This window comes from Methanofollis aquaemaris (genome assembly GCF_017357525.1).
GTDB lineage: Archaea > Halobacteriota > Methanomicrobia > Methanomicrobiales > Methanofollaceae > Methanofollis > Methanofollis aquaemaris.
Window position 1 is genome coordinate 1647516 of sequence record NZ_CP036172.1, and the last position, 57144, is coordinate 1704659.

General features: G+C 57.7%; 56 protein-coding genes (2 of these 56 running past the window's edge). 36 read left to right on the forward strand and 20 right to left on the reverse strand.

Going from position 1 to position 57144, the window contains the following annotated elements:
• The 4 genes from RJ40_RS07925 to RJ40_RS07940 all read left to right on the forward strand — a co-directional run.
• Positions 1–813 carry the 3' portion of an ABC transporter permease gene (locus RJ40_RS07925; protein ID WP_265580316.1) on the forward strand. Its footprint begins 285 nt before the window's first position, so only the last 813 of its 1098 coding nucleotides appear in the window; its start codon lies off the left edge, out of view; the stop codon is at positions 811–813.
• Entirely contained in the window at positions 810–1820 is a 1011-nt protein-coding gene (locus RJ40_RS07930) for an ABC transporter permease (RefSeq protein ID WP_265580317.1), read from the forward strand. The genes RJ40_RS07925 and RJ40_RS07930 overlap by 4 nt, the downstream gene beginning before the upstream one ends.
• A complete protein-coding gene (locus RJ40_RS07935) occupies positions 1817–2851 on the forward strand; it encodes an ABC transporter permease (RefSeq protein WP_265580318.1) in 1035 nt (344 codons plus the stop codon). The genes RJ40_RS07930 and RJ40_RS07935 overlap by 4 nt, the downstream gene beginning before the upstream one ends.
• A 108-nt stretch (positions 2852–2959) precedes the next feature.
• Complete coding sequence (locus RJ40_RS07940) at positions 2960–3610, forward strand: queuosine precursor transporter (RefSeq protein ID WP_265580319.1); 651 nt, start codon at positions 2960–2962, stop codon at positions 3608–3610.
• A gap of 67 nt (positions 3611–3677) precedes the next feature.
• On the opposite strand, the gene RJ40_RS07945 is transcribed toward RJ40_RS07940, so the two are convergent.
• From RJ40_RS07945 to RJ40_RS07955, 3 genes are all read right to left on the reverse strand, one after another.
• Entirely contained in the window at positions 3678–5156 is a 1479-nt protein-coding gene (locus tag RJ40_RS07945) for a sodium-dependent transporter (RefSeq protein ID WP_265580320.1), read from the reverse strand.
• A gap of 379 nt (positions 5157–5535) precedes the next feature.
• Positions 5536–6156 carry a hypothetical protein gene (locus RJ40_RS07950; RefSeq protein WP_265580321.1) on the reverse strand — a complete coding sequence of 207 codons (621 nt, stop codon included), beginning with the start codon at positions 6154–6156 and terminating at the stop codon, positions 5536–5538.
• A 141-nt stretch (positions 6157–6297) separates the two neighbouring features.
• Complete coding sequence (locus tag RJ40_RS07955) at positions 6298–6504, reverse strand: DUF5683 domain-containing protein (RefSeq protein ID WP_265580322.1); 207 nt, start codon at positions 6502–6504, stop codon at positions 6298–6300.
• Positions 6505–6594: 90 nt separating this feature from the next.
• Between RJ40_RS07955 and RJ40_RS07960 the strand changes: the two genes are divergently transcribed.
• From RJ40_RS07960 to RJ40_RS07975, 4 genes are all read left to right on the forward strand, one after another.
• On the forward strand, positions 6595–7503 hold the full coding sequence (locus RJ40_RS07960) for an ABC transporter ATP-binding protein (protein ID WP_265580323.1): 909 nt from the start codon (positions 6595–6597) through the stop codon (positions 7501–7503).
• Positions 7500–8270, forward strand: coding sequence for an ABC transporter permease (locus tag RJ40_RS07965; protein ID WP_265580324.1), 771 nt, complete (start codon positions 7500–7502; stop codon positions 8268–8270). Before RJ40_RS07960 ends, RJ40_RS07965 begins: the two co-directional genes overlap by 4 nt.
• 49 nt (positions 8271–8319) lie before the next feature.
• Positions 8320–8979, forward strand: a complete 660-nt coding sequence (locus RJ40_RS07970) for a TMEM175 family protein (RefSeq protein ID WP_265580325.1) — start codon at positions 8320–8322, stop codon at positions 8977–8979.
• Positions 8980–9106: 127 nt separating this feature from the next.
• Positions 9107–9736, forward strand: coding sequence for a TMEM175 family protein (locus tag RJ40_RS07975; RefSeq protein ID WP_265580326.1), 630 nt, complete (start codon positions 9107–9109; stop codon positions 9734–9736).
• 99 nt (positions 9737–9835) lie between these two features.
• Here RJ40_RS07975 and RJ40_RS07980 read toward each other — a convergent pair whose 3' ends face one another.
• From RJ40_RS07980 to RJ40_RS07990, 3 genes are all read right to left on the reverse strand, one after another.
• Positions 9836–10204, reverse strand: coding sequence for a cupin domain-containing protein (locus RJ40_RS07980; RefSeq protein WP_265580327.1), 369 nt, complete (start codon positions 10202–10204; stop codon positions 9836–9838).
• Positions 10205–10307: 103 nt separating this feature from the next.
• Positions 10308–12782, reverse strand: a complete 2475-nt coding sequence (locus RJ40_RS07985) for a PKD domain-containing protein (RefSeq protein ID WP_265580328.1) — start codon at positions 12780–12782, stop codon at positions 10308–10310.
• A 694-nt stretch (positions 12783–13476) separates the two neighbouring features.
• Positions 13477–14514, reverse strand: coding sequence for an acyltransferase family protein (locus RJ40_RS07990; protein WP_265580329.1), 1038 nt, complete (start codon positions 14512–14514; stop codon positions 13477–13479).
• A gap of 736 nt (positions 14515–15250) precedes the next feature.
• On the opposite strand from RJ40_RS07990, the gene RJ40_RS07995 reads away from it, so the two are divergent.
• The 6 genes from RJ40_RS07995 to cgi121 all read left to right on the forward strand — a co-directional run bounded on the left by RJ40_RS07995 (position 15251) and on the right by cgi121 (position 21396).
• The gene (locus tag RJ40_RS07995) at positions 15251–16270 is read left to right on the forward strand and encodes a type II glyceraldehyde-3-phosphate dehydrogenase (protein ID WP_265580330.1); all 1020 of its coding nucleotides are present in this window, start codon (positions 15251–15253) and stop codon (positions 16268–16270) included.
• A 35-nt stretch (positions 16271–16305) separates the two neighbouring features.
• Positions 16306–17247 (forward strand): tyrosine--tRNA ligase, encoded by a 942-nt coding sequence (locus tag RJ40_RS08000; RefSeq protein ID WP_265580331.1) that lies wholly within the window; start codon positions 16306–16308, stop codon positions 17245–17247.
• Positions 17248–17261: 14 nt separating this feature from the next.
• On the forward strand, positions 17262–18056 hold the full coding sequence (locus RJ40_RS08005; protein WP_265580332.1) for a serine protein kinase RIO: 795 nt from the start codon (positions 17262–17264) through the stop codon (positions 18054–18056).
• A gap of 5 nt (positions 18057–18061) precedes the next feature.
• Positions 18062–18604: a KH domain-containing protein gene (locus RJ40_RS08010; protein ID WP_265580333.1), complete on the forward strand. Its 543-nt coding sequence runs from the start codon at positions 18062–18064 to the stop codon at positions 18602–18604.
• A 100-nt stretch (positions 18605–18704) separates the two neighbouring features.
• On the forward strand, positions 18705–20897 hold the full coding sequence (locus RJ40_RS08015; protein WP_265580334.1) for an ATP-dependent DNA helicase: 2193 nt from the start codon (positions 18705–18707) through the stop codon (positions 20895–20897).
• A complete protein-coding gene (gene cgi121, locus RJ40_RS08020; protein WP_265580335.1) occupies positions 20890–21396 on the forward strand; it encodes a KEOPS complex subunit Cgi121 in 507 nt (168 codons plus the stop codon). Before RJ40_RS08015 ends, cgi121 begins: the two co-directional genes overlap by 8 nt.
• A gap of 237 nt (positions 21397–21633) precedes the next feature.
• On the opposite strand, the gene RJ40_RS08025 is transcribed toward cgi121, so the two are convergent.
• Positions 21634–22122, reverse strand: a complete 489-nt coding sequence (locus tag RJ40_RS08025) for a MogA/MoaB family molybdenum cofactor biosynthesis protein (RefSeq protein ID WP_265580336.1) — start codon at positions 22120–22122, stop codon at positions 21634–21636.
• A 1107-nt stretch (positions 22123–23229) separates the two neighbouring features.
• Between RJ40_RS08025 and RJ40_RS08030 the strand changes: the two genes are divergently transcribed.
• The 10 genes from RJ40_RS08030 (at position 23230) to pdxT (ending at position 30943) form a co-directional block, all read left to right on the forward strand.
• Positions 23230–24513, forward strand: a complete 1284-nt coding sequence (locus RJ40_RS08030; protein ID WP_265580337.1) for an ORC1-type DNA replication protein — start codon at positions 23230–23232, stop codon at positions 24511–24513.
• Positions 24514–24518: 5 nt separating this feature from the next.
• On the forward strand, positions 24519–25010 hold the full coding sequence (locus RJ40_RS08035; RefSeq protein WP_265580338.1) for an Lrp/AsnC family transcriptional regulator: 492 nt from the start codon (positions 24519–24521) through the stop codon (positions 25008–25010).
• 8 nt (positions 25011–25018) lie between these two features.
• Positions 25019–26182 carry an aminotransferase class I/II-fold pyridoxal phosphate-dependent enzyme gene (locus RJ40_RS08040; protein ID WP_265580339.1) on the forward strand — a complete coding sequence of 388 codons (1164 nt, stop codon included), beginning with the start codon at positions 25019–25021 and terminating at the stop codon, positions 26180–26182.
• Between the two features lie 286 nt (positions 26183–26468).
• Positions 26469–26789 (forward strand): DUF4405 domain-containing protein, encoded by a 321-nt coding sequence (locus tag RJ40_RS08045; RefSeq protein WP_265580340.1) that lies wholly within the window; start codon positions 26469–26471, stop codon positions 26787–26789.
• A gap of 64 nt (positions 26790–26853) precedes the next feature.
• Positions 26854–27864 carry an adenylosuccinate synthetase gene (locus RJ40_RS08050; RefSeq protein WP_265580341.1) on the forward strand — a complete coding sequence of 337 codons (1011 nt, stop codon included), beginning with the start codon at positions 26854–26856 and terminating at the stop codon, positions 27862–27864.
• Entirely contained in the window at positions 27861–28043 is a 183-nt protein-coding gene (locus RJ40_RS08055; RefSeq protein WP_265580342.1) for a methytransferase partner Trm112, read from the forward strand. The genes RJ40_RS08050 and RJ40_RS08055 overlap by 4 nt, the downstream gene beginning before the upstream one ends.
• Positions 28044–28046: 3 nt before the next feature.
• Entirely contained in the window at positions 28047–28565 is a 519-nt protein-coding gene (locus RJ40_RS08060) for a DUF7524 family protein (RefSeq protein ID WP_265580343.1), read from the forward strand.
• Complete coding sequence (gene cbiB, locus RJ40_RS08065; RefSeq protein WP_265580344.1) at positions 28547–29467, forward strand: adenosylcobinamide-phosphate synthase CbiB; 921 nt, start codon at positions 28547–28549, stop codon at positions 29465–29467. The genes RJ40_RS08060 and cbiB overlap by 19 nt, the downstream gene beginning before the upstream one ends.
• Positions 29468–29487: 20 nt before the next feature.
• Positions 29488–30384: a pyridoxal 5'-phosphate synthase lyase subunit PdxS gene (gene pdxS, locus RJ40_RS08070; RefSeq protein ID WP_265580345.1), complete on the forward strand. Its 897-nt coding sequence runs from the start codon at positions 29488–29490 to the stop codon at positions 30382–30384.
• A complete protein-coding gene (gene pdxT, locus RJ40_RS08075) occupies positions 30374–30943 on the forward strand; it encodes a pyridoxal 5'-phosphate synthase glutaminase subunit PdxT (protein WP_265580346.1) in 570 nt (189 codons plus the stop codon). Before pdxS ends, pdxT begins: the two co-directional genes overlap by 11 nt.
• A 16-nt stretch (positions 30944–30959) precedes the next feature.
• Here the strand turns inward: pdxT and RJ40_RS08080 are convergent, their stop codons facing one another.
• The 3 genes from RJ40_RS08080 to RJ40_RS08090 all read right to left on the reverse strand — a co-directional run bounded on the left by RJ40_RS08080 (position 30960) and on the right by RJ40_RS08090 (position 36121).
• Complete coding sequence (locus RJ40_RS08080) at positions 30960–33419, reverse strand: PAS domain S-box protein (protein ID WP_265580347.1); 2460 nt, start codon at positions 33417–33419, stop codon at positions 30960–30962.
• A 65-nt stretch (positions 33420–33484) separates the two neighbouring features.
• Complete coding sequence (locus RJ40_RS08085) at positions 33485–33955, reverse strand: chemotaxis protein CheW (protein WP_265580348.1); 471 nt, start codon at positions 33953–33955, stop codon at positions 33485–33487.
• Between the two features lie 9 nt (positions 33956–33964).
• On the reverse strand, positions 33965–36121 hold the full coding sequence (locus tag RJ40_RS08090) for a methyl-accepting chemotaxis protein (protein ID WP_265580349.1): 2157 nt from the start codon (positions 36119–36121) through the stop codon (positions 33965–33967).
• A gap of 213 nt (positions 36122–36334) precedes the next feature.
• On the opposite strand from RJ40_RS08090, the gene RJ40_RS08095 reads away from it, so the two are divergent.
• Together RJ40_RS08095 and RJ40_RS08100 are read left to right on the forward strand one after the other, a co-directional pair.
• Positions 36335–37564, forward strand: coding sequence for a sensor histidine kinase (locus tag RJ40_RS08095; RefSeq protein ID WP_265580350.1), 1230 nt, complete (start codon positions 36335–36337; stop codon positions 37562–37564).
• Positions 37561–37950 carry a response regulator gene (locus RJ40_RS08100; RefSeq protein ID WP_265580351.1) on the forward strand — a complete coding sequence of 130 codons (390 nt, stop codon included), beginning with the start codon at positions 37561–37563 and terminating at the stop codon, positions 37948–37950. Before RJ40_RS08095 ends, RJ40_RS08100 begins: the two co-directional genes overlap by 4 nt.
• Positions 37951–38131: 181 nt before the next feature.
• Here RJ40_RS08100 and RJ40_RS08105 read toward each other — a convergent pair whose 3' ends face one another.
• Both RJ40_RS08105 and RJ40_RS08110 read right to left on the reverse strand, forming a co-directional pair.
• Positions 38132–38719 carry a MarC family protein gene (locus RJ40_RS08105; protein WP_265580352.1) on the reverse strand — a complete coding sequence of 196 codons (588 nt, stop codon included), beginning with the start codon at positions 38717–38719 and terminating at the stop codon, positions 38132–38134.
• 27 nt (positions 38720–38746) lie between these two features.
• Complete coding sequence (locus RJ40_RS08110; RefSeq protein WP_265580353.1) at positions 38747–39337, reverse strand: MarC family protein; 591 nt, start codon at positions 39335–39337, stop codon at positions 38747–38749.
• 168 nt (positions 39338–39505) lie between these two features.
• On the opposite strand from RJ40_RS08110, the gene RJ40_RS08115 reads away from it, so the two are divergent.
• A complete protein-coding gene (locus RJ40_RS08115) occupies positions 39506–39907 on the forward strand; it encodes a response regulator (RefSeq protein WP_265580354.1) in 402 nt (133 codons plus the stop codon).
• A 276-nt stretch (positions 39908–40183) separates the two neighbouring features.
• Here the strand turns inward: RJ40_RS08115 and RJ40_RS08120 are convergent, their stop codons facing one another.
• From RJ40_RS08120 to RJ40_RS08130, 3 genes are all read right to left on the reverse strand, one after another.
• On the reverse strand, positions 40184–40336 hold the full coding sequence (locus RJ40_RS08120; RefSeq protein ID WP_265580355.1) for a hypothetical protein: 153 nt from the start codon (positions 40334–40336) through the stop codon (positions 40184–40186).
• A 39-nt stretch (positions 40337–40375) separates the two neighbouring features.
• Positions 40376–42418: a sodium-translocating pyrophosphatase gene (locus RJ40_RS08125; RefSeq protein WP_265580356.1), complete on the reverse strand. Its 2043-nt coding sequence runs from the start codon at positions 42416–42418 to the stop codon at positions 40376–40378.
• Positions 42419–42604: 186 nt separating this feature from the next.
• Positions 42605–44035, reverse strand: coding sequence for a DNA-directed DNA polymerase II small subunit (locus tag RJ40_RS08130; RefSeq protein WP_265580357.1), 1431 nt, complete (start codon positions 44033–44035; stop codon positions 42605–42607).
• A 95-nt stretch (positions 44036–44130) separates the two neighbouring features.
• Between RJ40_RS08130 and RJ40_RS08135 the strand changes: the two genes are divergently transcribed.
• From RJ40_RS08135 to cofH, 6 genes are all read left to right on the forward strand, one after another.
• Entirely contained in the window at positions 44131–44562 is a 432-nt protein-coding gene (locus tag RJ40_RS08135) for a metal-dependent transcriptional regulator (RefSeq protein ID WP_265580358.1), read from the forward strand.
• A 77-nt stretch (positions 44563–44639) separates the two neighbouring features.
• Entirely contained in the window at positions 44640–45491 is an 852-nt protein-coding gene (locus tag RJ40_RS08140; RefSeq protein ID WP_265580359.1) for a metal ABC transporter solute-binding protein, Zn/Mn family, read from the forward strand.
• Positions 45488–46264, forward strand: coding sequence for a metal ABC transporter ATP-binding protein (locus tag RJ40_RS08145; protein ID WP_265580360.1), 777 nt, complete (start codon positions 45488–45490; stop codon positions 46262–46264). The genes RJ40_RS08140 and RJ40_RS08145 overlap by 4 nt, the downstream gene beginning before the upstream one ends.
• Positions 46261–47070, forward strand: coding sequence for a metal ABC transporter permease (locus tag RJ40_RS08150; protein ID WP_265580361.1), 810 nt, complete (start codon positions 46261–46263; stop codon positions 47068–47070). The genes RJ40_RS08145 and RJ40_RS08150 overlap by 4 nt, the downstream gene beginning before the upstream one ends.
• 294 nt (positions 47071–47364) lie before the next feature.
• On the forward strand, positions 47365–48003 hold the full coding sequence (locus RJ40_RS08155; protein WP_265580362.1) for a signal peptidase I: 639 nt from the start codon (positions 47365–47367) through the stop codon (positions 48001–48003).
• Between the two features lie 19 nt (positions 48004–48022).
• Positions 48023–49114, forward strand: coding sequence for a 5-amino-6-(D-ribitylamino)uracil--L-tyrosine 4-hydroxyphenyl transferase CofH (cofH, locus tag RJ40_RS08160; RefSeq protein WP_265580363.1), 1092 nt, complete (start codon positions 48023–48025; stop codon positions 49112–49114).
• 118 nt (positions 49115–49232) lie between these two features.
• Here cofH and RJ40_RS08165 read toward each other — a convergent pair whose 3' ends face one another.
• The 3 genes from RJ40_RS08165 to RJ40_RS08175 are packed head-to-tail and all read right to left on the reverse strand — an operon-like array spanning position 49233 to position 50832.
• Positions 49233–49784: a flavodoxin family protein gene (locus RJ40_RS08165; protein WP_265580364.1), complete on the reverse strand. Its 552-nt coding sequence runs from the start codon at positions 49782–49784 to the stop codon at positions 49233–49235.
• The gene (locus tag RJ40_RS08170) at positions 49781–50236 is read right to left on the reverse strand and encodes a GIY-YIG nuclease family protein (protein ID WP_265580365.1); all 456 of its coding nucleotides are present in this window, start codon (positions 50234–50236) and stop codon (positions 49781–49783) included. Before RJ40_RS08170 ends, RJ40_RS08165 begins: the two co-directional genes overlap by 4 nt.
• Positions 50236–50832 (reverse strand): MBL fold metallo-hydrolase, encoded by a 597-nt coding sequence (locus tag RJ40_RS08175; RefSeq protein WP_265580366.1) that lies wholly within the window; start codon positions 50830–50832, stop codon positions 50236–50238. The genes RJ40_RS08170 and RJ40_RS08175 overlap by 1 nt, the downstream gene beginning before the upstream one ends.
• Before the next feature lie 25 nt (positions 50833–50857).
• On the opposite strand from RJ40_RS08175, the gene thiC reads away from it, so the two are divergent.
• The gene (thiC, locus tag RJ40_RS08180; protein ID WP_265580367.1) at positions 50858–52147 is read left to right on the forward strand and encodes a phosphomethylpyrimidine synthase ThiC; all 1290 of its coding nucleotides are present in this window, start codon (positions 50858–50860) and stop codon (positions 52145–52147) included.
• Positions 52148–52335: 188 nt separating this feature from the next.
• Here the strand turns inward: thiC and RJ40_RS08185 are convergent, their stop codons facing one another.
• Positions 52336–53619: an APC family permease gene (locus RJ40_RS08185; protein ID WP_265580368.1), complete on the reverse strand. Its 1284-nt coding sequence runs from the start codon at positions 53617–53619 to the stop codon at positions 52336–52338.
• A 94-nt stretch (positions 53620–53713) separates the two neighbouring features.
• Between RJ40_RS08185 and RJ40_RS08190 the strand changes: the two genes are divergently transcribed.
• On the forward strand, positions 53714–53992 hold the full coding sequence (locus RJ40_RS08190; protein WP_265580369.1) for a DNA-directed RNA polymerase subunit L: 279 nt from the start codon (positions 53714–53716) through the stop codon (positions 53990–53992).
• A 789-nt stretch (positions 53993–54781) separates the two neighbouring features.
• Here RJ40_RS08190 and RJ40_RS08195 read toward each other — a convergent pair.
• Positions 54782–55393 (reverse strand): translation initiation factor IF-2 subunit beta, encoded by a 612-nt coding sequence (locus RJ40_RS08195; protein WP_265582551.1) that lies wholly within the window; start codon positions 55391–55393, stop codon positions 54782–54784.
• 88 nt (positions 55394–55481) lie between these two features.
• On the opposite strand from RJ40_RS08195, the gene purL reads away from it, so the two are divergent.
• Positions 55482–57144: the 5' portion of a phosphoribosylformylglycinamidine synthase subunit PurL gene (gene purL, locus RJ40_RS08200; protein WP_265580370.1), read on the forward strand. It continues 410 nt past the right edge of the window; only the first 1663 of its 2073 coding nucleotides appear in the window; the start codon lies at positions 55482–55484; its stop codon lies off the right edge, out of view.

Genomic DNA, 57144 nt, shown 5'->3' on the forward strand with positions numbered 1-57144 from the left:
GCGATGGGCTTCGACCTCATCTCGCGCGAGAAGGAGAGCAAGTCACTCAAACTCCTCCTCTCCCACCCGGTCTACCGCGACGAGGTGATCAACGGCAAGGCCATCGGCGGCATCGCGGCCATCGCCGCTGCGATGGGGGTCGTGCTCATCGTCTCTTTTGCGATTCTGCTCATCTTTGGCGTGGTTCCTGACTTCGACGAGAGTGCGCGTATCCTGCTCTTCGGGGTGATCTCGTTTCTGCTCGTCTTCTCGTACTTCGCGATCGCCCTCTTCATGTCGACGGTCGCGGAGAGCAGCAGCAACGCTCTTATCTACACGCTCATCATCTTCATCATCCTCTCCGTCCTCGTCCCAGCCGTCGCCACCAACCAGACGGTCCAGAAGACGATCATCGGCGAACGGCCCGAGCCGCCGGAGATATCATCCATAGACGCACCCGCACCACACTCCATCATGGTCAGGCCTATGGAGACGCCGAATATCGAGAGCAATGAGGCATGGAAGGATTACGAAGAGGAGTCCAGGGCCTACTGGGAGAAGAGACGGGCGGTCACCGACACCGTCAATCTGCTCTCACCCTCAAAAAATTATGAACAGATGACGAGGGCGGTCACTGAACCAGGCTATGCCGTATCGATGCTGAGCGACGATCCTTACACTTCAGACCGGCCCGAAGACCTCCCCCAGAGCGGGCTCGGGATCCTCATGGCGGTCATCGGAGAACTGGCACAATGTATCATCGCCCTTATCGTGATGCCAGCGGTCTTCTTCGGGCTCGCGTGGGTGAGGTTTGCACGGGAGGACATCAGGTGAGGACACAATCTATCAAAACCATAGCGGGCAAGGAGTTCCGTGACCACATCAGGAGCAAACGCTTCCACATCCTCTTCGGGATCCTGCTCGTCATCGCCCTCACTGGCCTTGTCACCGGGATGGTCCAGTACCAGAAAGACCTGAACGACTACAACCAGGCCCATGCAGATGTGAGCGAAGAAGAGATACAGGTCGGAGCCACAGACACAACACCCTCCCCCCTCACGGCCTTCAACCAGATGGGCTCTCTCATCGGTACGCTCGGCGCGGTGCTCGGGATCGCGATGGGCTTCGACCTCGTGACGAAGGAGAAGGAGAGCAAGTCGCTCAAACTCCTCCTCTCCCATCCGGTGTATAGAGACGAGGTGATCAACGGCAAGACACTCGGCGGCGCCGCGGCCATCGCTCTTGCGATGGCGATCGTGCTCATCCTCTCGCTTGCCGTCCTCCTCATCGCGGGGGTCGTCCCCTCGTTCGAGGAGAGCGTGCATATCCTCCTCTTCAGCGGACTCTCGTTCCTGATGATCTTCTCCTTCTTCGTCCTCGCCCTCTTCTTCTCGACGGTCGCGCCGAACAACGGGAGCGCCCTGGTCTCGGCGTTCATCGTCTTCATCACCCTCTCTTCGCTGACGTCGCTGATCATCTCCACCCCGGCACTCAACCTGCTCATCGGCGACTACCCCACCGGACCGCCCCGGAGTGACAGTATGTTGAGTCCTGAGGAACAGATCGAAAAAGATAGGCTGTGGGAGGAATACCGGACTCAGAAGATCGCCCACGAACAGAAGCGTCAGGCGGTCAAAGATACGCTTTCTCTCTTCTCGCCAGACAAAAATTACCAGAAACTCACCGGTGCCGTCACCGCCCCCCACGTATCAGAAGACAATCATCGGACTCTTGCCGATCTCTTCGGGATGCTTGCCGGACACATCGTCGTCTTCTTTGTCTTCCCGGCGGCCTTCTTCGGGCTGGCATGGGTGCGCTTTGCACGGGAGGATATCAGATGAGGGTCCAGACGCTCAGGACTATCGCGGGCAAGGAGTTCCGCGACCATGTCAGGAGCAGACGGTTCCTCGCGCTCCTTGCCGTCATCCTGATCATCACCGGGACGGGAACATTCTCAGGCATGGTCCAGTTCCATAAGAGCCTCGATAGATACCACGACGCACTGACTGTCGTCTCCGGGGAGGACGAGCCCTTCGGTACATCGACCTCCTCAAAACCCTCGATCATGTGGGTCTTCCATATGATCGAGATGACGACGGCGACTCTCAGCGCCTTCATGGGGATCGCAATGGGTTTCGATCTCGTGACCCGTGAAAAAGAGAGTAAATCGCTGAAGATCCTCCTCTCCAACCCGATCTACCGCGACGAGGTGATCACCGGCAAGGCACTCGGCGGGGTCGCGGCCATCGCCCTCGCCGTCGCGATCGCCCTCGGGGTGAGCTGCGCCGTCCTGCTCATCGGGGGGATCGTCCTCAGCCCAACCCAGATGATACGAACGCTTATCTTCGGCCTCTTCACCGTCCTCTTCATCGCCACCTTCTTCATGATCGCCCTCTTCTTCTCGACGATCGCATCGGAGAGCGGTACCGCCTTCATAGCCTCTGTCCTCGTCCTCGTCCTCATCGCCGTCATCCTCCCCTTCTTCGCCTACAATCCCATGGTTCTTGATGCCGTCCTCGGCGAACCGCCGGAATGTCCCGAAGAAGCCTATTCAACGGATATCTCATATGAAGAGAGTCTTGCTCTCCTCGATGAGTATGATGCAGAGAATGAGGCCTACTGGAACACACGCAACACCCTGATCACCGCGGCGATGATCTCCTCGCCCGCGTGGATCTATAATGCGGCCACCGCTGCGGTGACGGCACTTCCTCCCGCCGACGACGGCGTGCAGGACTATAGTCCCGGAACCATCCTCTCGACCCTCCTGAACTCCTGGTATATCTTCGCCGCCCTCGTCGCCATGCTCGTCATGCCCGCGTTCTTCTTCGGGCTCGCGTGGGTAAAATTCGCGCGGATGGACCTGCGGTAAGGGGCACATCTCCCCCATTTTTATCATCGGTTGATAATATTTCACCCGTCCGGGTCACCTCTTTGCCCCTGCAGGACCAACGCTGTCTCTTCAGCAGGTCCTGATACCATGGCATGGTCAATGGAACGGAAATACGCCCTCCTCGCAGGGCTTTACATCGCAGCGCTCGTCGCCGCCAACCTCATCGGGAACAAGGTCGCCGTCATCGGGGGGGTCGTGGTCTCGGTGGCGATCTTCTCCTACCCGGTCACCTTCCTGGTCACCGACATCGTTGCCGAAGTCTTCGGAAAGAAGAAGACCACCGATCTCGTCGTCGCCGGCGTGGCCTCCCTCGTCTTCGTCCTCCTCCTCACGGCCCTCTCGGTGACCCTCCCCCCGGCCGATCGCTTCCCGTACAATGAAGCGTACATCGACATCTTCGGGATGTCGACGCGGATTCTCATCGCGAGCATCATCTGCTTTGCCGCCAGCCAGACCCACGACATCTGGGCCTTCCACTTCTGGAAGGAGAAGACCCACGGGAAGCACCTCTGGCTCAGGAACAACCTCTCGACGATGGGCAGCCAGCTCATCGATTCCTTCGCCTTCATGTTCATCGCTTTCTACGGGGCGGCGCCGGAGTACACCCTCGGCTTCGTCATCTCCATCACCATCCCGTACTGGCTGGTGAAGGTCGCGGTGGCGGCCGCGGACACGCCGTTCTGTTATCTTGGCGTGCGGTGGATGCGGGGGGAAGAGAGACCCGAATCTACCCCCTGAAACAAAAAAACCAATTTATCGGCCTACAAGAAGGGTGCAGAAATAAAATATATGAGCCCTGAAGGACTCAACCCCTTCTTTCCTTCTTCTGCACCGCCCGCGCGATCGCCACCGCAGCGATCGGAACGAAGAGCACCAGAACCCACCCGAAGGCGTTGGCCCAGAGCGGATAGCCTCCGTACGGTTCGGCAAGTCCCTTCACCAGGCTGAAACCCAGCGCGGTGAAGAGGAGGACCGGAGCGACGTACCTGATGCAGAGATCCCACCAGCGCCCGACGACGATCTCAGAGTTGGCGTTGATGAACCGCCGCATCAAGTCGGCGCCATAGAGGTGGCCGACCGCCACCGCCTCCAGGGCCCCGACCAAGACGAGGGCGAAGAAGGAGAGGTAGTGGTCGACGATATCCAGCCACTGGTATCCTGAACTGGTAGCAAAGAAGAGGCCGAGGAGGAAGCCCGAGATACAGACCGCCGGGACAACGAGGCGGCGCGGCAGGTTGGTCTGGTCAATGACGGCGCGGTTCACCGCCTCGATCGTCGCAAAGGCCGAGGCGATCCCGAGCGCGAGGAGCATGAAGAAGAAGAGCACCCCGAAGACCGGTGCGCCGAAGGGCAGAAGCTGGATCGCCGCCGGATAGGTGACGAAGGCCAGTTCGATCCCGCCCCGCACCACCTCGGTGACCGGGACTCCGGCCTGATGCGCCATATAGCCGAGGGTGGAGAAGACCGCAAGTCCGGCGACGATGGAGGTGACACTGTTGGCGACCGCGATGATCACGGCGTTCTTCCCGATATCACTTTTATCAGGCAGGTAACTCGCGTACGCGATCATCACGCCCCACCCCAGCGAGAGGGTGAAGAAGATCTGGCCGTAGGCGGCAAGCCAGACCTGCGGGTCGAGGAGGACCGAGAAGTCGGGGGTGAGGTAGTAGGCGATCCCGTCCATCGCCCCTGGGAGCGTGATCCCTCGCACCACAAAGAGGAGGATGAGGAGCCATGGCAGGACGACGGTGACATAGGCCATCTTCTCCACCGACCTGACCCCCCTGATCACGGCGACATAGATCCAGAGCCAGGCGACGGCCGCCCCTGCAACGATGAGCCAATTAACATCGCCGAGGATACCCCTGCTCTCTGAGAGACCGAGGAAGTCGCCGAAGAAAAAGGCCTCGGGGTCGCCTGCATACGCAAGCGTGGTCGAGAAGACGGTGTAGTCCGCGGCCCATGCCAGGATGGTGCAGTAGTAGGTCATCGTCAGGAAACCGACCAGCACCGCCATCCACCCGATCCACTCCCAGCGTTCGCCCAGGAGTTTCCGGAAGGAGAGGGGAGCTCCGGCCTTCGCCTTATACCCGAGTCCGAACTCCATGATCAGGAGAGGGATCCCGGCGGTTGCGAGGGCGACGGTATAGGGGATGAGAAAGGCACCACCGCCATTCGAGTAGGCCATGTACGGGAAGCGCCAGACATTGCCGATCCCGATCGCCGCCCCGATGGCAGCGAGGATGAATGCCAGGCGCGAACTCCAGAATGCCTTTTCATTCACGGTAATCCAGATAACGTTGACCTGAGGTCTAAAATAATTATAGAATAAAAGAAGAGCAGGTTCGAACGGGATTTTCTATAATTTCTATACGTGGCTGGCGGCCCTGTGTCCAGGCCCCCGTAGATTGAATGCACTCTATGACGCTAAGCCAATAGGTGTCTGAACAATTCAATCTCTCACATTCATCAGCATCTGTGCATCCTAACATCAATTGATTCCGAAAATAGTGAGAGCAAGAAAAAATAGCACTTTAGAAATCCTTTTGATGCCTTCCCGGCGCGATCGATCCGGGAAGGCAAGAGATTCACACTCATGTTCGGGATAAGGCGAGGGTTTCTACAGAGCTAAAAAATAGAATTCTAAAGAGAATCAACTCAGATCACCCCATTTCTGCGTATCCAGCCCGAGATGATAAATCAATGTTATCTGTAGAGAGAACCAGATGCAAAGGTGCATCTGGTGATGCAGAATTCTCTTTCGATTTCAGCGATTCAATCAAGATGATCTCCTCAGGAAGAACGATCATTCCAGAAACCTGGTCATCCTTTATTTCAAAATATGAACTCGAATTAATCTCGTCTCCAATCTCGCCGACATATGACAGAGCCCCGTCACTTTTTTCAGGACCCATCTTATCAAGCGTCATTTCATATTCGTCTCCATGAATTGTGATTTCCACGGCATTTGTTTTCTCTGAATCCAGATTGAAACTCCCAAATCGAACAAGATCATATCTCTCAATTGTTTCTGGCATTCCGTCGAGATCGTACGTATCAGCAATTTTCGCGGGGATTTCGTCATCTCGAGACATATTGGTCAGTACGATCTCTGTTGCCCCTTCCCATTCAAAAATTGGATGCGAAATCATTTTTTCTTCGTTCTGACCCTGCACACCATTCTGAGTCGCATCATTATCCGATTCATTCCCGATACAACCACCAATAATGATGGAAAAAACAATCAGAAGCGCGAACCATAATTGAGGGCGTAATTTATGCATGGATATTTTTCAAACACAGAATACTATATCTTTTATGTTTTGATCAAGAATCCATTCATCGCACCCATAAAATCACTCTACAAAGTCATTCATGAAAAAAGAGAGTGAAGCATTTATGATAGTCGTCCTCAAGGACCACAATTACAATTTTGCCGCGTGGTACGCGTCGTACATTCCATAGATCCAGATGACAAGGTAGAGGGGGATCCCGATCAGGAGGGCCATCAGAAGTGTGGAGATCACCGCGAGGACAAAGAGTCCGATCGCCTTCAGGAACTGACCGGTGTAGAACTGGCCGAGTCCCGGGATCAGGAAAGAGAGTATAAGGGCTAAAATTGGCGATGCCATCCATAAAAATAGACATTCCCGGTAAAAATACTTCATCCGACCCCTGGCGAAAATTACAACTACCGTGGAGTACATCCCCGTGCGAGGGGGATGCGAGAGGTCATCAGGGCGGAGAACCTGGAAAAACGGTTCGACGATTTTGTCGCCGTGAAGGAAGTCGACTTTTCTGTCGCCGAAGGTGAAGCCTTCGGCTTCCTGGGTCCCAACGGTGCCGGCAAAACGACGACGATGCGCATGGTGCAGTGCGTCTCGCCCAGGAGTGCGGGGTATCTCGAAGTCCTGGGAATGGACCCGACCACTCACGCGCGCGAGATCAAGGCCCTCCTCGGGGTCGTCCCCCAGGAAGACAATCTCGATCCCGAATTGACGGGTTATGAGAACCTCCGCACCTATGCCCGCTACTTCGGGGTCGCAAAGGACGTGGCTGAGGAGCGGATCGCCAGGCTCCTTGCGTTTGTAGAGATGGAGAAGAAAAAAGACGTCATCATCGAACATCTCTCTGGCGGGATGAAACGGCGACTGGTCCTGGCTCGCGCCCTGGTCAACGACCCCAGGATCCTTGTCCTCGACGAGCCGACCACCGGCCTCGACCCACAGGCCAGACACCTGATCTGGGATCAACTCCAGGGGCTCCAGGCCGAAGGAAGAACGATCGTCCTCACCACCCACTATATGGAAGAGGCGGAACGGCTCTGCGACCGCCTCGTCATCATGGACCACGGCGGAGTCCTCGTCGAAGGATCTCCAGCCGATCTCATCGACCAGACGATCGGCCGCCATCTCCTCGAAGCCGAGGCAGTGCCTGCGGTCCTCTCCTGCCTCGATCGGCACGGGGTGGAGTACGACCTGGTCGGCAGGTTGGTCCTTGTCCCGACCGACGACCCTGCGCGGATGACGAGCACCCTCCTCCAGGAATGCGGGTCGATCAGACTTGCAACCAGGCCCACGACCCTTGAAGACGTCTTTCTCAAACTCACCGGGAGGAGGTTGCGCGAATGAGAGAGCAACTCAGCGGCCTGGCATGGGCGGTCTGGCGCAGAAACCTCGACGTCTTCTCCAAGACCTGGCAGGTGAACCTCATCCCGCCGGCGATCGAACCGGTCCTCTACCTCCTTGCCCTGGGGTTCGGGGTCGGAGCATTCATCACCGAAATCGAGGGTGTCCCGTACATCAGGTTCATTGCCCCAGCCCTTTTTGCCGTCTCAGTGATGAACGCCTCCTTCTTCGAATGCACCTATGGGAGTTATGTCAGGATGTATTATCAGAAGACTTTCGACGCCATCGTCGCCACCCCGGTCACGATCGAAGAGGTGATCGCCGGGGAGATCCTCTGGGGAGCGACCAGAAGCCTCATCTCCGCCGGGATCATCCTGCCGGTCCTCGTCCTCTTCGGGGTCGTCGACCTCCCCGGTTCTCTCCTCCTCGTCCCCTTCGCCTTCGCCGCCGGCCTCCTCTTCGCCTCCATCGGGATGTGCTTCACCGCCGTCATCCCGAACATCGAATCGATCAACTACCCGGCCTTCCTCTTCATCACCCCGATGTTTCTCTTCTCGGGCACCTTCTTCCCCCTCGACCTCCTGCCCGGCCCTCTCAAGGCCCTCGCCCTTGCCGTCCTGCCGCTCGCCCATGTCGTCAATGTCGCACGAGCCCTCACCCTTTCGACAGGATGGGATCTCCTTTTTCTCGGCCTCCTCTGGATCGGGATCGCCACTCCTCTCCTCTTTCTCCTCGCACTCAGACTGATGAAACGGCGGCTTATCGTGTAAGACGAAGACCAGAGTGGTTAATACCCGGCACTGCGACATTCTGAGAAAGATGAGCACAGACCCTGCACATGCCGGATGGATCGGGTTTTCCAAGAACCGGTTTGAGGCACTCACCGACGGGATCTTCGGGATCGCCATGACCCTCCTCGTGGTAGGGCTCAGCGTTCCGACGGTGGAGACGATCACCACCACTGTCGAGATCGAGGAGACGCTTTCGTCCCTCTTCCCTGACTTCGTCCATTACTGCATCGCCTTTCTCATCCTCCACGGGATGTGGGTCTCCCACCATGCCCTCTCCCAGAAGATGGAGTTCATTGACCGCCGGTTCCTGGACCTCAACTCTTTCCTGTTGTTGAGCGTCGCGATCATCCCGTTCTCCACCTCATTTGCCGGTGATTTCCCTGAATCCCCCATTGCCGCAATGGTGCTCGAGATCAACCTTCTTGCTGTAAGCGGTTTTCTCCTCACTCAATGGATCTACGTCACTTCCAACCCAGACCTGCTCAGGTCTGATTCCCGTCAGGACGACCTATCCCCTGGGGTACGGCTCGCAGCAGTCATCCCGGCCTTCTCGCTCCTCGGGATCACCGTCGCCCTGCTGGGATCGGTCTGGAGCACAGGGATCTATCTGCTGGTCCCGCTAGCCATATTCATGATAAAGCGGTTCTCCCATCTCAAAGAGAGTGAAAACAGCAGGTTTCCCGTCTGAATAGGAGGCACATCCGTCAGATCCCCTCCTGGCACACCCACCCAGAAGAGGCCAGGTCAACACCTTCACGCTGATCCTCCTCCGCAGCCCAATCGCTTAAGAACAAACAGGTCGATCCGACCGAAGGATGGACCGGACACAGGGCACCCGGATCGGATTTTCCAAGAGTCGTTTCGAGGCGCTCACCGACGGGATCTTTGCGATCGCCATGACCCTCCTTGTCCTGAGCCTCGGTGTCCCGACTGTCTCAAGGATCTCGACCGGGGCCGCGCTTGAAGACGCCCTTCTCGGGCTTTTCCCTGATTTCATCCATTATTGTATTGCGTTCCTCATCCTCCACGGGATGTGGGTTTCTCATCACATCCTCACCCGGATGATGGAGTACATCGACCGGTGGTTTCTCGACCTCAACACCATCCTCCTGATGGGCGTGGCGGTGATCCCCTTCTCAACCGCTTTTTCCGGAGACTTCCCCGACGCTCCTATCGCCGCAATGATCCTGGAAGGAAACCTCCTCGTCGTCGGCGGCCTCCTCCTCCTCCAGTGGATCTATGTGGGAAAAAACGAACACTTACTCAGATCTGAAATCACGAAAAAAGATCTCTCGTTGGGAAAAAGAATGATCACCGTTATCCCGGCCCTTTCAACCCTCGGGATCCTCCTCGCCCTGGCCGGATCCACATGGAGCACGGCGATCTATCTTCTCATCCCTCCCATCTTTTTCTGGATCAGATGGCGGCATCGATCCTCTGCATAACCAGAACAACCGGACAGATATCCAGAGGTGAGAGAGGCGTGCCGGTGAGCATCATCAGTCCGGCTTATGCCCCCTGCACCATCACGAGGCAGGCATCCTTCACCCCAGAACTTCCTCGTCCCCTGCATCCCAGGCCGGGTCGACAACAGCGAAGATGACAAGATCGTCCTCGCCGGTGTTCTCGATACTCTGGACCGCACCGGCCGGGATGTAGATCACCTGTCCGGCACAGACCGGTGCCGATTCATCGTCGATATGCATCAACCCCTCGCCTGAGAGGATATAGTAGGTCTCGGAAGAGGTCTTCAGCCGGTGGGGAAGGGAGGCCTCGCCGGGGCCAAGGAATGCATGGGCAAGTGAACACCGGTTCTTGCATTCCGGTTCGTTTTTTGGATGGAGGATTTCCCTGAGATGCGTGCGGTCTCCGGCGGTAAAGAGTGGAGTACTCCTGATGTCCCTGATCAGCATGGCTCTATACTGTCCGGGGCAGGAGAAATAGATCTGGATCAGTTTCAGAGAACCGATCGGAAAAGCAATAGTATGAAATCAGAATGATAAGAAAAAAAAGGGTTTATCGCCGCCTCACCATGAGGACGACAAAAACCACGCCCACCAGGGCCGCTAAAACTGCCACAAGCCCGAGAGACGAGGGCTGTGGTGTGGTTCCGGTCTCGGTGGCGTTCCCGGACGGTTCAGACGACACTGTCTCGGTCACGGTGGTCTCCACCGGTTCCTCTGATGTCGGTGTCTCCTCGGCATCGGCACCAACCTCTGGTGCCGTCTTCTCGGGGATGACCGTCATCCCTTCACCTGCGGCGATCGCAAAGTACGAGAAGCCCGGTGTGACCGCCCGGTAATAAACCTTGGTCTCGGTTTCCTTGACCAGTTCAGTCCAGAGCGGGCGCCAGGCCCCGTTATGATACCGCCAGAGAACAAGGTCTCCGACACCGAGATTCTGTTTCTCAAGCCATGACCTGGGGAGATCGAAGAAGAAGACGATCTCATCGAGGGTATCCCCCTCGGCATAGGTCATGTTCGCAAGGAGATACTGGTAGACCGGGCTGTCAAGCCCTTCCGGTCCCCTGGAGATCTTTTCAAGGGAAACCCTGATCCCGTCGATCTGGTCGGCGGCGGTTATCTCGATCTGTGAGACACCCAGCCCGCTGAACCGGAAGACTTTCGAATCACCGCTCTTCAGATCTCCACTGACAACGACATTTGATCTGCCCCCTCCCCCGCCCGAACTGGAGCGGGGGGATGATGCGGTTGTGACTTTGATATAACCTGTGCGGGTCAGAGTGTCGTTTGTCGCACCGTCAGAGACGGTGAGAGAAACAGTGTATGTTCCTGCCTTCTTGTAGACATAGGTCGGGTTTTGGAGCGATGAAGTAGCCGCCCCGTCTCCAAAAGACCACTTCCACGCGGTTGCGTTCCCGGTCGAGGCGTCTTTAAAGTGCACGGTGAGCGGTGTCCTCCCGGAGGTCACGTCAACCGTGAAGTTTGCCGCAAGTGGTCCTGGCACCGGCCCGCCAACGACGACATAGTCCTCACGAGCCAGGGTGCTGTTTGTAGTGCTGTTCGAGACAGTGAGCGTGACATTGTAGGTTCCGGTCTCCTGATAGGCATGCACCGGATTCCGGAGTTCAGATGATTCGCCGTCACCGAAGTCCCACTCCCATCCGGTCGGGTTTCCTACCGAAAGGTCGAGATACTCCACGACAAACGGCGCGGCGCCGGATGTCTCGTTCGCCGTGAAGTTCGCCGCAAGCGGCAGGGTCGATGGAGCGACATCGATATAGTCGGCTTTCAGGAGGGTGTCAGAGGTCGTCCCGTCAGAGACGGTGAGGCTGACGTTGTAGACGCCGGGCTTCTGGTAGTAATGAATCGGATCCTCGAGAGACGAGTTTCCGCCGTCACCAAAATCCCAGGTCCATGTGGTCGGGTCTCCGGTCGAGGTGTCGTTGAACTGCACCCTGAACGGTGCCTCGCCCGCGGTTATTTCAGTCGTGAAATTTGCCTTGATGGTTGGTGGGGCCGGTTCTTCGACTTCAATATACGCGGGGTACGTTTCTGTCTCCGTCCCCTCTCCTCTTATGATGGTGAGCGTGACATCATAGGTGCCTGCGGTTTCGTAGACATGGACCGGGTTCTGTTCAGTCGAAATATTACCGTCACCAAAGTCCCACTCCCATTCCAGGGGGTTCCCGGTTGACCGATCGGCGAACTGCACGATAAGTGGTGCCTCACCCGAGGTCACGTCTGCCTCAAAGGCGACCTCGAGGGGAGACGGTGCAGGTTGGTCAAGAGAGAGCGGGAGGAAGTCGACGTTCACGTTGTTCAGAGTGTAAGACTCGTCACAGAACCCATCGTCATTACCATCAGCATGGGTATCCGACCATCCGTCACCGTCAGGTGTCGTCCAGACATTTCCGCCGATGAACGAACCGCCAAGGATGTTGGTTTTTGATGTGTTCGTCCTGTTCCAGAAGTTAGTATTAATAGCACCGCTGAAACCGACGTTCTTTGTGTTCTTGAAGTAGTTGTTTGTGATCAGGTTCAGGTTACCTCCGCTGATCTCCAGTCCGGTGCCTTTGTTATCGGTGATCCGGCAGCTATCAACCGTACATTCACTGGAACCTTCAAGTTTTATCCCCAATGATCCACAGTTAAAAGGATTTACGCCCCAGAGCGTAACCGCTGATCCCTCTTTGACCACGCAACCTTCTTCGAAATTGTTCAGATGGATACAGGCAATCGTGACATTCTCGGCCCTGTCCACCAGGATACCGGTGCCGGCAGGACTGCTGCCATTGCTCTTGATCATCCATCCATGTCCATCAAGGACGACGTTATCAGCCTTTATCGTGATGAACGTCCCCTCATAGGGCCCGAAGAAAGAGTTGTTCAAACAATAAATCCCAGGTTCTGTGATCTCAATCGGTCCGGTAATGTTCACCGGTTCTGCTGCTGCTGCAGATCCTGCACAGCAACAGAGGACCATCACGAGGCTGGCTACAAGATGCAGCCACCTCCTCTGTATGATCATACTCATCATATCACCTCATCGGCAGAAGGGGCCTGACGCATGACCGGACCACAGGAGGCAAATTATGTGGAGTGGGAAATGAGAGATACCCGCGGCCCGGAGATGCGATCTGAGCGATCCGCCCAGCAGGTATGAGATACCTTATACAATATATAACTTTTTTTATATTTTAACCTAGAAGTAAAAAACATCAGGAACAAAAAAAATCCTGGATCAAAACACGGATCTTTTATATAGATCTTCGGCTCTCTGCCGGGAGGAGGACTTCATGACCTTCAAGCCTGTTTTCTTGATAGTGCCTCAGGAAACAACTGATACCAGAAACACTCTCTGAGTAGATCGCAACCCAAACACATCACCTATTACGGAAAATGTCGCCCAATCTTCTCCATGATCTTCCACACAGGCTTCGGCACCTCGATGATCCCCACCCCGGTGAGAGATTGGTACAGGACAGGATCACCCTCTGAACAATTCCTCTCTCTGCCTTGCCGCCCCTATCTTCTCCCGGGGGTCCGGGGGCAACGCCCCCGGCGCGATTGATGGGGCAAGGTGTGAGATTTGAAGGGCCACTCCGTCAGAAGGACGAGGAATTCTCATCCGCTCTCTCGCACTGGTGGGAGATCCCCCGGACCCCTCCCACAGCGAAGATAGGGGGGCAACTCACCCCGGGAGAAAAGTCTGGGATGATCTCTTATTTAAAAAACAACCGTTCCTCGGGCCAGGGGAATAGACCGGGGCCCATTTCGATCTGTTTCAGGGCAAGTGCCCTTTTCTCGATGAGATTCCAGGAGAGGTAGGCGAGCGGGAAGGTCAGACTTATCGAGAGGAGACAGAAGAACCAGAGAGGAAGGGCAGTTCCGAGCAGAACCACAATCGCCTGCTGAACCGGATAGGCATAGATATACATCCCATAGGAGAAGTCACCCTTCTCCCCAAAATTGTTGAGGGGCGTTATCCTGAGATGGGCGACACACAGGACAATGTACGGCACGGCAAACAGAGCGACAAACTCATAGAGGGGACTTGAGGCGGCCATAACAAGAAGAGCGCCCAGGATACAGGCCATCACAGGATGGTACCGGTGGTCGGGATGATGTATGGCGAGATATGCTCCGATGAGAAAGTAGAGGGTAAACCTGATCTTCGAGAGGCTCGGATCAGGATAAAGAACAACCCATCCAAGGAAGTTTACCGCAATAAGACTCAGAATAAGCCATTTTTTCCGGAGGTACCCTGCGACCCCGAGGAGGGCGACGAGGATGTACATCCCGAATTCCACGGGGATCGTCCAGAGCGAAGCGTTGACAAAAGTGACCGGGTTCTGATCGAAGAGCCCGATGCATGCACCGTTATAGAAGAACGGCAATGAAATCAATGAACCTGGAGATAAAAGAGCCCCGAAATAATCATGAAGAGAGAAAGTCGTCGCAATCGGGCCGACAACAAACAAGGTGAAGATGATCACAGGGATCAGGCCCGGGAACACTCTGAGGATTCTCTTCCACATAAAACGTTTGATATCGGGCTGATGAATCCAGCTCAGTGAGATCAGATAACCGCTGATCACAAAGAGAGACGCGAGGGCGGTGGTCCCGATGTATATCATCGGGTCATAGCGGTACATCGACTCATAACCGATCTGGAGCGCAAAAGCATGAGATATGATGATGATCAGCGCCGAGGCAAGACGCAGGAAATCGAAATTGTTCTCATGCCGTGCAGAGGTCATCTAGAGGAAAGGTGCATCAGAAGAATATAAGCCCTCTCGCTCAGGATACCAGTGAGAACTCTCATTTCATACCTGAATCTGAACAAGACACTAGTGGCGCGTCAAGGACAAAATGTCGCCAACGCGATGCAATTGAACGAGATCTCTCTCTCCTCGCGTGAAGAGAACGTAGGGAACGACACGATCCTCTTCATGATCCCCCCTATGCCTTTCCGGTTCAATCCCAATCCCGTGGGGTCCGGGGGCAGCGCCCCAGGCGCGTATGGTGTGGGAAGTCCTGTCTCCTTTCTTGCCCCTTTCGCAGGTGTACCAAGGGCTCACGAGGTCTTGCACTACCTTCAGTCATACGGGGGCTCAGGAGGCGGGGAGAAACTCTGTTCCCTCGCCGGGTTGCATGAAAAAACGCGCCTATGGTTCGATCGGGATAGAAGTCCCAAATGACCCTGAATTCGGAGGGTTGCTCTTGAAACGGAGAGTAATATGACGGAATCTGAGGGTGGGTCGTACCTCTTTGCCCGTGCTGATCATCATCCTCTGTGGAGTCCACCGCCCCCCGACAGGAGAAGAGTGGAAGGGGTTTGATTCATGCTCGCACCCGGAATAGGTGATGAATCCTACAGACACCGACAATCCATAAACCCCCGGATAAAACGCCGCGGTCACGGAACACATGACTTCAACACCTGCACACCAGGAGAGGAACCTTTATGTTGTTTTGTTGTGACTGAAGCTTTGCATGATCAAGGTCGCAATCAACGGATACGGCACCATCGGCAAACGTGTCGCCGATGCGGTCGCCGCTCAGCCTGATATGGAGGTGATCGGGGTCTCGAAGACAAAGCCGAGCGCTGAAGCCTTCATCGCGAACCAGCGCGGATACCCCCTCTATATCGCCGAGATCAACCGCAAACCCCTCTTCGAGGAGGCCGGGATCGAGGTCGCCGGCGACGTCATCGAGATGATCAAGCAGGCCGACATCGTCGTCGACGCTACCCCCGGAGGGATCGGGGTCAAGAACAAAAAACTCTACGAACTCCACGACGTCAAGGCGATCTGGCAGGGCGGCGAGGACCACGAGGTCGCGGGCTTCTCTTTCTGCTCGAGTTGCAACTATGAGGAGGCGAAAGGCCGCCAGTTCACGCGGGTGGTCTCCTGCAACACCACCGGACTCTGCCGGATTATCCATGCGGTGGACGAGGCCTTCAGGGTGAAGAGAGTTCGGGCGACGATGGTCCGCCGCGGCTCCGACCCCGGTGAAGTGAAGAAGGGACCGGTCGATGCCATCGTCCTCAACCCTGTGGAGATCCCGAGCCATCACGGCCCTGATGTCCAGAGCGTCCTCCCGCAGATCAACATCACGACCATGGCGATGATCGTCCCGACCACCTTCATGCACATGCACGCCCTCCAGATGGAGCTCGAAAAAGAGGCCACAAAGGAGGATATAATCGGGATCATCGAGGCGCACCCCCGGATGGGGCTGGTCAGGGGCGCCACCGGGATCAAGAGCACCGCGGAACTGAAAGAGTTCGCGCAGGACATGGGCAGGCAGCGCGCCGACCTGTACGAGAACTGCATCTTCGCCGATTCGGTCGGATTCGTCGGCAAGGAACTTTTCCTCTTCCAGGCCATCCACCAGGAGGCCGACGTCGTCGTCGAGAACGTCGACGCGATCCGGGCGATGATGAACGGCGCCGCGGACGCCGCAACCTCGATCCAGATGACCAACGAGGCCCTCGGCTTCCATGCCATCTGAAGAAGTTTAATCCTCATCGCACCCCAACTCTTTTTATGGATCCCTACTCTCTTGCCACACGCAATACCGTCGAGATCGTCACCGACGAGGAGCTGCGGGCACTCCTTGAAAAGCCTGTCAAGCGGGTCTACGCTGGCTACGAGCCGAGCGGCGAGATCCACCTCGGTCACCTGGTGACCGTCAACAAACTCATGGACCTCCAGAAGGCCGGGTTCGAGGTGACCGTCCTCCTCGCCGATCTCCACGCCTTCCTCAACCACAAGGGCACCCTGGACGAGGTGCGGGAGATCGCGGAGTACAACCGCCGGTGCTTCGAGGCCCTGGGATTGAAAGGAGCGAAGTATGTGATGGGCACCGACCTCCAGCTCAACCCCGAGTATGAACTCCTGGTCCTCCAGCTCTCGCAGGAGGTCACGGTCAACCGGGCGCACCGCTCGATGGACGAGGTCGGGCGCGGGATGGACCACCCGGCCGTCTCGCAGATGGTCTACCCGATCATGCAGATGGCCGACATCGCCCTCCTCGGCGTCGACGCCGCCGCGGGCGGGATCGACCAGAGAAAGATCCACATGCTCGCCCGCGAGCACCTGCCGGGTATGGGCTACCCCTCACCGGTCTGCATCCACACCCCCATCCTCAACGGTCTGGACGGGAAGAAGATGTCCTCCTCTGCCGGCAACCTTATTTCAGTCGCGGACTCGGAAGATACGATCAGGAAGAGGATGAAGAAGGCTTTTTGCCCACCAGAGATCGAGGAGAACCCGGTGCTCCAGGTACTCCAGTACCACATCTTCCCCCGCTTCGAGACGATCACCATGCACCGTCCTGAGAAGTTCGGCGGCGACCTGGAGTTCGCCTCCTATGCCGAGGCCGAGACGGCATACGCAGGTGGCAAGATCCACCCGCTGGACCTCAAGAACATGACCGCCGACTACCTCGTCGAGATGCTCGCCGGGGTTCACGACGCGGTCGCATAACGTGAGAAAAACCCATGGGCGCGGACAGAGACGGACGGGACTTTGACAGAAAGCTCGAGGAGCTGGGCGTCAGGATCAAGGATGAAGACGCCAGGAAGGTCAGGGGAGAGGTCTTCGACGAGGTGACCCTCCTCGCCCTGTACCGTCTTGTCCACAAGAAGAAACTCTCCTCGGTGGGTGGATCCCTCTCCACCGGGAAAGAAGCAAACGTCTTTCTGGGTGAGCGGAACGAAAAACTGGTCGCGATCAAGATCTACCGGATGCGGACGGCGAACTTCAAGGCGATGGCCGACTATATCATCGGTGATCCCAGATTTGTGTCAGTGCGCCGGACACGAAAAGACATCGTCTTCACCTGGACGAGAAAGGAGTTTGCAAACCTCAAACGAGCATATGAGGCCGGGGTTCCGGTCCCTGAGCCCTATGCCTTCGACCGGAACATCCTGATCATGGAGTTCCTCGGCGAGGACGAGGTGCCGGCACCCCAGATCCGGTACGTCGACCTCCCCGACCCGAAAGCGACATACCGCGAGGTCATCGGATACATCAAAATGCTGTATCAGGAGGCCCGCCTCGTTCACGGTGACCTGAGCGAGTTCAATATACTCTGGATGGACAAACCCTATATCATCGACATGGGCCAGGCGGTCACCCGCGACCACCCGAATGCCGGCACCTTTCTGATCAGGGATATCAGGAATGTCAATCGTTTCTTCTCCTCTCTCTGCGATGTGGAGGACGAGGAAGTGTTGATGGACGAGGTGACCGGCGGAGCGATCAGACCGCTCCGAGAAAAGAAAGACTGGTGATTCATATGACTGTGCAGGAGATCAGGATTGGAGCACAACGGATCGGCGCCCTCATCGGAAAACGGGGAGCCATAAAGAGAAAGATCGAAGAGAATACCGGGAGTGCCATCAGGATCGACAGCGGCGAGGGCGACGTCTTCATCGAGGGTGAAGACGCTTTCGGAGTGCTGCGGGCCGCCGACGTGGTCACCGCGATTGCACGCGGGTTCTCCCCTGAACGGGCCTTCCGCCTCTTCGAGGACGAGGACATGACCATCGAAGTCATCGATCTCTCCGAGATCGATCCCTCGCCCAAACAGCAGGAACGCCTGCGGGGAAGGATCATCGGTAAGGCCGGGAAAGGCCGCCAGCAGATCGAGGACATGACCAAGGTCGAGATCTCGGTACAGGGGAAGACGGTGGCCCTCATCGGCATGCCCGAGAAACTCAGAAACGCGCGCACTGCCATCGAGATGTTGATCAACGGTGCCCAGCACGAGACCGTCTTCTCCTTCCTTGAGAAGAAGCGGCGTGAGGAGCGCGAGGACATCCTGGGATACTACTACTGACCAGGATAATTGCTGGTGGAGAGAGATATACAATTTTCTCTATATTTCTTTAGATCTGGAAACATATGACAAAGAGTGGAGTGGAAACAAAGGGGTCTATATGAAGGTGATCGACCTCCCCATCCCAGAACCTCTCAAAAAATCGTACACCGTGAGAGGTATCGAGGCCCTCTACCCCCCGCAGGATGAGGCCGTCAGGAGTGGTATATTCGAAGGGAAAAATCTCCTTTGCGCCATCCCCACCGCCAGTGGGAAGACTATCGTCGCGGAGATGGCAATGCACCGGCAGGTGGCCGAGGGGGGCAAGTGTCTGTACATCGTCCCGCTCAGGGCGCTCGCCACTGAGAAGTACGAAGACTTTTCAGGGAAAGGCCTCTCGGTCGGAGTGGCGACCGGAGACCTGGACCGGCGGGACGCCTACCTGGGCAGAAACGACATCGTCGTCGCGACCTCCGAAAAAGTCGACTCATTGCTCAGGAACAAGGCTCAATGGCTCGCTGAAATCACCCTGGTGGTCGTGGACGAGTGCCACCTCATCGGTTCAGAGGACCGAGGGGCGACCCTCGAGATGGTGATCGCCAAACTCAGACACAATAATCCTCAGATACAGGTGATCGCCCTCTCGGCGACGGTCGGAAATCCGGGAGCGCTTGCCGGTTGGCTGGACGCGGAACTGGTGACCAGTGAGTGGCGCCCCGTCGATCTGCGCGAAGGGGTCTACTGGCAGGGGCAGATCCACTTCGATAACCATACCCGCAAGATCCCAGCGGGCTCGAAGGACGATGATCTTAACCTCTGTCTGGACACTATTGCCGAGGGTGGGCAGTGCCTGGTCTTCGTAAACAGCAGACGAAACGCCGAGGCCTTTGCAAAAAGGGCCGCATCAAAATTGAAACTCTCCGAAACCACCCTTGAGTCGGCTGCAGACCGGATCGATCGGGGGGCATCGACTGAACTGGGCCGAACACTCGCAAGGTGCGTGAAAGGAGGGGCGGCCTTCCATCATGCAGGTCTTGCAGCGGCCGAGCGCCACGAAGTGGAGGACGGGTTCAGGAAGGGAGCGATCAAGGTCATCTCCTCGACCCCAACTCTGGCCGCAGGCCTGAACCTCCCTGCCAGACGGGTGATCGTGCGCGACTACCTCAGGTTCAGCCAGGGGGGGATGGTCAGGATCCCGGTTGGCGAATACAAACAGATGGCCGGACGGGCCGGACGGCCGCACCTCGATCCATATGGGGAGGCGGTGCTCATCGCCAAACGGGAGAACGACCGTGAAGGTCTCTTCGAAACCTACATCGAAGCGCCGCCTGAAGAAGTCCACTCGCAGTGCAATGCCGAGAACGCCCTCCGCTCCCATATCCTCTCATTGATCACCACCGGATTTGCAAGGAGCCGGACCGACGTGCTCGCCTTTATGGAGACAACCTTCTATGCCTACGAGCACCAGGGTCGCCGTTCCACCATCCAGGAGACCGTCGAACGGGTCGTCGACGACCTGGTCGCGGCCGAGATGATCGACGAACTCGATGGATGGCTCGAAGGGACCAAGTACGGGAATCTCGTCTCCAGACTATACATCGACCCGAGAACCGCCGAGGCGATCGTCGATGGACTCAGACAGCGGCCCCCATACGCCGATGTCGGGGTGCTCGAACTCCTCTGCGAGACCCCGGACATGCTCACCCTCTTCCTGCGCAAGGACGACTACGAGTTTGTTGACCGCTTCCTCGCGGAGCGCCGCGACGAACTCTGGACCGGCGTGCCGTACGGCTACGATGACCTCGAAGGTTTCTTCCAGAGTGTCAAGACCACCATGCTCCTCCTTAACTGGGCTGAGGAGGTGACCGACGAGATGATCTGCGAACGCTTCAATGTGGGACCAGGCGACATCCACAACAAGGTCGAGACGGCGGTCTGGCTCATCCATGCGACCTCGCGCCTCGCCCACCTCTTCTCGCCAGAACTCGAAGAACCGATCGCCGAACTGGAGATCAGGGTAAAACACGGGATCAAACGCGAACTCCTCCCGCTGATCAAACTGCGCGGGATCGGGCGGGTGCGGGCGAGAAGGCTCTTCAACGCGGGGCTTACCACTCCCGAAGACCTCAAGGCCGCCGGCGTCAGGAAACTCAGCCCTGTCCTCGGCGAGAAGATCGCGGCCAGGGTCGTCGCTCAGGCGGGCGGCAAGGTGGAAGAAATTCCCGACGCGGAGACAGTCGATGAACCTATCCCTGAAACTCCAGTCGAACACCAGACTTCTTTGAGTGCATTCGGAGGAACCGAGAATGAATAAGTGCGAGGTGAGGGAGGCGATCATCGAGGTGGACTCGCTGCCGGCCTTCCTGAAGGCGATGGCCAGGATCGCAGAGGCGCACCAGACCCATATCATCTGCTTTGACGCAGATGAGATGGCCGGACGCGGTCATGCCGAGAAGGCGGTCGACCATGCGGTGCGCTCATGGCGAGAAGAGCGGGCGATCTCCAGGTCTCTGGAGATGGAGGCCCTGCTCTATGCCGCAGGTACCCGACAGTGCCGGATCGGAACAGAAATCGGGCTTCACGAGGGTACGAACCGTTCCTATGTCTGCCTCTGCCCCCCCTCCCCGGCGGCCGCCGAGGCTCTTGCCGGTCTGGTCGACTGGACCGATGAGGACTGGGAGGAGATCGACCCCGCCAGGCAACAACGGTTGATGGACCGCTTCGGGATCACGGAGGAGGAACTCGAGGCCGCAGGCGGGCGGATCAGACCCCTCGTCTATGAACGGGTGGCCCTTCTTGAGATAAACCGGTAGGCCGACCTTCCCGGTCCTATTCTCATCTTTGGGATCCGGGCAGGGCCCCTGGCACGAGATGATCCCCCGGAACCTTCACAGTGAAAATTGACGGGAGTGGCACCACGCTCTTCACGATCTCTTTTTGACAACCGTACGACGGTACAGCCTCCGGCGCGAGGATCTGAGATGACGTGGGATCATAGTGTTACAAAAAAGTATGAGAGTCTCAACAGAACTGTAGAACTGTAGAGCGATCTATCCACGCGCGTGTGAGATGATATGGAGCAGTTCGGGAACGATGATCTGTCCGGTGGCGAGGGTGACCGCACCGGTCGATCCGGGAAGGCAGAAGATCGCCTTCCCCCCGGCGACTCCGGCGGCGGCGCGCGAGAGAAGGGCCGAGGTTCCAATTTCTTCATATGAGAGCATCCTGAAGAGTTCTCCGAACCCTTCGATCTTCTTCTCAAAGAAGGGTTCCACCGCCTCGATGGTGCAGTCGTCAGGGGTCAACCCTGTACCTCCATTGTAAACAACAGCGTCGGCCACCGAGAGTGATTCGAAGAGTGAGGCCCTGATCGCCGAGGTGTCGTCTTTTACGATCATAGTGTGGATGACATGGTACCCTGCAGCCTCAAGGAGACCGCAGATCGCCTTTCCACTCGTATCGGTCTCCTCAGTCCGCGTCGAAGAGACAGTTACCACCGCGACGGTCACCTCGATGTCTTTGACATGTTCCGGTTTCATGGACAGTCCTCATTGAGTGATTGAACCTTTCCCCCAGATACCTCTTGTGGGAGGAGCGGCGAACCCCCACCCCTTCATTTCCACTGGAACAAGTGAAAGGAAGAGAGAAGAGAAAAGGAGAGATAATGCACTCCTCTGCCTCCGGATCCCCTCCCGTACCCTCTGATGTTTTTACCGAATATCCCCGCACTTAAACAGATAAAACCTGCTTTACTCCCTTAAATCCAGAATGGAGATCACCTGAGATCATCCTCATGATCTCTCCTGTACCCTCATTTTGTGCTCTCCGGATCAGTGCGATCGAGGAGGAAAAGGAGGGATCAAAAGAGGAGGAGGAGAGGATCAAAGGAGGATCAGACAGGATCAAAGAGAGATCAAAACCTGATCTGAGATTCTGGATCCAGGATCCGCGATCCCCTGATCAGAAATTCAGGATCAGAGATCCGCGATCCAGGAAGGGGTGATCTCGATCATGTCTGATCCGAGATCTCCGATCCCCTGATCAGGAATTCAGGATCAGAGATCCACGATCCAGAGAGGGGATGATCTCGATCACGTCTGATCCGAGATCTCTGATCCCCTGATCAGGAATTCAGGATCAGAGATCCGCGATCCAGAGGGGAGATGATCTCGATCACGTCTGATCTGAGATCTCCGATCCCCTGATCAGGGATCTCCAATCCTTATGATCAGGAATTCAGGATCAGAGGAGAGCTGATCCAGACTGGACTGGATCTGAAATCTCTGATCATCAGGATCATCGATGAGGGATCCGCGATCAGATCTCGCGCCGATCACGGATCATAGATCAAGTCTCGGTCAGATCGACGTGATCTCTGATCTCTGATCAGATCGGATATATAGTACAAGTCGCGAACCATACAACAAGCTGTTTTTCACTGTTTAAAAAGAAAACAGGATCCTGTTTTCTTTACGACTCCACTCGAAACAAAGGGGTGGGGGTGAACGCTCACGATCACGGCATATCTGGCTTGTTTTCTGAAAGAAAGGATCTGATTTATATAGTATCTCCAATGGAAACAAAGGGGTTATATCTCCTCGCTCCCATGGATCAGTATTCGCTCTATTACACCTGCAGCTGATACTATGTCTGAAAACGATGATCAACCCCTTGGTCTTTTCCAGAAATTCCTTAGTAACAACCGTATCTTCAAGAACCGGGAGGTGCTCAGGCACTCGTACCGACCGCAGATCCTCCCTCATCGGCGACCCCAGATCGATGCCATCGCTTCTATTCTTGCACCCGCTATCAAGGATGAGACTCCTTCGAACATTCTCATCTATGGGAAGACGGGGACCGGCAAAACTGCGTGCGTCCGGTATGTCGGGAGTGAACTAGAGAAGGTGGGCGCCGGGGTGGGGACCGGGTGTCGCGTGGTTCATCTCAACTGTGAGGTGATCGACACCCAGTACCGGGTGCTCGCTCAGATTGCCAAGAGCCTTGAGGACCTGGATGCCACCCCGAGTGATCGCGCGCGCGCTCACATTCCGATGACCGGGTGGCCGACCGACCAGGTGTACACCGAACTCAAGAACCAGCTTGAAGCAACTGGTGGAGTGCTTGTCATTGTCCTCGACGAGATCGATAAACTTGTCAAGAAAAGTGGGGACGAGACCCTCTACAACCTCACCAGGATCAACGCAGACCTTCAGGGTGCGAAGGTCTCGATAATCGGGATCTCCAATGACCTCAGGTTCACCGACTTCCTCGACCCCCGTGTCCTCTCCTCCCTTTCCGAGGAAGAGATCGTTTTCCCCCCATATAATGCCCCGCAACTCTGTGATATCCTTGCACAACGCGCCGAGATGGCCTTCGTTGAAGGAAGCCTCGAAGAGGGTGTGATCCCGCTCTGCGCAGCCTTCGCCGCGCAGGAACACGGCGACGCGCGGCGCGCCCTTGACCTCCTCCGGGTCTCAGGCGAACTCGCGGACCGCGAGAACGCCGAACAGGCAAAGGAGAAGCATGTGCGCATGGCCCTCGATAAGATCGAGACCGACTCGATGATCGAGTGTATCTCGACCCTTCCCACCCAGAGCAAGGTCGTGTTGTATTCGATGCTTCTCCTCGAGGAGATGGACAAGAAGATCTTCACTTCCGGTGAGGTGACCAGGGTCTATCGGGAGGTCTCGCGCATTGTGAACATCGACCCCCTCACCCACCGGCGGATCACCGACCTCATCTCTGAATTAAACATGCTCGGGGTGATCAACACCCGCGTCGTTTCGAAAGGACGATATGGGAGGACAAAAGAGATGTGGTTTGACAGCAACACGAAGAAAATACAGGAAGTCCTCGCGAAGGATCCGAGGCTTTCTGAGGAACGTCTCGCCCAGGTTGACCTCAACCGCCTGAAGGCATCGTTTCGGTGATTGCAATGGATGACAAAGATCGTTTGGTCCTCCATATCCTGGAGGAAAACAGCCGCGTTCCGATTGAGGAACTGGCGACCATGGTAGAGCTCCCTGTACACGAGGCCGAGGACCGGATCAGGGCGTTGGAGGCAGCAGGGGCCATCAGGAAATACTCTGCAGTCATCGACTGGGAAAAGGCCGGGGACAGTGAGGTCACCTCGATCATCGCCCTGAAGGTCTCACCAGAGCGCGACTTTGGTTATGACAAGATCGCCGAGCGGATCGCGCGCTTCAGAGAAGTGAAGACCCTCCGTCTGGTCTCGGGGCGGTATGACTTCATCATCGTCGTCACCGGACGGACGATGCAGGAAGTCGCCCGTTTTGTCTCCGAACACATCGCCCCCATGGAGCGGATCAACGAGACATCGACCCAGTTCGTAATGAAGACCTACAAAGAGAACGGGACGCCATATGACGAGCGGATCGCGGGAGAACGCCTCCCTTACTCGTTCTGAGGTGCCGTATGCGGGACTTTGTATCTAAGCGGGCGAGAGAGATTCCACCTTCAGGGATCAGGAAATTTTTTGACCTCTGTATCGGGATGGACGACGTAATCTCCCTCGGTGTCGGTGAACCGGATTATTCCACCCCCTGGAACATCAGTGAGGCGGGGATCTACTCGATAGAGCAGGGCGTCACCTCGTACACCTCGAACAAGGGGCTTCCGGCCCTGCGCGAGACGCTTGCAGCCGACCTTGCGCGTCGGTACAGGACAGACTACTCATCTGAGGACGAGATCATCATTACAACCGGGGTGTCAGAAGCGGTCGACATCGCGATCAGGGCGGTCACCGATCCCGGGGACGAGGTGCTCGTCATGGACCCGAGTTATGTCAGTTATGCCCCGTGCGTCACTCTTACGGGCGGTCGACCGGTTCCTCTCCCCTGTCTGGAGAAGGACCGGTTCAAGATCACCCCCGAGGCATTGATGGAACGGGTCACTCCGAAGACCAAGGCGCTCCTGCTCAACTACCCCAACAATCCGACTGGCGGGGTGATGAATGCAAGCGACTATCGGGGGATCGCCGACATCCTTGTGGACCACGACATTCTCCTCATCTCTGATGAGGTCTACTCGGAACTGACCTATGAGGGGACTCACTGCTCGCCGGCTTCCATTGAAGAACTCCGCGAGCGGACGATCACTCTTAACGGTTTTTCCAAGGCATATGCGATGACCGGATGGAGGATCGGGTATCTGTGCGCCCCGAAAGAGATCTGTGACGCTGCCCTGAAGATCCACCAGTATGTCATGCTCTGTGCCCCGGTGATGGGCCAATTTGCTGCTCTCGCAGCCCTGAGGCAGGCCGAGGAAGATAAAAATGAGATGGTGCGTGAGTATCGCCTCCGCCGTAACCTCTTTGTCGAAGGGTTGAACAAGATCGGGTTGCAGTGCCACATGCCGCTGGGCGCCTTCTATGCCTTCCCCTCGGTGAAGGCGACCGGACTCTCGGATGAGGAATTTGCCGAGCAACTCCTGAAGGAGGAGAAGGTCGCGGTCGTGCCTGGCAGCGCCTTCGGCCCGGCCGGCGAGGGGCATATCAGATGTTCGTACGCCACGAGTCGTGAGGATCTCTCAGTTGCAGTCGAGCGGATGGGTGAGTTTGTGTCTCACCTCCGCGGCTGAGATCCGCGCGATCCCTTTTTTGTTTGTTCATTTGATCGCGATCTTTTGTGTATGACCTTTGTCTGACAATTCTGGCCTGCTGAACCCCTTTGTTTCCACTGGAGATATTGATATTTTTTGTTCCGTATTATCTTTGTCATATTTTATGGAGGATGGTCTCCGACGATTTTTTCCAGACGTCCACACCCTTCTGAGGATGAAGGAATGAACTGCGATCTCGGAGAAAGTTCTCGCCGCGTCGGTTCCCTGGTAATGATATATATCGGTAGAAGTCGCATGCCCTGCTATGCAGAAAAGACAGATCAACGCCGTCATTGATCTTGCACTGCTTATAACTTTCTTGATCGTGGGTTTGACATCGGTAGTCCTCTTTTTCTTTCTTCCTTCGGGTGGAGGAGGTCTTGAGTGGGTTCATGCCGGAACCGGCGCCACCAACCTCAGGGTATTTCTGGGGGTGACGAGAGGGGAGTGGGTGGTTCTCCACAATATCACGGGTCTGGTTTTCATGGTGCTGATGGTCGTCCATATCCTCCTGCACATCCCCTTCTACCGTACCATCAGGCGGTGTCTCTCAGGTTCGGGAGACAAGAAGTGCGATCAGGAGTGAGGGGTAGGGGCCTTGATGATATACTTTTATCATCAAGTATCGCCCCAAATTACATGATATAGACATGTCGTGCACCATCATTGTCGGAGGATTTTTTGGGGATGAAGGAAAGGGCAAGATCGTCGCGCATATTGCCCACCAGGACCATCCCTCTATTATTTCAAGGGGAGGCGTAGGCCCGAACGCCGGACACACGGTGACGGTCGGGGACCAGAACTATGGCGTGCGGATGATCCCATCGGGTTTCGTCTATCCGAACGCAAAACTCTACATTGGGAGTGGAGTGCTCGTTGATCCGAGAGTCTTCCTCAGGGAGATCGGTCTCCTTGGCGTAGAAGGTCGGGTCTTCGTGGACGGACGTTGCGGAGTCATCGAGGAAGAGCATGTGGAACGGGACCAGAGCAGCGATCACCTGGCCAAGAAGATCGGTTCGACCGGCACCGGGTGTGGTCCTGCGAACTCCGATCGGGTGTTGCGGGTCTCCAGGCAGGCAAAGGATGTCCCTGAACTCTCTCCATATATTATCGATGTTGCGGAGGATGTTAATGCGGCCATCGATCGGGGCGATAATGTCCTTCTCGAAGGAACGCAGGGGTTCGGGATCTCCCTGTACTATGGCACCTATCCGTACGTGACGAGCAAGGACACCTCGGCCTCACAGATCGCGGCTGACAACGGGGTGGGTCCGACGAAGATCGACGATGTTGTCGTCGTCTTTAAGGCCTATCCGACCAGGGTCGGTGAAGGCCCCTTCCAGACTGAGATGTCTGAGGAAGAATCGAATACTCTCGGCTTCCAGGAGTTTGGAACCGTCACCCACCGGCTCCGCAGGATCGGTGGTTGGGACGCAAAGATGGCCAGGTACTCGGCGATGATCAACGGATGTACGATCGCCGCGATCACCGGGATCGACCACATCGATCCGGCCTGCTTTGGGGCGACTTCATACGACGAGCTCACCCCGAAGGCCATTGAATTCCTTAAGCAGGCAGAAAAGGATATCGGCGCTCCGATCGGCTTGATCTCAACCGGTCCGGAACTCTCCCAGATCATTGACCTGAGGGATGAACTGTGAAGCGCTCGCTCCTCCCCATCCTCTGCTGCCCGGTCTGCAAGGGAGACCTTGAACTCAGGGTGGTTGAGGAGAAAGAGGATGATATCATCGAAGGATCCTTGCTCTGCGGTGCGTGTGGGGTCGAGTACCCTATCAGAGAAGGTATCCCCAACCTCCTCCCCCCAGCTGATCAGGACTGAAGTATGGACGTCCCCTGTGAGATCCGGCTCAACAGATATAGGATCAATTCTATAGACCTTCCGGAGTCTGTGGAAGTCGGACCAGGGGACACGCTCGTACTGAAACTTTTCAATGAGGGTTCCCCTCTCCATCTCACCATATCGGCTCCTGATGCCGCTCGTTTCACCGATTTTGTTCATGAAAATATTTTTCTGGAAGAGGATGCAGAGATCCAGGTCTATCTCAGGAATGATGTCTTTCCGGGGACTTTCACCCTTCAGGTGATCACGGGCTATGGGGCAAACCGCTCTGATCTCCTGGTCTATGTCCGCGATCTTCCGGTTCCGAAGGAAGAAAAGTCGGTTGTGGTGCAGCAAGAACCGCAAGCCCCTCCGAAACTCCCGGTGGTTCCGTTTGCTATTGTAACTGTGGCGGTCCTTCTCTTCATAATCTACGTGGGGACCGGGCTCACCGCCTTTGAGGCCTCGGCCTTCCTTCTTCTCATTGCAGGGGTGCTCGCTGCGTGGTTCCTGCGGCCCTGACCCTTTTTTTTGCCCTGGTTCTCGATCGGTTGTTCGGTGACCCCCACACGCCGTTCCATCCTGTCGCCCTCTTCGGGCGGTTTGTCGGGTGGTGGGGCCGCCCTGTGCGCTATCCAGTATATCTTCAGCGCGTGGTGGGGGTCGTTCTCTGGATCTTCTCGGTGCTGCTCTTTGCTTTTCCTTTCTGGATGGTCGAGTGTTATCTTCCGCCTCTCGTCCTCCTCCTCGTCTCCCCCTTCCTCCTCAAGGTAACCTTTGCCTGGCGCTCCCTTGAGGAGCATGCTTTCGCCGTCGAGACGGCCCTCTCCAGTGGAGGCCTTGAAGAGGGTCGGCGGGCCGCCGGGATGCTGGTCTCGCGCGACACCGCCACCCTGAGTGCCGAGGAGATCCGCTCTGCGGCCTATGAGTCGGTGGCCGAGAACCTCTCCGACTCGGTCGTCGCCCCACTCTTCTGGTTCGCGGTCTTCGCCCCCTTTGGGTTGGGGCTCACGGCGGCGGCGGTGTATCGGGCGATCAACTGCATGGACGCGATGCTCGGCTATCCTGATGAGCGGCTCCGGTTGGGTTGGTGGGCCGCCAGAGCCGACGACCTCGCAAACCTCCTCCCTTCCAGGCTGACAGGGCTGGTGGGACTTGTCTACTTCGCGGTGAAAGGCCGGTTCGCGCCGGCGTTGCAGACGCTCCGCGCCGACCGGAGGAAGCGGCCCGGTCCCAACGGCGGATGGCCGATGAGTGTCATCGCCGGCGGGGCCGGGGTGAAGTTTGTCAAGCCGGGGATATACACCATTGGTCCCGGAGAGCGGAGCCTCGTTGACGGCGGTCCGGAAATTATTGGAGCTGTACGAGGTATTACGCTTGGATTTTGCTCGTTTGCGATCATCGCACTATTTTTATTGGGTTGACTGTCCAATAGGTAGGAATAATGAAACTTGAGGAACTGAGGTACGGCACCGAGCTCCTGAAGCGGGGCTTTGCGTCCATGCAGAAGGGAGGGGTCATCATGGATGTGGTGAACGCCGAGCAGGCACGCATCGCTGAGGAAGCCGGCGCTGTTGCCGTGATGGCGCTTGAGCGGGTTCCGGCCGATATCAGGAAAGCCGGTGGAGTGGCGCGGATGGCCGACCCTGAGAAGGTCATCGAGATCATCGACGCCGTGTCCATCCCGGTGATGGGCAAGGTGCGGATCGGTCACTTTGTCGAGGCCCAGGTGCTTGAGACGATCGGCGTCGATATGATCGACGAGAGCGAGGTTCTCACCCCGGCAGACGAGGAGTACCATATCGAGAAGATGAAGTTCACCGTGCCGTTCGTCTGCGGTGCTCGCAACCTCGGCGAGGCGATGCGCCGGATCAACGAGGGTGCGGCGATGATCAGGACGAAGGGCGAGGCCGGGACCGGCAATGTTGTCGAGGCGGTGCGGCACATGCGGGCGATACAGGGCGAGATCCGGGAGATTGCCGGTATGGACGAGCAGGAACTCCGAGCCCGTGCCCGCGCGATCGAGGCGCCATATGAGATTCTTGCCGAGACGGCGAAGATGGGCCGCCTCCCGGTTGTGAACTTCTCTGCGGGTGGGATCGCTACGCCATCCGACGCCGCGCTCATGATGCAGATGGGTGCGGACGGTGTCTTCGTTGGGTCAGGGATCTTCAAGTCCTCGAACCCTCAGAAGATGGCGAAGGCAGTTGTCGAGGCTGTTCACCACTACACCGACGCAAAGGTCATCGCCGAGGTGAGCCGCGGCATCGGTGACCCGATGAAGGGCCTGGACATCCATGAACTCAAGGGAGAAGAGAGGCTGCAGGAGCGTGGCTGGTAAGAAGGTCGGCGTCCTCGCCCTGCAGGGGGACGTGAGCGAACATGTCCAGGCCTTTGAGGTCGCCCTTGGAGGGGACGGCGAGGTCGTGCCGGTCCGCATGCCGGCCGACCTCGAGGGCTGCGACGCCCTCGCCATTCCCGGCGGCGAGTCGACGACCCTTGCCCGACTGATCGCCGAGAGCGGTCTCCGTGAGGCGATCCGATCTTTCGAAGGCGGGATCTTTGCGACCTGTGCCGGGATGGTGCTGGTCGCGACCGAGATCAACGATTCCAGGTTTGAACCTCTCGGCATCGTCGACATCACCATCGAACGAAACGCCTTCGGGCGGCAGCGCGATTCCTTCGAGGCCGACCTCGAGGTCGCAGGGCTTGATGAACCCTTCCACGCGGTCTTCATCAGGGCGCCGATGGCGACGGCCGCAGGCCCTGATGTCGAGGTGATTGCCAGGATAGACGAGGGGATCGTTGCCGTCAGGCGAGGAAAGCATATGGTCCTCTCCTTCCACCCCGAACTCTGCGGCGATCTCAGATTGCACAGGATGTTCCTTGAGGCCCTCTGAGGAGGGATCTTTTTTTTCAATTTTTAGAGGGTGGGTCTGGAAAGAATACGGTAAATCGAGTTCTTTCATCGGTGTATGCCTCAAAAACGCCGCCAATCTGATCGGAAAGAACGCTGACCAACCTTATCCCGAGTTTTCCCACATTGTCTGTGATAATATCTGGAGAAACCCCGATACCGTCGTCTTCCACGGTGAGGCACAATGTCGCTGCTTTTTTGTGGAGGCCGACCTGAACTGTTCCTGTTTTCCTCCCGAGGAATGCATGTTTAATGGCGTTTGAAACAAGTTCGTTCACGATCAGCCCGATCGGAATCGCGGTGTCGAGATCGAGGGTGATATCGTCGATATCGGTCTTGATGACGAACTCTGAACTTGACGCGTAAGAATCATGGATCTCAGAACAGAGGGTGGAAATATAGATCTTCACATCGATCGACGCCAGATTTTCTGACATATAGAGGTTCTCGTGGACGAGGGCCATCGCAATGATCCGGCTTTCGCAGTTTTTGAGTAGGTCGATAGCTTCGGGATCTCTGATGGTGGATCCCTGGAGAGAGAGGAGGCTTGCGATCTGTTGCATGTTGTTCTTGACGCGGTGATGGATTTCCTTGAGCAGGACGTCCTTTTCTCTGAGAGAATTTTTCAACTTTGTCTCGTAATCCTTCTGAACAGTGATATCGACGAGCGATATCACGCTCTTCTTTGTTCCCGGGATGAGGGCGATGGTTACGATGACATTGTGGATCGAACCGCCCTTTGCGACAAAGCAGGAGGTATAAACCTGGGGCACGTCTCCGCCTTCTTTACATCTCTTCTGGTGGAACTCAAGCATTTGATCGAGATCCGCCCCGGTAAAGAAGTGTTCCCATCGAACAGTTCCCTCAATCTCGTTTTTCGCATATCCCGAGAGTTCGGCAAAACCAGAATTGGCGAGGGAGATCATGAGATCCTCCTCGATGATCACTGTGGCGGCACCTGAAGCTTCGAACAGCGTCCGGTAGAGATTTTCTGACTGTCGCAGTTCTTCTTCTATCTTTCTCTCTGTGGTGATGTCGCGGAAAACGAACTGAATGGCCTGATGTCCCTGGTTGGTGGTCGGGATCATTGTCGCTTCGACATACGGGCTCGTTCCGTCTGCCAGACAGAGTCTGACTTCGTTGAAATAGGAAGACCAGATTCCGGTGTGGATCTTCTGGAGTTCGTTCCGGACCGTTTCGTGAGATTCTGGGTGGATGTACGACCAGAATGAGCGTTCTCCAAATTCTTCGAGAGAGGTCACTCGCAGCACCTTCAGGGCTGCGGCATTGAGATGGATAATTTTACCTTCGCAGGTGATCCCGATCGCCTCTGGGGTCATGGTAATGAGGCGCCGGTAACATTCTTCAGTCTCTCTGAGGGTCTCAATTGTTTTCTTTTTCAGGGTAATGTCCTCTCCGGAGGCGAGTATTGAGTATATGTCTCCGTTTTCATCCTTTAAAGGGCGAAGATCCCATGAGATCTGACGTTCGCTTCCGTCTCCGGTCAGGATTGGGTTCTCGAATTCTTTGATGCTTATCCGGGATCCAGAAAGGATGGTAAAACAGGCTGTTATTACTTTTCCCCTTGCATGGGTCGGCAGAAAGTGCTCAGTCCATTTCTTCCCGATGATCTCGGATTCAGGGTAGCCGAGGATTGAACAGCCTTTCTGGTTGATCATCCGCACGACCATGTGATCGTCGATAACAAGGAGGATCACACCCGCCACATCGAGGTAGTGTCTTGTCCTGGCGCGTTCTTCCTGCTTTTCCCATTCTGCTCTCTTCATTCTGCTGATGTCGACGACAGTGCAGACGATCTGTTCGTCTGGTGCCGGTCCTGCCGAGATCAGGACTGCAAGCAGGGTTCCGTCGCGGCATCGGAACTCAGTCTCGATCTCTTTATTTTCTCCACCTTTCATTGTCTGGTTAAAGAGTATGGTGGCCCTCTCGTCCTCCCAGATCTGGTCCAGACGTTGGAGGCTATCATGATCGCGGTACCCGAGCATCGAGAGAAGGCGGTCATTTGCCTGAATGATCGCGCCGTCCCTTCTCAGAAGGAAGATCCCGGCGGCTGAGGCGTCATAGATGCTGCGGAGTTTGCTCTCTTTGATACTCAGTCTGTGTGAGAGGATGGACGTGAGGGTGCCGATCCCGATGAGAACTGTTGCTTTGATGACAGCCACCGGGATCTCGGCCAGGTCTGGAAAATAGACCAGATTTAATAGCAGATATGAGGTGCCGACCAGAAACGAGAATTGAATGCCGTAGTTTGGTTGTCGATAGGCGATGAGAATAATGGGGAGGTACAGGACTACAGGAATTATGCTCTTTACACCGTTCAGAAACCCGAATATAACGATCCCGAAACTCAATACTGTCAAAAAAATGGGGAAAATGGTCCAGAAATCGACTGCAGATCTGCAAGTCTGATGGATCTTCCGCCAATTATTCCCGGACATTTAGTGTTATATATCGGTTTATGGAGAGTAATACCTTCTCTTTAAGAAATATGGTAGTTCATGGTTCAGATTTTTTTCACCTCTTCCTCAATGACCTTCTGGAGATCGATCCAGATGATGAGGTTCTCATCCTGCGTCTTTGTCACCTTTTCATCGGTACTCGCTCTGATAATCCCCTTGACATAGGCCTCTTTTGCCATCGTCTCATCCATCTGGACCACGTCGTCCCTGCCGACCCGCAGGACGGAATGAACATCGTCGACGATGATCCCGGTGTTCGACCCGTTTGCGGCTTCGGAGACCAGGATGATGATCTTTCTTGTTTCTGCATTTGTCTTTTCAGGGAGGCCGAGGAGCCTGTTCAGGTTCAGAATGGTGGTGATTTCGCCTCGAAGATTGATGATCCCGGCGATATGTGACGCCGCCCTTGGTATCGGCGTGATCGGCACCATCTCGACGATCTCCCGTGCGAGGTTGATGTCAAGGGCATAGTGGGTGCCCCCGATCTCAAACTCGACAACGTCTGTGATATCCATCTCGCTCGCCTATACCCTGAACTGTGCCATCGTCTCTTTCAGTCCATGTGCCATGGAACCGAGTTCGTTGGTGACACTCTCGATCTCTTCGGTCGAGGCGCTCGCCTCCTCGGCGAGGGCGGCAAGGTCGCTCACCTCTTTTTGCGTCTCCTGCGTCAGTCTCGTACCTTCATCGACGGTATGAACGACAGCATTACTCGTGTTTGCCTGGTCTTCGATGGCTTTCGCCATTTCGCTCATATCGTGGGTCACCGCCACGGCACCCTCGACGATCTTGTTCAAGGCAAGGATCGCGTTGTTCACACTCTCGACACTTGCGGTGATCTCGTTGTTCGCAGACTTGATGGCTGTCGCTGTCTTCTCGCTCTTTGCCTGGATGGAGGTGATCAGGGTTTCGATGTCGTTCGTGGCCTTCTTTGATTCACCTGCAAGGTTTCTGACCTCGCCTGCGACGACAGCGAACCCTCTGCCATGTTCGCCCGCTCTTGCCGCTTCGATCGCAGCGTTCAGCGCGAGGAGGTTGGTCTGGTTTGAGATATCGGTGATGAGTTTGACGATCTTGTTGATCTCGTGCATCTCCTCGTTGAGTTGAGTGATATCGGTCACACTCTCGGTGGCGATCTCGTCGACTACGGCGATCTTCTCGTTTGCCTCCTTGCCGAGGCCCTGGGCGTCACTGCCCATCTTTGCCACATTTTCTGCTCTTCCGAGGACTTCCTGCGAGGTGCTTGCCATCTCCTCGTTCGATGCCGAGAGGTCGCCGATGCGGTGACTGATCTCTTCCATTCTGATGAGGAGATCCCGGTTGAGGTCTGCACACCGCTGACTCGTGATTGCCACCTGTTCAGCGGCCTTTGAGATCTCGCCGGACCCCCTGCTCGCGTCCGAGACTCCGGCCTCCACCTGCTCGACCGCCTGCTGGATCTGCCCCACCATGGCGGCAGACTTTGTGCCCAGATCGTTTAATGACTGTTTAAATTTCTGGAAATCGCCTGCTACAGAAATATCCTCGGAGAACCGAGTGGTATAATCGCCTTTTGCAAAGCACCCTGAGACTCGCATTGCTTCGTTAATCGGGGCAACGACGACATCCATCAGACGGTTCATGCCCTCGATGACGTTGGCGTACTCCCCCTGATGTTTTGATGCGTCGGCCCGTTTTGAAAGTTCTCCCCGCCTGCCTACCTCTGCAAGCATTTCTGCGTCGTCCACGAGGGCGCGAAGATGCTCCGCCGTGGCGATGAAGGCCGGGATCATCTGGTCGTTCTCTGACTTCCGCCCGGCGCGCTTGAGGTCGTCAAGTTGTTCCAGGTTGCCTACACCGAAGGTGATCACACCTGCCTGGATGCGGAGGAGACTGCTCTGCACACCATTGATCGCCTCCGCGATCTTCGCAAAGCCACCCTGGTAGTTTCCTTCGACCTTCCGGGTGTAATCATTCTGTGCCATCCTCTGGAGGACGTCGTAACCCTCCTTAAGAGCTTCAAGACCATCGGTGCAGTTGTTGAAACTCTCTGCGAGCTGTTTGAATTCCCCTTTGTAAGTTGAAGCATCAACTCTTTCAGGGATTATACCCTTGCCGATGAGTTCGACATCTTGTGCGGCGCGTTGGATGGGCACGATGACGGCTTCGAGGAGGGTGTTGACGCTTTTTGCGATCTCCAGGAAGTCGCCTTCGGCGTCGAGGCTGGCGCGGGTTGAAAGGTTCCCGTTCCGCGCCTCCTCGCCGACATGGAGAAGATCCTGCACGGTCTGCTTCTGGGCGGTGATGTCCGGGAAGTACTCGACCGCCCCGATGATCCGGCCATTTTCGTCGTGATGGGCCACACTGGTGCAGTTCTCCCACCGACCGTCATCATACAGAATGTCAATGCTGTTTGTCTTCCCGGTTTCCATAGCCACCCGGCCGGGACAGTTCCTTGATTTGCAGATATCGGCATTGTATAGGTCATAGCAGTGCTTCCCGAGGCACTCGCTCTCCTTCATCCCCAGTGCGGCTGCTGCAGCCTGATTGATGAAGAGGATCCTGTAATCCCTGTCGATGACATGAAGGGGAAGAGGGATGAGATCGATCCCCTCCAGCACCATCTCAGACCTATTGAGTTCTTCTTCTGGTTTTATATCCTCAGATACGTTTTCCTTGAATTCTGTGTCCTTTGCTTTCATTCTGATGCCTCTTGATGTTGTCGTGGTTTCTGCTGTCATCAGCGGTTGCAGGACATCCGGGGATATCCCACAGGGTTATGACCATTGCCTATCAATATTGATAGGCAGATCTGATGACAGATTGTAAGTCGATTTTATATATATGTGTTTCCACTTGGTGTGCAGAGTTTATGGCTGGCTTTCGTAATACCTTTAATTTAGAAGGGTTTAAAAATGGGAAAAGGGAAGGAAATTTGTTTGTCTCGATATCCTAATGGATCAGCCGGGGAGTGTTCACGGGTCATCGAACTTCTCCGTGAAGAACCGAGAGGTCTGTCCACCTCTGAAATCTCGCGAAGGCTTGGAATGAACCGGAACTCGGTGGCAAAATATCTGAACATCCTCGTCGTATCCGGACATCTTGAGATGCAGGAGGTCGCCGTCGCAAAGGTCTATTATCTCTCTCATCGGGTTCCTATCTCTGCCATGCTCGACTTTTCCTCGGATCTCATCCTCGTGCTCAACGGGGCGGGGAGAGTGGTGCAGTTCAATGACAACTTTCTCTCCTTCACTGGCATGGAACGAGAGGAGGTGCTTGGTAAGGATGTGCACCGACTCGACGCCCACTTCTTCTCACATCTTCGGGAAGGGGGGTTGATACGCGAAGCCCTCAGAGGAAAAAAGATGGTACAGGAATTGCAGTTTGAGAAGGATGGAGAGATCTTTTTCTTTGTGGCAAAACTTGTTCCGACTGTCTTCGAGGACGGTGATCCGGCCATGACGATCCTTTTTGAAGATGTCACCGCAGCGCGGCAAGCAGAGGTCGAACTCAGAGAGGCGCTCACAGAGAAAGAGAATCTTCTTGCAAACATCCACCAGAGGGTGAGGAACAACCTCCAGATCATATCGAGTCTCCTTGCCCTCCAGGCATCCAGCATGGGAGAGGGAATAAATTCTGAGATCATTCGGAAAACCGAAGGGCGCATAGGGGCCCTGGCGCGGGTCCACGATCACCTCGACCGCTCTCCTGATCATGTCCGCGTCAACCTCGGAGAGTACCTCGCCGATCTGGTTGAAGACCTCGCGAAGACCGCCTCATTCCCGACCGAACAGGTCTTCACTGTTGTCAACCCCCCTGAGATTCATCTCAGGCTTGATGTTGCGATCCCTCTTGGTCTGGTCGTGAACGAACTCGTCTCAAATGCGCTCTCTCATGCCTACCCTGAAGACAGACCCGGCACAGTCAGAGTGGAAGGTGTGGTTGAGGGTGGGGATCTCACACTCCTGGTCCAGGACGAGGGTATCGGGATGCCCGGGGACTTTGACCCCGCCGCACCCGGGTCTCTTGGCCTCAATCTTGTCAGGACCATTGTCGAGGGTGAACTCGGGGGCTCGATGGAGATCTCTAACGACAACGGCGTGGGTCTCCGGGTCACCTTCCCTCTTGGGGGTGAGGCACCATGATCCCTCTGCGGGTGCTTGTCGTGGAGGACGCTGCAATCATTGCGCTTGATATTGCAAGCCGGGTGAAGCGACTCGGGCATGAGGTTGTCGGCGTCGCTTCGACAGCGGAGATGGCGTGCGAAAAGGCCTGTGAGGCCCATCCGGATCTGGTATTGATGGACATTAACCTCAAAGGAGAGCAGGACGGCATCGAGGCTGCGTCCCGGATCGTAGATGAACTCGGGATCAGGAGTGTTTTCATCACTGCATACTCGGACAAAGGGATGAAAGAACGGGCCCTTGCCACCCATCCTCTCGGGTATATCGTCAAGCCGATCAGGGAAGTTGACCTGGAGAAGGTGCTTGCACGGGTGGAAGAGGAGGTCCGGGAGGCCCGACGCACCTGATCTGATGGCGAGTCTGGAACAAGAGGTCGCCAGGAGCATGCACTTGAATGACAGAAATTTTTTGCCGTGAAGAAATTCTCTGTACTGGTTTTTGTGCGGGCGGCTGACCGCGCCCCGGTCCCCTGTGTGAAGAGCGTGATCTTGGGGCTCTCGGGTCAGTTATTTGAGGAATGACTGAGCACTAGACCAGTCCTTCGATCCCCTCGGCGATGAGGGTGATCGCAAGAGCTGCAAGGACCATGCCGAAGACATTGGTCAGGACGCCGCTGGTCGTCTCGCCGAGCATCCTCTGGATCGTCCCGGCATACCTGAGGGTGAACCAGGTGAAGGCGAGGGTGAGGAGGAGGGCCGGCAGGGTCACGAGAATGCCGCACTTGGTCGAGAGGAGGATCACCGTCGTGATCGCCCCCGGCCCGCAGATGAGAGGTGTGCCGATGATGACCCCGATGTTCTTCTGGTGGCCTGTTGTATCCGGAGAATACTCGATCCCGAGCGCCTGCTGCATCCCGATGATGAAGAGAAGAAGTCCGCCCGCCACCTCGAAACTCGGGAGGGTGATCCCGAGGAGATTGAAGATCGGAAGCCCGAGGACGAGGAAGGTGATCATCAACCCGCCTGCTACGGCTGTGGCGATGCCGGCTTGTCTTCTCTTTTCTTCACTCCCGTATCCCCTGGTGAGCCCGAGAAACGCCGGGATCACCAGGAGCGGGTGGAGAATGATGAAGAGCGTGGCGAAGGCGTACAGAAAGGCAGTGACGGGGTCTTCCATCTTCATTCTCCGGTCGTGATCGCTCGCCTATCCGGCGAGCCCGGTCACCCCTTCGGCAATGAGTCTGACGGCGATCGCCGCGAGAAACATCCCGAGCACCTTTCCCATGATATCGGTGACGGTCTCGCCGAGGATGCGCATGATATCTGCGGCATACCGCAGAATAAGCCAGGTGACAGCGAGGCAGAGGACGAGAGCGGCGGCGGTGATGGGGATGCCGCACTTTGTCGAGAGAAGGGTGATGGTCGTGATCGCCCCCGGCCCGCAGAGCAACGGGGTGCCGATAAGGACTCCTGCGATATTTTGCTGTGCTTTCAGGTCGTGGGGCAACTCGACGCCAAGCGCCACCTGCAACCCGAGGATGAGCAGGAGGATCCCGCCCGCCACCTTGAAACTCGCCGGGGAGATCCCGAGGAGGTCGAAGATTGCGAGGCCGAAGAAGAGGAAGACGGTAAGGATGGCACCGGCTACTCTGACTGCCAGCCAGGCCTGTTGTGCCTTCTCTTCAGGTCGACATCCCTCGGTGAGCCCGACAAAGATCGGGATGGAAAGGAGGGGATCGAGGATGATGAAGAGCGTGGCGAATGCATAGAAGAGGACAGAGAGGGGGGTGTCCATTATCATCTGTACTCAAGATACGGAGAAATACTTTTCAGAGATCTGTTCCGCCTACCTCAGGGAGGGGCCGGGATATCTGTCCGATGTCGGGCTGGCAGGGAAAGAGCGCTCCCAACGGTGCAGGGTTCTGAGCGAATTTTTTCCCTTGTGTCCGCCAATAGAAGAGGGATGATGCAGAACGAGCGTCTTCTGGTCCTTCTTGTCGATGACGATCCCGAAGTGCTGGAGAGGACAAAACGGTGGTTTGAGGAGAGTGGGGAGTTTCTCTGTATCAGCGCCCCCTCCGCGGACGTCGCCCTCGACCTTCTGCCCGGCGGCGGGTTCGACGCCGTCGTCTCAGACTATCAGATGCCGGGGATGGACGGGGTCACCTTCTTCAGAACCCTGCGGGCGCAGGGTTCCCGGATCCCCGGTGTCCTGTACACCGGGATGGGTCGCGACTCGGTGCTTGAGGATGCGCTTGCTGCAGGTGCCTCATTCTATGTACGAAAAGGGGTGGGGACCAGGGCCGAACTGATCGAACTTGCTCATGCTGTCCGTGCGGCCGTGGTCCTTGGCGGGCGGATCTAAAGCATCTTTTTTTACGAACACCAGGGCGAGGAACATCATCACGATATTGAGGTAATTTTGGGCCCTGTAGAAACCATCCTCTTTTCATCCCCTCAACCCCCCTATGACCTGAATTCATCGCCTTCCCTCATTCTTGCGCCGGGGGCGCTGCCCCCGGACCCCTGGGATGAAGATAGGGCCGGGAAGGCGCCATTGATGCACCTGAAGAGGGGGTTGTCGTCCTCGCCCCTATCCTGATTATCAGGGGCTGACCACACCCTTGTTCCTGTGTGAACATCAGGTTCCTGGCTCGATGACATCAAGTCGCTCGACACATGTCCTGGGTTCGTCCCTGATGTTTCTTGAAGATCCGGAGCATGCCTCCTTTCCCTGACCGGTCCTGATCGCAGATGAAGGTGGTGGGATGCTCTGCTTTGATTTCGGGATCATCGTCCCTTTAATCAGGGATTTGAAAAGAAAAAAGAAAAATTAGAGGAAGATCGGTGCAAAGACGACGGCCACGATGGACATCAGCTTAAGCAGGATGTTGATGGCCGGGCCCGAGGTGTCCTTGAACGGGTCACCGACGGTGTCGCCGGTGACGCCGGCCTTGTGGGCGTCGGAACCCTTGCCGCCGTAGTTGCCCTGTTCGATGTACTTCTTGGCGTTGTCCCAGGCACCGCCGGCATTTGCCATGGTGATGGCGAGCATGAACCCTGAGACAAGCGAACCCGCGAGCAGACCGCCGAGGGCGCCCTTGCCGAGCACGACACCGACAAGGATCGGGGCGACGATGGCGAGGAGACCGGGTGCGATCATCTCTTTCAGGGCCGAGTGAGTGGAGATGGCGATGCAGGACTCATAGTCCGGCTCCGCCTTGCCTTCCATCAGGCCCTTGATCTCCTTGAACTGGCGACGGACCTCGACGACGATCTCGTAGGCCGCACGCCCCACGGCCATCATGGTCATGGAGGAGAAGAGGAACGGGAGCATCGCACCGATGATCAGACCGATGAAGACCGGGGTGTCAAGGATGTCGATGGCGATGGTCCCGCCGTCCAGGCTGACCGCGTGGGCATATGCCGAGAAGAGAGCGAGCGCGGTGAGTGCCGCGGAACCGATGGCAAAACCCTTGCCGATGGCGGCGGTGGTGTTGCCGACTGCGTCGAGGGTGTCGGTGATCTCACGGACTTCAGGATCCTGGTGGGACATCTCGGCGATACCGCCGGCATTGTCGGCCACCGGCCCGTATGCGTCGACCGCGAGGGAGATACCCAGGGTGGCGAGCATACCGACAGCCGCGATGGCGATGCCGTACAGACCGGCGAACTGGTAGGCGAAGTAGATCGCGATGCTGATGATGATCACCGGGAAGAGCGTGGACTCCATCCCCTTTGCAAACCCGGTGATGATGTTGGTCGCGGATCCGGTCTGACAGGACTTTGCGATCTCGAGGGTGGGTTTGCGCTCGAAGGAAGTGTAGTACTCGGTGATCTGGCCGATGAGGAACCCGGCGATGAGGCCGGCGATGGTGGCGACGAAGACACCGAAGCCGTACTCCCCGAGGAGCATATTGGTGATGAAGTAGGTGGCGACCACCACGAGGACGAGCGCGACAAGGAGGCCCTTGTTGAAGGCCATGTGGATGGCGCTCGACTCAGCCCTGTTCGTCCTGACGAAGAAGGAACCGATGATGGAAGCGATGATCCCGACCGAGGCGATGATGACCGGGAGCAGGATGACATTCATCTGGTCGATGTTCGGGAAGGCGACGGCGGCGGTTGCGGCGCCGAGGAGCATCGTCGCGATGATGGAACCGACATATGACTCATAGAGGTCTGCACCCATCCCGGCGATGTCGCCGACATTGTCACCGACATTGTCTGCGATGACGGCCGGGTTCCTGGGGTCGTCCTCAGGGATGCCTGCCTCGACCTTACCGACGAGGTCTGCACCGACGTCGGCTGCCTTGGTAAAGATACCGCCGCCGACACGGGCGAAGAGAGCGATCGAAGACGCACCCAGGGAGAACCCTGCGAGGATGTTCACGATCTGGGCCTGTTCCATCCCGGGCATAAAAGTGGTGAGCCCGATGAAGGAGATGGAGAGTCCGAAGAGGCCGAGACCGACGACAGACATGCCCATGACGCTGCCGCTTGCAAAAGAGACCTTGAAAGCCTCAGCGATGCCGCGACGGGCTGCGTTGGTCGTCCTGCCGTTGGCGTTCGTTGCGGTGAACATGCCGATGTAGCCCGCGGTTGCCGAAAGTACGGCACCGAGCACAAAACAACCCGCAGTGAGCGCGCCGTCAGGCAGTATCACCGCTATAACAATAGCCAACACCACGACAAACACAGCGATGGCCTTGTACTGCCTGTTAAGGTAGACCATGGCCCCGTTGTGGATCGCCGCGGTGATCTTTTTCATGACCTCGGTGCCTTCGCCTTCCTTTTTGACTCTCATAAAGGAGTAACCTGCAAAAAGGAGGCCCAGAAGAGCACACAGAGGTGCCAGATACACGATTGGATCCATGTTTTTTCTATCCTCCGAGCGATGATTATTCCATCAAAACCCGGTTGCTGTTCCTCTATGTATCTGACGTTCCAATGATAAAAAGAGAGCGATTTTATTGGTATGGGCGTTCGACGATCCCATACTGACTGGCGACGGGGCCTCTATTTCTGCTGATATGAAGATATTTTTCGGGGCCGTGCCGATTCAGGGTGGTGTGCCTGAAAAATCGAAGACTTCCGGCTCAAGACTCTGGAGGTCGAGAACGACCGCCTGTGCCGGGGTGGGCACCAGATTCATCTGTTTCTGGAAGGCGGTCTGAGACTGCCAGGTGCCTGCGTTGACCATCAGAACACCCCGGTAGCGCTTTATTCCGGAAATATGGACGTGGCCGGTGTGGAGTACCTCAGGTACCGGATCGATGACGAGGCGGTCGTCTCTTCCCGGTGCGATGGGGGTCCGCAGACCATAGGTGGGGGCAAGGTGGCGGCGCTTCAGCATCTCTTCCATGATCTCCTCGGGGTGGCGATACGATGCCCCGGGGATCATCCCGATCATGTCATCGTAGGACCGGCCATGGTACATCAACACCCGCACACCCTGGATGAGGACCATGGCCGGGTTCTCGACCCAGATGCAGTTTGGAGGGTACCCGTCCCTGAACTCCGGGGGGATGGCAGGCTGCGGTTCCGCGCCCCGCACCACGTCGTGGTTGCCTGGCGAGAGGACAATCTTGATCCGTTGCGGGAGCGCGGCGAGCATCTCGCCGAAGGCGCGGTATTGTTCGTAGATATTGGTGATCACCAGTTCTTTGTCCTGGTTGGGATAGATCCCGATCCCGTCGACCATGTCTCCGGCGACGAGGAGATAGCCGACATCGTCCTGGTCTGAGAGCCAGTCGGCGAAGCGGTGCCAGGCGTCTTCAAGGAAGGTGTCGGAGCCGACGTGGACATCGGAGATCAGCACCGCCTTGCCCGGCCGCTCTGAACGAAAGGGTGCGTTGTTGATCGGGATGTCGGGTCTGATCAGGTTATCGGCGAAAAAGATGTTGCCGTCGTTTGAGAGTTTGCCCTTGACCCCGATCACCTCGTCGGGGAGGAGTTTCTCGGCTTCTTCGAAGCCGTCCCGAGATCTATTGAAGAGCACCCGCATCGTGGCGGTGGGATCTTCGAGTTCCACAATTTTGTTGCCTTTCGCGCTGTTTCGGATATCGGAAACCATCCCGGTGAAGGAGATCTCCTCCTCGCGGTACCGCCCGTTCCTCCCCAGGGCTTCGATGGGGATCGGCTGGATCCGGCTCCGCATGACAGCGGAGAGTTTGGTGTACCGGTCTTTGAAGTAGTTCACGTACTCCTCGAATTCTCTGATCCCTTTAGCCGTGTTTTCTTTGCCCTGGAGGACTTCGATCTCTGGATCGGCCAGGAACCGGATCCCGTCGCGCATCTTCTTCGGGGTTTCCGGGGTGGATGCCGGAGGTATTGAGGAGTGGTCTATCACAAAGGAATTGGTCGGCGCTCCGGCGATGATCCGATCGATGAGCGTGGGGTCGTCCTGTTCCTTTATGAAGTCCACCACGTCCTGAGTGACCTGAAAGGAGGCGTCCAGGAACCTGGCGACGATCTCCTCGTCGCAGAGCATTGGTGATCAGTTGGGGATGCAGGGAGTTCATCCTTTGCATCTCTGAAGTTTGGCTGTGGGGAAAATTTTTTCCCGATCAGACCAGAGTATGAAGTATGGTGGAGATCGATGGGTCTGAACTCCCTGCGAGGAAGGCCGAATTTCTCAAAATCGTCTATCAAATGGGTGGGGTTGCCCACACCAACGACCTTGCAGCCACACTCGGGGTCTCTCCCTCGACCGCGACGAAGGCGGCCGCCGCACTCACCAGTGCCGGGTACCTCGAACACACCCCCTACCGGGGGTTCACGCTCACCAAAAGTGGAGAAGAATATGCACGGTTCCTGGTCAGGAGACACCGTATCGTCTCCCTTGCCCTGAGTCGATTCGGACTCTCGTCCGAGGAGGCATGCCTTGAGGCGAGCAAGATCGAGTCCTGTGTTTCCAGAGAACTCGTCGACCGGATCTGCGCGTCCCTCGGTCACCCGATGATGAGCGGGTGCGGGCCCATTGAGCACGATCATTCCTGCTTCCCTGAAGAACTCTGAGCCGCGGAAGGCGTATATAGGGCGCCCGCAATATTTGGGTGCACACCAAATTTCAGGAGGAATCTCAGATATCAGGGATGCGATATGGGGGGCAGGCACTCTGTGGTGCAGTGCTTGTCCTATCTTTTATTTTTGTTGCAGGCTGCCTGGGGGAGGGAGATACCGGTGCAGATGGAAAGGTATTGGTCGCCGTGACCATCCCGCCGCAGGCGGAATTTGTGGAAGCGGTCGGCGGCGACCGCGTGGACGTGATGGTTCTCGTCGGTCCGGGCGATAGCCCGCACACGTACGAACCGACACCCGGGCAACTTGCCAGACTTGGCGAGGCGGCGATGTACGCCAGAGTCGGTTCTGGCGTTGAGGTCGAGAATGCCTGGATGAAAAAGATTGCAGGATTAAATCCGGATATGCTCGTCGTCGACTGCTCTGAAGGGATCGAGATCGTCGACGGCGACCCGCATATCTGGCTCTCTCCAAAAAATGCCGCCACGATGGTCAGAAATATCTGCGACGGCTTGAGTGCCGTCGATCCCGATGGGAAGGCGACCTATGAGGCGAACCGGGATCGGTATCTTGCCGAACTCCGGGCTCTCGACACCGAAATCGTCGCTTCCCTCGATGGCCATGAGGGGAAGGCTGTCCTCGTCTATCACCCGGCATGGGGATACTTTGCCAGGGACTATGGGCTGGTGCTGATCCCGATCGAGGAAGAGGGCAAAGAACCGACCCCCCAGGGACTGCAGCACCTCATCGATCAGGCGCGGGCGGAAAATATCAGTGTCGTCTTTGCCTCGCCGGAGCAGTCGACGCGGAGTGCTGAAGTCGTTGCCGAAGAGATCAACGGTTCGGTCGTCCTGGTCAGTCCCCTGGATGAAAGATATCTTGAGAACATGCGAGATGTAGCCGGGGCATTTGCAGGATCGCCATGAAGAGGGAACCTGTCATCGAACTCTCAGGCGTCACGGTCGACCTCGGGGGGAAGCGAGTCCTTGAAGATATCAGCCTTTCTGTTGAGAAAGGGGATTTCTACGCGATCATCGGCCCGAATGGTGGCGGGAAGTCCACCCTGCTCAAGACCATCCTCGGCCTGGTCAGGCCGGTGGCCGGAACGGTCAGGGTGATGGGAGGTGACCCGCAGGAGCGCCGTCATCTCATCGGGTATGTCCCGCAGTACCGCACCTTCGACTTCTCATATCCGGCAACCGTTCGAGAGATGGTGCTTTCCGGGCGGCTCGGTCATCTGCAGGGTTTTCCGAGACGCTACGGTCGTGATGACCAGGAGATGGCTGAAGAAGCCCTGGACCTGATGGGGATCGCCGACCTTGCCGGGCGAGAGATCGGTCAACTTTCAGGAGGCCAGCAGCAGCGGGTGATCATCGCCAGGGCCCTTGCTGCCAGGCCCAGGGTCTTGATCCTCGACGAACCGACGGTCTACATCGACTCGCCCACCGAGGACCACTTCATGAAGACCCTGGACGCCCTCCGCAAGAGGATGACCATCATCTTCGTCACCCATGATATCGGCGCCCTCTCCTCCCGGGTGACCAGGGTTGCCTGTCTCAACAGGAGACTCTACACCCACGACTCTCCGGAACTCACCCCTGAGATGATCGAGGCGGCCTACGGGTGCCCGGTCGATCTCATTGCCCACGGCGTCCCTCACCGGGTCTTTCCCGAGCACAGGCAGGAGGGCCGGCGATGATCGAGATCTTTGCCTATGAATTCTTCAGAAACGCTTTGCTGGTCGGGTTGCTTGCCAGTGTTGCCTGCGGTGTGATCGGGACCTACGTCGTTGTCAAGAGAATGGTGGCCCTCGCGGGAGGGGTCTCGCATGCGGCCTTCGGCGGGATCGGGCTTGGATATTTCCTCGGGATCGAACCTCTCCTCGGCGCCGGGGTCTTCACGGTGGGCGCCGCCCTCGGAATCGGCGAACTTTCCCTGCGCCGTCACCAGCACCTTGACACCCTTGTCGGGGCGCTCTGGTCCGCAGGGATGGCCCTCGGGATCCTCTTTGTCTATCTGGCGCCCGGCACCGCTCCAGATCTCTTTGGGTATCTCTTCGGGAACATCCTCCTCGTCCCCACAGATGAGGTGCTGATCATGGCCCTCCTCGATCTGCTCATCCTCGGGACGGTCTTCCTGTTGTATCATGAATTCTTCGCCGTCACCTTCGACGAAGAGTACGCACGGGTGATGAACCTCCCGGTCGAGCGGATCTATCTCCTCCTCCTGGTGCTCATCGCCCTGACGGTGGTGATGCTCATCCAGGTCGTCGGGATCATCCTGGTCATCGCCCTCCTCACCCTCCCGGCCGCGATCGCCCGGGAGGTCACCGCCAGGCTCTGGAAGATGATGGCCCTCGCTGTGCTCCTGGGTGCGGTCTTCACGAGCGGGGGGATTGTGCTCTCTTCGCTCCTCGATGTGCCTTCGGGGGCGACGGTGATCCTCATCAGTGTTGCGGTCTATGGGATGGTGATGGCCGGCAAGGCCCTCACGTCCCCGTCTTAAATTCAGGATCGACGGGTTGTGTTGAAATCCTGATTCTGTAGAGCCGCTTCTGAAGCAAAGGTTGAGGCTGGTCTAAAAAGCCCTCAACAACCCAATGTTCTTTTTGCAGTGAAGGCGAGGATTGAATGCCATGATTTTTTTCAGGGCTTTCCCGGTGGCATGGCAGAGGAGGAATCTGCTGCTCGGCCCACCGGTATGCTCTGAACCCTGAGCGATCTTGATCCTATATTTATATTATATGCCGGTCCTAACATCTCCCTACAGATGTCTGACAGAGCGGCGAATAAACCCGGTTTGATCGAACAGATCAGGACAAGCAAGCATCCTGCCGTGGCCATCGCCAGGGATATCGCCTGGGCGGTCGCGGTTGTCGCAGGGATCGCCCTGGTCCTCTTCCTGGTCTCTGGCACCTGGCCGGCGGTGGTGGCGATCGAATCAGGGAGCATGATCCCGAATATGAATATCGGTGACCTGGTCTTTGTCTCCGCCTCCGACCGTTTTGGTGCCTTCCAGACATGGGAGGACGGCCAGGTCTCGGGGTACATGAAATACAATGACTATGGCGACGTGGTCATCTACCGGCCGAATGGTGCCGATTCTGTCAACCCGATCATCCATCGTGCCATCATGTGGGTCGAAGCGAACCAGACGGTGATGTTGCCGCTCCAGAATGGGTACACCGCCGAATATACCGCTCCGCACGCAGGCTATATCACCATGGGAGATAACAACCCGGCACCCGATCAACTCTCTGTCTATCGTGAGGTCGGAGGGCAGATCGAACCGGTGAAGAAGGAGTGGGTGGTGGGCAAGGCCCTCTTTGCGATCCCCTTCGTCGGGTACCTCCCCCTCCATATCCTTGAGGTGGCCATCGTCCTCATCGTCCTGATGCTGGTCTACGACTTCCTGGTCGGGCGCCGAAAAGAAGAGTAATAAACCGAGGGAACCCCCTATGCCCAGAGATGAAATCAGAGTACTACTCTCCGACACGCTTGCAGGCCACCGGATGACCGAGGAGGAGGCCCTCTCCCTCCTCACCGTGCGGGACCGGCGGGTGTGGGAGATCGCGGCGGCCGCCGACGGGGCACGGCAGGAACGTGCCGGGGAGACGGTCACCTATGTGCGCAACCAGAACCTTCACATCACCAACATCTGCAAGAACCTCTGTGGGTTCTGTGGCTTCGGGCGGAAGGCCGCCGCCCCTGGCGCCTACCTCCATGGGAGAGAGGAAGTGGAACGCCGCGCCCGTCTTGCCCGTGACCGTGATGTCAGTGAGATCTGTTTTCTCTCAGGTGTTCACCCGGCCTTTGACGTCTCTTCGTATGAGGAGATGATCAGGTGGGTGCATGCGATCCTCCCTGATGCCGACATCCACACCTGCAGTCCTGAGGAAGTGACTTTTGCCGCGGAGCGGAGCGGGATCTCCACAAAGGAGGTGCTCGAACGCCTTCGTGCCGCCGGGCTCGGCACCCTCCAGGGGACGGCGGCCGAGATCCTGGTCGACGAGGTCCGGCAGGTGATCTGCCCGCGGAAGGTGGATACCGCCACCTGGGTCCGGGTGATTACCGAGGCCCATCAGATGGGGATCAGGTCGACGGCCACGATCATGTATGGGAGTTACGAGTCCGAGGCCGACCGGGTGCGGCACCTTGCGATCTTGCGTGGGATCCAGGACGAGACCCGCGGTTTCACCGAACTTGTCCCACTTCCCTTCATCCACATCAACACTCCTCTCTATAAGGCCGGGATCGCGAGGCCGGGCACGACCGGGCGGGAGGACATGTTGATGTTTGCCGTTGCCCGTCTCTTCCTGGACAACTTAGCCAACATCCAGATCTCCTGGGGGAAGGTTGGAACCCGGATGGCGCAACTCGGGCTCATGGCCGGGTGCAATGACCTGGGTGGAACGATGTTCGATGACGAAGTCTCTGCCGACGCCGGGGCGGAGGACGCCGACTATCTCGATCCCTCGGCGATGCGCCGGATCGCTGAAGATCTGGGGCGACCGTTACGGCAGCGGACGACGCTGTATGGACTGATTTGAGGGTGGCATCGCGTTCTTCGGGACTGATCCTCTGCCTTCCCGGCCCAATATTTTTCCACCTGTGACCCTGTTGTGAAGGGACTGATCGAGAGTTTCAACACAGCCGTTTCTTCTTTTCTCAGTCACTCGGCTGGAGAAGATTGACGATCCTCCGTGCGACCCCATCAGCCTTCTTCACCGCTCTCGCGTCGGTCATGATCTCGCCGGGAGCGTAGGCCTTCCCGCAGACATGACCAAGGTACGAGAAATGGTGAGTGTTCAAAAAGCCCTCGATCGTTTCGAGCGACCGTTCACACCCGCGGTCGGCGCAGACGGTCACCGCCACCGCATTCCGCCCCGCAAGTTTTCTGTCGTGGAAGAGCGAGTAGGTCCGGTCGATGAAGTTCTTCATCTGGCCGTTGACATCATAATAATACGTCGGTGAACCGACGATGACCACCTCGGCCTCAAGCATCTTCCTCGCAAGGTCGGCCCAGTCGTCGCCCTCGACGACACACCACTTCGTTTCCTTGCACTGCTCACACCCGGTGCAGGGTTTGATCGTCATACCTGTAAAAGAGACAAATTCGGTCTCGATTCCGGTCGCCTGAACCTTTGCGAGGATGTACCTGACAAGTTGGGCGGTGTTCCCGTCCTTTCTCATGCTCCCTGAGATGCCGAGGACCTTCATACATTGAGATGGCATCCCACCATATTGGTCTTTTTGATATGGGGGTCAAGCCCGATCGAGGTGAAGGCGTCGGCAACCCCGGTGAATGGGTCGTCGGGCCGGTAAAAGAGATGAGAAAAGCACCGGCAGTCGCTGCATCCGAAACCTTCGATCGCCTCCCCACCGATCGCGGCGGCAAGTCGGCACTCAAGATCGTCTTCAGTCGCTCCACAGACCACTCCTCTGAGGACGAATGTCTCCGAGAGGAGGAGGCGGTCGACATGCCAGCGTGGATTCCGGTCCCTTTTCTCTGCAAGGCGGACATGGCGACCAACCCTGGCACCGAGCCCGCCGGGCCCCTGGGCCGACCCGACATAGAGGTGCCACCCCTCTCTGAAGGCCACCTCACCGAGGGCCCCGACCCTGAGGGTGGCGGCCCGGTTCTGGAAGACCAGACAGTAGATCCCTCTCATCAACTGCCCCGCAGGGCGATGGCCGCCGCCCTGACGTGACGTCCGCCTCCTTCCTGCACCGGGGTGCCGTGACCTGGGTACAGCCCCTCCACCTCGAGGGCCGCGAGCCGCTCGACCGACCTGGTCAGCGCGACGCGGTCGCCGCCAGGGAAGTCGTAGCGCCCGAAGGAACCACCGGGGAAGACCGTGTCCCCGCAGAAGAGGGCCTTCTCATTCCGGTTGTACAGCGAGATCCCGCCTGGCGTGTGTCCGGGGGTGTGAATGATCTCAAGGCCGCCGATCAGATCCCCGTCCTTGAGCAGACGGTCAGGAGCGATCCCCGGGGGCCTGGCCACGAAGAGCGGGGCAAGACTCGGGCCGTCGTCGGTGAGTCCTCTGACATCGAGGGAATGGACGCAGACCCCGGCATGACAGAGGTCTCTGAGCTCTTTCAGGTGAGCGATGTGGTCGTAGTGCGTGTGGGTGAGCACGATTGCGGTGATCTCTTCGGCATAGGGCGCGACCGCCATGGGGAAGACCCCGGCGTCGACGAGCACCCCACCGCAGACATAGCTGTTCGCGAGGAACCCCTCTCCTGGCAACCAGACGACTGGCATGCAGAATAATAAGGAACACCGACAGATGTGTCTTATGCAAACCCTGATCAAGGAGTGCCTCAACGGTGTCCCTCCCGAGGTCGAGGCGATCGCACGGGACGAAGGGCTTTCACCCAGACAGGCGGCCCGTGCGGTGACGCGAGGGCGGATCACGGTTGCTGCAAATCCTCGCCGTCCGCACCGCCTCTGTGCCGTCGGCGAAGGGTGCAGCGTCAAGGTGAACGTGAACATCGGCACCTCGGCGGAACGGTGCGACCCAGACCTTGAGATCGAGAAGGCGAAGGTGGCGCTTGCCAACGGCGCCGACACCCTGATGGACCTCTCGACCGGGGGAGACCTTCAGGCGATCCGGAAACGGATCCTGGAACTGGACGCACCCCTCGGGACGGTCCCGATCTACGAGGCGGTGCGGCGGGCCGGTTCGGCCGCAGACGTCACCGCCGATCTTCTCTTCAAGGTCATCAGGGAGCACTGTCAGCAGGGAGTGGACTTCCTCACCCTCCACTGCGGGGTGAACCAGGACGCCTTCGCCGACCTCAAGGCCGACCCAAGGATCATGGGCGTGGTCTCCAGGGGCGGGGCTTTCCATGTGGCCATGATGGCGGCGACCGGGGAAGAGAATCCGCTCTATAAGGAATACGATTATCTTCTGGAGATCCTGGAGGAAAGCGACGTCGTCATCTCGCTCGGCGACGGGATGCGGCCGGGATGTATTTACGACGCCGAACGTCTTGCCAAGGCGACCGAGTACATCACGCTCGGCCGTCTCTCGCGGCGTGCGCTCTCTGCGGGGGTCCAGCGTTTCATCGAGGGGCCGGGACATATGCCCATCGACGAGATCGGGTATAATGTCAAGATGATCAAAGAGGTCTGCGACGGGGCACCGCTGTACCTCCTCGGTCCCCTGGTCACCGACATCGCCCCCGGCTATGACCATGTGGTCGGGGCGATCGGCGGGGCGGTAGCGGCGATGCACGGCGCCGACTTCCTCTGTATGGTCTCGCCGAGCGAGCACCTCGCCCTGCCCGACATCGACGATATCGCCGAAGGCACCAGGGTGGCACGGGTCTCCGCCCATGCGGGCGACATTGTCAGGCTTGGAGAAGGGGCCTCCTCGGCGGCCGACCTCAAGATGGCCCAGGCACGCCGGCGCATCAACTGGGAGGAGCAGTTCGAGGCGGCGATGTTCGGCGACCTGGCCCGCAAGGTCCATGAGCGTGACGGAGAACTCGATACCTGCTCGATGTGCGGCGACCTCTGTGCGATCAAGATGGTGCGCGAGGCCCTGGAAGGGGAAGAAGAAAAGAAGGACTGAGGGATCTGTTGAAATCCCTCGATTCCTCTCCTCATAACAGGGAGAGTGACAGGAACGGAGCGCCGCGTCGCCCTTCGACTATCTTTGCCGTGAGGGATCCGGGGCTCTCCCACCGGCGCGAGAGAGCGTCTTAACTCTCCTTCTCATTATTTTTGGGCGTCCCTCTGATCTCGCATCCCCCTTCCTGGTCAGGCACTCCCCGGCGCCTGCCATCGATACGAGAGAGCGATCCCGGCCCCGGCCAGAAGGAGGCCGAGGAAGTATATTCTCGTTTCGAGTTGCGCCAGGAGAAAGAGGGAGAAGAGGATCCCGAGGACAGGGACGAGGGGGACCGGTCCGATCGAGAGCGGGATCCTGAAAGGTCGGGGGGCGTCGGGCATCCGCAGTCTGAGGACGATGGCCGTGGCATTGATGAGCACGAAGGTAAGGAAGAGGGCGAAGTTGGTGAGGTTGGCGACGAAGGCGATCTCGCCGGCGAGGGTGAAGGCCGCGGCGACGGCGCCCACCCCCATCACCGCGACCCACGGCGTTCCGAAACGCGGGTGGACTGTTGCGAGCCCGGCCGGAAAAGATCCCGCCGCCGCCATCCCGTATGCGAGTCGGGACGCGGCGACGATGAGAAGGAGGGTGGTGTTGGCCGTCGCAAAGAGAGCGACGATCGTGAGGGCGGCGAAGGCGTTCGCGCCCAGGGCGGCCCCGGCGATCTCGGCGAACGGCGCCCGGGAACCGGCAAGCCCCTCCCATCCCATCACCGAGACGGCGCTGAGGGTCACGAGCATGTACAGGACGACGACGATACCCAGGGCGAGGATGACCGCTCTCGGGATCGTCTGTTCCGGCCTCTTCGTCTCCTCGGCGAGTTTCACCATCTCCTCAAAACCCATATAGGCGAAGAAGACCAGGGCCGCCCCCTGGAACACTCCCGGAAAACCGAGCGGCGCCTCCAGATAATCCACCTCCCCGAGGTGGGGGAGGCCGATGAGGACGATGGCGACGATCCCCCCGACTTCGATCATCGTCATGGCGATGGCAAAGAGGGCGGTCTCGCGGATCCCCCGCACAGAAAGAGCGGAGAGCCCGACGATCAGGATGACCGCCGTTGCGAGTGCCGGGAAACGGGTCGCCTCTCCGAAGTACCCGCCGAAACCGAGGGCGACCGTCGCCGCCGAGAGGACGCCGGAGAGGAGGATCAGCCATCCGATCACAAACCCCGCCCGGCCCCCGAAGCCCTCCGAGACATACGCATACTCGGCCGAGGCCCGCGGGAACATGGAGGCGAGTTCGGCATACGCAAGGCCCGTGCACGAGGCCATCACCGCCGAGAGCCCGAAGGAGGCCCAGACGGCGTTGCCCGCCAGACCGGCCGCCTCCCCGAGGAGTGCGTAGATCCCGGCCCCCAAAATGATCCCGACGCCGGTGAGGGTGACCTCCGCCAGACCGAGTTCCCGGCGCAGCCTCCTGCCTCCGTTCATACGTTCTCATGATCCCGGTGGCCAATATAAAGGCCGGACCCCGACCCCCCGGTACCCATATCTATATACTCTCCTGCTCACCACCTATCTTTACATGGATATCAAGATCCTGGAGCGTGAAGAGGACAAGGTGCGGATGGTCCTGAAGGGGCAGGGCCATACCTTCATGAACGCCCTCGCCGAGGAACTGCTTTCTGACCCCTCGGTCGACGTGGCCAAATATACGATTTTGTTCCAGTTCTCGGAGCCCGAGCTCTTCGTCACCACCAGAGACGGTAAGGATCCGATCGTCGCGGTCCAGGAGGCCTGCGCCCGCCTCACCTCCCAGTGCGACGAACTCCTCGAACAGGTCCGGGCACAGAGCACGGCGTGAACGATGCCGCGGGACGCAACCCGCGTCGTCACTCTTCTTTATACTCCCTTTCCGGGCCGGGTTGGACCGGGCACACTGAGTGAACCTTAACGTCGGTCCCGGCCTTCGCGGGGCCGCTGTCGCAGAACCCCCGGGTATGGGCTCTGTTGAATCGCTCATGAAACGAAAGCGCGCCTCAAGCGTACCGCATGAACATTGTTCTGAGGAGATCGTCGGGATGTGGAGGGATTCGGGGGTTCTCCCCCCGGCGCGAGAGAGCAGATGAGAATATCTCATCCTTCTGCCGATCCGTTACGCAGGGGCGGGGGTGTGCTCGGCCCCTGATGTTCACTCCAGAAAAGGTATTCGACAGAGTTCCATTTTTCGGCCCTGTAGAAACCATCCTCTTTTCATCCCTTCAACCCCCCTATGATCGAATCCATCGCCTTCCCTCATTCTTGCGCCGGGGGCGCTGCCCCCGGACCCCCGGGATGAAGATAGGGCCGGGAAGGGGCCATTGATGCACCTGAAGAGGGGGTTGTCGTCCTCGCTCCTATCCTGATGCGGGGGGTCCGGGGGGCGGCCAGCCCCCCGCAAAGATACCCCTCCAGAGCATTTCTACAAAGCCCATTTTTCATTCGATGAGATCAGAAAGGTCGGTCCGTAAAAGAGAAGATCTCTGCAGAGGTGCGGGGGAGAGATCCCCCCGGACGAGGACGTCGCGTGATGGAGTGGGTGGCCGCCGCCCTCGCCTGTGCCGGTCTCCGCAACCCCCGGATAAAATGGAAGAGACCGGGTTCTGGGTTGAGATCAGACCCGTTCGGTGAAGACGATCGAGCCCGAGACCCTGGTGATGCGCACCTTCACCGTCTGGCCCGGCTTTGCCTTGGAGACATACATGATGTACTTGCCGATCTTGACGACGCCGTCTCCACGCCTGGAGATGGACCCGATGGTGACGTCCATTTCCGAGCCTTCTTCCAGCTGGTTCGTGGCTTCCTCGGTGCGTGCCCGGCGCTTCCTCACCGGCCGGTGCCCGCCGCAGGCGTCGCACCTGAGCAACAGCACCCGCCCGTCCTTGACCAGCCTTGTGTCAGGCCGGCCGCACTCAGAACAGATCACATAGTCCTCGACGTATTTCTTGATCGCCGAGGTGATCATCGTCTCGTCGAACTTTCCGTTGAAGACGGCGCGGGTCCCCTCGATCTTCCCCGCCGTCCCGAGTTCGCCGACCAGGGCCTTCATCAGTTGATCAGGCTCACGCCTGATGTAACTGGCGATATCGGTGAAATTCTCGATGACCGTGGTCTTGCCCTCAAGATAGACCTTCGCGTCCGGGATATGGAACCGCTCGGAGTTGTCTCCGATCTCGGTGATATTGGCGTAGGCCTTTTTCAATAACTCTTCATAGGGATCTGCCATGACGTACATTATTGCCGGGAGGGGTTATAAGAGATGGCTCCTTCCCCCTGAGATGGATATATAGTCCTCGAAACCCACCTGTGAGTACATGCTGTCTGCCGATGACCTTGGGTTCATCACCGGAAAACTGGGCCGCGACCTCACCGATGTGGAGGCTGCGTGCTTTGAGAACCTGTGGAGCGAACACTGTTCATATCGTTCGACCAGGTCTGTTCTCAAGACCCTTCCGACCGAGGGGAAGGACGTCATCCTCGGACCCGGGGACGACGCTGCGGTCGTCCGGTTCTCCGAAGACCTCGCCGTTGTGGTCGGGATGGAGAGTCACAACCATCCGAGTTATGTCGACCCGCACGACGGGGCGGCGACCGGGGTCGGCGGGATCGTCCGTGACATCATTTCGATGGGTGCCCGACCCATTGCCCTGATGGATCCCTTATACTTTGGTTCGCTCGACGAGGAGAAGACTCGCTACCTCTTCGAGCACATCATCGGGGGTATCGGTGACTATGGCAATTGCATCGGCGTCCCGGTGGTGCGGGGCGAGACGGTCTTCGACCCCTCGTATCAGGGCAATCCCCTCGTCAACGTCGTCTGTGTCGGCGTCGTGGACCCCGACCGGTTCCTCACCGCACGGGTGAAGGCGCCGGGGAACCGTCTGGTCCTCTTCGGTTCGTCCACCGGACGCGACGGTCTCGGCGGGGCCTCGTTCGCTTCACGCGACCTCTCCGAGGACTCTGAGGCCGCCGAGCGGACGAGCGTTCAGATCGGTGATCCCTATACCGAGAAACTGCTCATCGAGGCGACCTGCGAGATGGCCGAGACCGGCAAGGTGCTCTCCTGCCGCGATCTCGGGGCCGCCGGACTTGCCGGGGCCTCTTCGGAGATGGCGAGCACCTTCGGGGCACGGATCGTCGCAGACAGGGTCCACCTCAGGGAAGAGGGGATGAACGCCGTCGAGATCATGCTCGCCGAGTCCCAGGAACGGATGCTCGTCGAGGTCGCCCCCGAGGACGTCGCCCTCATGGGATCGATCGCCGAGAAGTACGACCTGCACTGGAGCGAGATCGGCGAAGTGATCGCCGAGCCGCGCTACATCGTCGAGTTCCACGGCGACGTGGTCTGCGACCTGCCGGTCGGCCTCCTGGTCGAGGGGACGCCGGCGTGTGCCCTGCCAAAGACGCCGAGGACACCCGACACCACCTACACTCCTGTCGAGGGTGCGCTCAAAGACCTGGCCCTCGCTGTCCTCTCGCACCCTGACGTCGCCTCCAAGGAATGGATCGTCGAGCAGTACGACCACCATGTGCAACTGCGGACCGTCTCCACCGAGCACGACGCGGGCGTCCTGCGCCTCGGCGACGCCGCCCTGGTCCTCTCCTGCGGGTGCAACCCGCGCCAGATCGCCCTGGCGCCGTACGAGAACGCCGCCAACGCCGTCTACGAGAACGCCGCGAACCTCGCCTGTCTCGGCGCGAGGCCGCTCTGCATCGTGAACTGCCTCAACTTCGCCAGTCCCCTCCACCCCGAGGTCTACTGGGAGATGGAGCAGAGCGTACTCGGCCTCGGTGACATGGCCCGCACCCTCGGTGCGCCGGTCGTCGGCGGGAACGTCTCGATGTACAATGAGAGCGACGAGTTCGGGACCGAGATCAGACCGACCCCGACGATCGGGATGGTCGGGAAGGGTCCGGTCCGCCGCTGGCTTAGCCCTGCGGTCGGCGACCGCCTCGCCCTGGTCGGGTCGACCGGTG

Bases quoted from the DNA above. Each gene is read 5' to 3' on its own strand.
- RJ40_RS07935 (WP_265580318.1), top strand. From the start codon at position 1,817: ATGAGGGTCCAGACGCTCAGGACTATCGCGGGCAAGGAGTTCCGCGAC.
- RJ40_RS07940 (WP_265580319.1), top strand. From the start codon at position 2,960: ATGGCATGGTCAATGGAACGGAAATACGCCCTCCTCGCAGGGCTTTAC.
- RJ40_RS07950 (WP_265580321.1), bottom strand. From the start codon at position 6,156: ATGCATAAATTACGCCCTCAATTATGGTTCGCGCTTCTGATTGTTTTT.
- RJ40_RS07955 (WP_265580322.1), bottom strand. From the start codon at position 6,504: ATGGCATCGCCAATTTTAGCCCTTATACTCTCTTTCCTGATCCCGGGA.
- RJ40_RS07960 (WP_265580323.1), top strand. From the start codon at position 6,595: ATGCGAGAGGTCATCAGGGCGGAGAACCTGGAAAAACGGTTCGACGAT.
- RJ40_RS07965 (WP_265580324.1), top strand. From the start codon at position 7,500: ATGAGAGAGCAACTCAGCGGCCTGGCATGGGCGGTCTGGCGCAGAAAC.
- RJ40_RS07970 (WP_265580325.1), top strand. From the start codon at position 8,320: ATGAGCACAGACCCTGCACATGCCGGATGGATCGGGTTTTCCAAGAAC.
- RJ40_RS07975 (WP_265580326.1), top strand. From the start codon at position 9,107: ATGGACCGGACACAGGGCACCCGGATCGGATTTTCCAAGAGTCGTTTC.
- RJ40_RS07980 (WP_265580327.1), bottom strand. From the start codon at position 10,204: ATGCTGATCAGGGACATCAGGAGTACTCCACTCTTTACCGCCGGAGAC.
- RJ40_RS07985 (WP_265580328.1), bottom strand. From the start codon at position 12,782: ATGATCATACAGAGGAGGTGGCTGCATCTTGTAGCCAGCCTCGTGATG.
- RJ40_RS07990 (WP_265580329.1), bottom strand. From the start codon at position 14,514: ATGACCTCTGCACGGCATGAGAACAATTTCGATTTCCTGCGTCTTGCC.
- RJ40_RS07995 (WP_265580330.1), top strand. From the start codon at position 15,251: ATGATCAAGGTCGCAATCAACGGATACGGCACCATCGGCAAACGTGTC.
- RJ40_RS08000 (WP_265580331.1), top strand. From the start codon at position 16,306: ATGGATCCCTACTCTCTTGCCACACGCAATACCGTCGAGATCGTCACC.
- RJ40_RS08005 (WP_265580332.1), top strand. From the start codon at position 17,262: ATGGGCGCGGACAGAGACGGACGGGACTTTGACAGAAAGCTCGAGGAG.
- RJ40_RS08010 (WP_265580333.1), top strand. From the start codon at position 18,062: ATGACTGTGCAGGAGATCAGGATTGGAGCACAACGGATCGGCGCCCTC.
- RJ40_RS08015 (WP_265580334.1), top strand. From the start codon at position 18,705: ATGAAGGTGATCGACCTCCCCATCCCAGAACCTCTCAAAAAATCGTAC.
- cgi121 (WP_265580335.1), top strand. From the start codon at position 20,890: ATGAATAAGTGCGAGGTGAGGGAGGCGATCATCGAGGTGGACTCGCTG.
- RJ40_RS08025 (WP_265580336.1), bottom strand. From the start codon at position 22,122: ATGAAACCGGAACATGTCAAAGACATCGAGGTGACCGTCGCGGTGGTA.
- RJ40_RS08030 (WP_265580337.1), top strand. From the start codon at position 23,230: ATGTCTGAAAACGATGATCAACCCCTTGGTCTTTTCCAGAAATTCCTT.
- RJ40_RS08035 (WP_265580338.1), top strand. From the start codon at position 24,519: ATGGATGACAAAGATCGTTTGGTCCTCCATATCCTGGAGGAAAACAGC.
- RJ40_RS08040 (WP_265580339.1), top strand. From the start codon at position 25,019: ATGCGGGACTTTGTATCTAAGCGGGCGAGAGAGATTCCACCTTCAGGG.
- RJ40_RS08045 (WP_265580340.1), top strand. From the start codon at position 26,469: ATGCAGAAAAGACAGATCAACGCCGTCATTGATCTTGCACTGCTTATA.
- RJ40_RS08050 (WP_265580341.1), top strand. From the start codon at position 26,854: ATGTCGTGCACCATCATTGTCGGAGGATTTTTTGGGGATGAAGGAAAG.
- RJ40_RS08060 (WP_265580343.1), top strand. From the start codon at position 28,047: ATGGACGTCCCCTGTGAGATCCGGCTCAACAGATATAGGATCAATTCT.
- pdxS (WP_265580345.1), top strand. From the start codon at position 29,488: ATGAAACTTGAGGAACTGAGGTACGGCACCGAGCTCCTGAAGCGGGGC.
- RJ40_RS08080 (WP_265580347.1), bottom strand. From the start codon at position 33,419: ATGTCCGGGAATAATTGGCGGAAGATCCATCAGACTTGCAGATCTGCA.
- RJ40_RS08085 (WP_265580348.1), bottom strand. From the start codon at position 33,955: ATGGATATCACAGACGTTGTCGAGTTTGAGATCGGGGGCACCCACTAT.
- RJ40_RS08090 (WP_265580349.1), bottom strand. From the start codon at position 36,121: ATGAAAGCAAAGGACACAGAATTCAAGGAAAACGTATCTGAGGATATA.
- RJ40_RS08095 (WP_265580350.1), top strand. From the start codon at position 36,335: ATGGGAAAAGGGAAGGAAATTTGTTTGTCTCGATATCCTAATGGATCA.
- RJ40_RS08100 (WP_265580351.1), top strand. From the start codon at position 37,561: ATGATCCCTCTGCGGGTGCTTGTCGTGGAGGACGCTGCAATCATTGCG.
- RJ40_RS08105 (WP_265580352.1), bottom strand. From the start codon at position 38,719: ATGGAAGACCCCGTCACTGCCTTTCTGTACGCCTTCGCCACGCTCTTC.
- RJ40_RS08110 (WP_265580353.1), bottom strand. From the start codon at position 39,337: ATGGACACCCCCCTCTCTGTCCTCTTCTATGCATTCGCCACGCTCTTC.
- RJ40_RS08115 (WP_265580354.1), top strand. From the start codon at position 39,506: ATGATGCAGAACGAGCGTCTTCTGGTCCTTCTTGTCGATGACGATCCC.
- RJ40_RS08120 (WP_265580355.1), bottom strand. From the start codon at position 40,336: ATGATCCCGAAATCAAAGCAGAGCATCCCACCACCTTCATCTGCGATC.
- RJ40_RS08125 (WP_265580356.1), bottom strand. From the start codon at position 42,418: ATGGATCCAATCGTGTATCTGGCACCTCTGTGTGCTCTTCTGGGCCTC.
- RJ40_RS08130 (WP_265580357.1), bottom strand. From the start codon at position 44,035: ATGCTCTGCGACGAGGAGATCGTCGCCAGGTTCCTGGACGCCTCCTTT.
- RJ40_RS08135 (WP_265580358.1), top strand. From the start codon at position 44,131: ATGGTGGAGATCGATGGGTCTGAACTCCCTGCGAGGAAGGCCGAATTT.
- RJ40_RS08140 (WP_265580359.1), top strand. From the start codon at position 44,640: ATGCGATATGGGGGGCAGGCACTCTGTGGTGCAGTGCTTGTCCTATCT.
- RJ40_RS08145 (WP_265580360.1), top strand. From the start codon at position 45,488: ATGAAGAGGGAACCTGTCATCGAACTCTCAGGCGTCACGGTCGACCTC.
- RJ40_RS08150 (WP_265580361.1), top strand. From the start codon at position 46,261: ATGATCGAGATCTTTGCCTATGAATTCTTCAGAAACGCTTTGCTGGTC.
- cofH (WP_265580363.1), top strand. From the start codon at position 48,023: ATGCCCAGAGATGAAATCAGAGTACTACTCTCCGACACGCTTGCAGGC.
- RJ40_RS08165 (WP_265580364.1), bottom strand. From the start codon at position 49,784: ATGAAGGTCCTCGGCATCTCAGGGAGCATGAGAAAGGACGGGAACACC.
- RJ40_RS08170 (WP_265580365.1), bottom strand. From the start codon at position 50,236: ATGAGAGGGATCTACTGTCTGGTCTTCCAGAACCGGGCCGCCACCCTC.
- RJ40_RS08175 (WP_265580366.1), bottom strand. From the start codon at position 50,832: ATGCCAGTCGTCTGGTTGCCAGGAGAGGGGTTCCTCGCGAACAGCTAT.
- thiC (WP_265580367.1), top strand. From the start codon at position 50,858: ATGTGTCTTATGCAAACCCTGATCAAGGAGTGCCTCAACGGTGTCCCT.
- RJ40_RS08185 (WP_265580368.1), bottom strand. From the start codon at position 53,619: ATGAACGGAGGCAGGAGGCTGCGCCGGGAACTCGGTCTGGCGGAGGTC.
- RJ40_RS08190 (WP_265580369.1), top strand. From the start codon at position 53,714: ATGGATATCAAGATCCTGGAGCGTGAAGAGGACAAGGTGCGGATGGTC.
- RJ40_RS08195 (WP_265582551.1), bottom strand. From the start codon at position 55,393: ATGGCAGATCCCTATGAAGAGTTATTGAAAAAGGCCTACGCCAATATC.